Raw genomic sequence first — 57671 nt, forward strand, 5'->3', positions numbered from 1 at the left:
TGCCTTGCGCAAGGAAGCTTCCGCCCCGGCCATGCTGCCCAGACGGGCCAGAGCCATTGCAGAATTGACATGGGCGGCGCTGGCGTCCGGCCGCAGGCGCAAGGCGGCCTCATAGGCCGAAAGGGCCGCAGCGGGTTCGCCCGAACGCAGCAGGTAGTTGCCACGATTATAACTACCCGTCCAGTCATCGGCTCTGGCAGTAAAGGATTGCTCCAGTTCCACCCTGGCCTTGGCGACGGCCAGCAACGAGGATTCCGGGATATCCTGGCTCTGCACGCCAGCCAGGGCCTCGGCGGCCCGAACCCGCACAAGCCGGGATGGATCGGTGCAGGCTTTGGCGAGAGCGCTCACTGTGGCTGTCTCGCGATTTTCGGCCAGCGAGGCCGCAGCACTGGCGCGAACCAGCTCGGATTCATCGTTCAGGGCAGCGCGAACCACCGGCCACTTGGCGCTGTCCGGGCAGGCGCGCAGCAGGCGCAACATGGATGCGGCGTAAACAGCGTCTCGCTCTGGCTCCGCCAAGGAGGCAAGCATGGCTGGCAACTGGCTGAAGTTACGCTGCCGCGCATCCAGAATATGCCGGGCACGGGCAAGCACAGGGGCCTGATAGTCTCTTGGCCGCCATTGGCGCACAATGGCATCTGCCCACGCTGCATCCTTATCCGGGTGGCAACCAAGGCATGCGTTTGGCGAGCCAAAACTGGCAGTTGCGGCAGGCGTTGGCGGGCGCATGGAGTGGTCGCTCCGGCTCATGCGGGCAAAATCCGTCTTGGGCATGTGGCATGCAATACAACGGGAGCCGGGGCTTTCCGGCTTGTGCCTGGTGTGTTTGTCCAGCCCGGCTTCCTTGTCTTTATGGCAAGGCAGGCAGGCCTGATCCGGATCCTTGGCCTGACGGAAACGCCCGCTGGAAGTATGGCAAAAGATGCATTCCAGTTTGCCCGCGCGCACACAGGGGGCAGACAGCCAGGACGTGAAGGTAAAGTTTTCTCCCAGGTCGCGCCCGTCTGGATAGTAATCCTCATTTTCCAGCAGGATCAGATCAAAGTGGTCAAAAAAACGCTCGCCAGGGCGGAACGAATCCGTGATGGGCGACATTTTCGCATGGCACGAGGCGCAGGAATCATCGCGCTGCTGGCGATCCAGGTCTATTTTTATACGAATGATTTTCAGATCCGCAGGCGGCTTTCCCGGTTGCGCGGCAAGGCAAACGTCATTGTGGGCCTGCGACGGCCCGTGGCATGTTTCGCAGTTGATGCCCGGTTCGCGCCATATGGTGCTGTAGCTATCGGTTGCCGCATCATAATTGGTGGCCAGCTGACTGACATGGCAGGCGTGGCAGGAGGTGTTGAAGGTGTAGGCGCGGTCGCGCCAGTTGAGGCCTTCGCGCCCGCCAGCCCGGAAGTGGGGGCTGCGCCGCGCCGTGCTGTCTGCAACCGCGAACCACTGGCGGTTGCGCACGTCAAAAGCCAGAGGCAGTGTCTGCAAGCGCCCGCGCTCAAGCTTGGTAAGAAAATAATAAACGTTTTTGCCGCCAAGCACCTGAGCAATGGCGTAGTCGTGCTTGCCGTCCGGGCCAGTCTCGCGCACAAAACCCTGCCCCGGCCCGCAATAGGCGCGGTAAACCCGCCCGCCGGATTCAATGCCTTTATCCTGCGGGGTCAGCTGCGCGCCAACCGTGGCATCTGCATAGGGTTGCATGGCCAGCCCGTGGCGGGATGTGGACCAGAGGGAATAAAATTTTTCGTGGCAGCTCTTGCAGCTTTGCGAACCGGCAAATCCGTCAGAGGCATCTGCCGCAAGGGTTGCGTCCGGCCCGCAGACAAGGGCAAGCCCCAGCAACAGGGCCTGCCCGCATCTGCATATATTCTTCGCTATTTTCAAGCCTAGTATCCTGGCAGAAGGAAATTGGGCGGATACTTTTTCAACACGCCACGGTAGCGGCCAAATTCCGAATTAATGATATTCCCCACCGGTATGTGGCGAATACCAACGGAATCGTCTTCCTGTGGATTGGTGTACAGGTTGAACATCACAAGGCCGCCGGTTTTTTCCACAATGCCGCCGGTAAAGCCGCCATTGTAGCCCTTGTGGGTGATCATGTCGGTAATCTGCACGGCCTTGTGCACCTTAAATTCGTCGATGCGCACAGCCGCAAAGATGCTGCCCAGCCAGTACAGGATGCTGCGCCGGTTGGAATTGCCCTTGTCAGCCAGCAGGAAGGAAAGCTGGTCGATGCCGTCCACATAACGGTCTGGGGGCAGCAGCTTGGCAAGCTCCGCACCGGGCTTGCCAGCGAGGGAAAGCGCTGTGGGCAAAATGTCCGCAAGGTCAAAAAGACCTTCCGTCTTGCGGGGGGAGATTACGCCCTTGAAGTATGCAAACGTAGGCACGCGTGTGCCGCCTTCCCAGGTGGTGCCCTTGTATCCGCGGAACGGTGAACGGCCATAGGGGGAGACTTCGCCTTCCGGTCCGTTATCCGAGGTGAAAATAACCAGCGTATTTTCAATCTGGCCGGAATCTTCAAGAGCCTTCATCAGGCGGGCGAAGACATCGTCCATTTCCACCATGCAGTCGGAATACGGCGTGCAGGCGCGGGATCTGCCCAGATACTTGTCGCTGGGATAGTTGTCAAAATGGCATCCGCGCGTGCCAAAATACAGAAAGAAAGGCTTGGGATTTTTTGCCTGAGCCTTGATAAAATTCTCGCCGTAGGTGGTCAGGTCATCATCCAGATGCTTGATGGTGTCGAGATCAATAACCCGCAGATCCTTGCAGCCTTTTTCGCCTTTTTTGCACTGCACTTCGCTGTGGCTGAAGGGGGCGTTTTCAAAAGCGGCAAATCTGGGGGGATTGAGGGCGATCTCTGGATTGGCATTGATGTCGCGCCATTCCGTGTATTCGTCAGAAACCGACAGAAAACCACGAAAATCGTCAAAGCCGACATTGTTGGGCAGGGAGCCTTCGTTCTCACCCATGTGCCACTTTCCTATGCCCTGGGTCACATAGCCCTGATCGGAAAGCAGTTTTGCAATGGTGATGGCCCCGGCCAGACCGCCCTGCTGCCCATACATGGGCGGGTATTGCAGGCCGTGATGCACCGGCAGCTGCCCGGTCATTATGGTGGCGCGAGTTGGAGTGCAGCTCGGTTGCGAATACGCCGAGGTCATGATCAACCCTTCGGAAGCGAATTTGTCCAGCGAGGGTGTGTCGTTGCCCACGGCTATGCCGCCGCCGTTAAAGCCCACATCCATCCAGCCTACGTCATCAAGCACAAAAACCAGAATGTTGGGTTTTTTACCGAACTTTTTTTCCAGCGCAGCCAGTTTTTCCCGAACGGCCTTGTCCTGCTCCGGATGGGGGATGACAGGCTCCAGATTGTCGGCGATTTTAACGGCGGGGACAGTAAGATACTGGTCGGGGTGGGGATATCCCTTGGCTTGAACGGGGCCGGATGATGTGCCCCTATCGTTTTGCGCAAGGGAAGTGCCAGAAACAAGCGCCATTCCCCCCAGCTGCATGAGGGTCAAGGCAGAACACAAACAGATAAAACGCAAGAATTTATCCATGCTTCCTCCGAACAACAGTGCTTAGCCGAAGATGTTCGAAAAATAGCATCGTAAATACGGCTTGACTAGATAAAAATATTGTTATTTCGCAATATTCGTAACTACAATAATTCTATAAACTTTATTTTTTGCATCACACCAATGCAGTATCATTTCAGTACAAAATTGTCATATAGACGTGACGTATAACATATTAATGTCTCAGATATTTTAATCTTTATATCATTCTCAATCCATCTTATTTTTCATGTTGTTACAATACTCACCAAACATTACTATATCCATGTAAAATCAGCAGCACAACATATTAATAAATACACGACAATATGACATATTATTTTTTTCAACGCATAGCAATAAACGTAAGTAATATTTTAAAAAACATATACATTATCCTTACTGCATGATTAAACAACATTTTTTATACACTACAAGATATGTTCTGACATCGGATGCTTTTTTCCAGTTATGGCACAAGGCCCAGACCGGTAGATATTTGATCAAGACCAACCTGGACACATGACCGCAACCGCCTTTGCGTGCTTTAAATGCCGATGGATATTTTTGTCCTGCCGTTCAATACAGAAAAAACTTTGATATTATAAATAGTTATATTTTATCCAACTATTTTTATTCAAAAAACATACGGCATCATGTAAACTTGGAGCCACAGCGAGTAGGTAGTGCCACATCCACGGTAGGCGCCGAATCGGTTTCCACGGTACCCGGTTGAATTTATTTAAAATAATGGTGAATCATGCCCACTGCAGAGCAAAGCACCAGAGAAAAGAAAGGCGCGTTATGCAACTGCAACAGGCGCATGCTTGCCATCACGGCGACGTCCCTTCTTTTTCTGCTGACGATCATCTGGTCGGCAACCCTGTGGGACATTGCACGCTCAGAAAAAGAAGTTCAGTCTACTGTTGAAATTACCACGCGCACCTTGGCCCGCGCCCTGAGCGAGCACATGCTGTCCACGATCAAGCGCCTTGAGCTTGCCATCAAGGAGCTGGATGCAGCATGGACTCCCGACCAAAAGGATATCCGCGCAGAAGCGGAGGGGTTGAAAAAAATCATCGGCGATCTTGCCCTGCAAATTTCCATAGTAGAACCTGACGGTCTTGTTTCCTATTCAACCCTGCCGCACATTGCGGGCATAAGAATAGCCGACCGAGAGCACTTCAGTGTGCACCTCACCCCGCCCTGGCGGGAAATTTATGTTGGCAAGCCGGTTCTGGGCCGCGTTTCCGGCAAATGGACCATCCAGTTTTCCAGCCCCATTGTCCGACAAGAAAAACTTGTCGGCGTCATTGTTGTTTCTGTTGAGCCAGACTACTTTGCCTCATTCTTTCGCAGCCTTGGCCTCAATGCGCAAGATTCCATCGACGTCATCCGCTCCGACGGCACACTGCTTGTGCGCTCCACCGGCGATGGCCTCATCTACGGGCATATCATCAGCGGCACAGCCTACCTGAAAGCAAACTCCCCCGTCAGCGGCAACTTTCGCCGCCCTTCGCAGATTGACGGTATTGAACGGATATTCGGCTATTACAAGATTGGTCAGTATGGGCTGACCTTTGTAGTGGGCAGCGCAGTGGGCAACGCCTTTGCGCCTTTTGAGCAGATACGCTCCGCCACGTTATGCGCGGCGGCGCTGGTATCTGCCCTGCTGGTGGCTCTGGCCTTTCTTGCCTACGACAGCCTGCGCCGCCGTGATGAAGCCGAAAAGCAGCTGGAGCTTACGGGACAGGTATTTGATTTCACTGGCGAGGCCATCTGCATAACAGACAGCGAAACAAACATCCTGGCCGTCAACGAATCCTTTTGCCGCCTCACGGGTTTTTCGCAACCGGAGATTATCGGCAAGACGCCGCGTGTGCTGGCCTCAGGCCGTCACGGGGTGGAATTTTACAAGCACATGTGGGATCAGCTGTTTTCCAACGGCTGGTGGGAAGGCGAAATCTGGAACAAAAAAAAGGACGGCACCTTTTACCTTGAATGGCTGAACATCAAGGTGGTACGCAACCTGCGCGGGGGCATAACCAACTATATCGGCGTATTTGCCGACATAAAAAAAATTGCCGTCACCCAGCGGCGCATTGAATTTCTGGCCACGCACGATGAACTGACGCAGTTGCCCAACCGCGCCGTGTTTTGCGACCGCCTGCAAAAAGCGCTGGATTGCTACCCGCCCACCAGCTGCCAGTTTGCTGTTGCTTTTATCGACATTGATGATTTTAAAATAGTCAATGATTCCATTGGGCATGCGGCGGGCGACAGCCTGCTTAAAGAAATGGCCCTCCGCCTCACCTCCGCAGCTGGCGCGGATGCCGTTGTCTCACGCTTTGGCGGCGATGAATTTACCCTGCTGCTGGAAAATGTGGACGAAGCCAAGGCGGCGGCCACTGCGCAGCGCATCATTGAATCTTTACGCCAGCCCATTTCTGTATGCGGCTTTGAAATCTACGCCGGGGTCAGCATTGGCATAGCAGTATACCCGCAGCACGGCAGCGACATAAGCACTCTTTTGCAAAATGCCGATATTGCCATGTACCATGCCAAGGGGCAGGGCAAAAATACCTTCAGCTTCTTTAATGACGAGTTGCAGATCAAGGCGGCCATCCAGCTCCAGATAGAAAGCGGTTTGCCGCGCGCCATTACAGAAAACGAGCTGGTTTTGCACTACCAGCCCCAGGTGGAACTGGATTCCGGTCGCATAATCGGGCTTGAAGCCCTGGTGCGCTGGCAACACCCCAATGACGGGCTGCTGTTCCCCGGCAAGTTCATTCCCCAGGCAGAAAAAACACGCCTCATCGACAAACTTGGCGAATGGGTTGCCGACAGAGCCGCCGCGCAGATCGAACAATGGCGCGCCGCAGGGCTCAACCCGCCCAAGGTTTCCATAAACATTTCTCCATCACAGTTTTTGCGTGGCGCGGCCTTGCCCATGATTGAGCGCATCCTCAACAAGTATTCCATTCCGCCGTATCTGCTTGCCATTGAGCTGACGGAAAGCGCCCTTATGACCGACCCCAAGGAGGCCCGTCGCGCTCTGGGCAAGTTCCGCGATATGGGGCTGGAAATTTCCATTGACGATTTTGGCACCGGCTTTTCTTCGCTGTCGTCCCTGCGCCACTACCCCATCAACAGGCTCAAGATAGATCAGTCTTTTGTGCGGGATCTGGACGAGGCCCCGGATGCCTGCGCCATCACGCAGACGGTCATTGATCTGGCGAAATATCTGGGCATAGCCTCCATTGCGGAAGGCATTGAAAACGAAGGGCAGTTCACCAAAATCAAAATGATGGGCTGCAATATCGGGCAGGGATTCTTTTTCGCAAAAGCGCTTTCAGTGGAAGAGCTGGAAAAAAGAGGATTCGTCAGCACCGGGCCAGCAATTATCACGCGCGATCCGTAGCCCACTCCGCTCCGGCGGTGTGCACCACGGTATTCTTGCCCTTGGCCTTTGCTGCGTACAGGGCGGCATCGGCCGCGCGCAGCAGTTCACGCCTGTTTTTCTTTCCTGTGGGTTCCAGCACCGCAACCCCGGCGCTCACGGTAACAACATTGCCGTGCCTGCCTGTGGCATGCTCAATGCGCATCATTGCAAAAGCCCGCACCACATCCTCCGCCAGGGCAAACGCCTCTGTGGCGCTCATGCCGGGCAGGATCAGGGCAAACTCCTCCCCGCCATAGCGGGCGGCCACATCCGTGGCGCGCCGGGCATGCGCTTGCAGAACCTGCGCGAGCTTGCGCAGGCATTCGTCGCCTTCCTGATGACCGTACCGGTCATTGAAGTTTTTGAAGTCGTCAACATCCAGAATCACAATGGCCATGCCAAGCCGCCCACGCACGGCCCGCTTCCATTCGCTCTCATACGCGGCATCAAACTTGCGTCTGTTGGCAAGGCTGGTGAGGGCGTCCGTCTCCGACATATCCTGAAGTTCTTCGTTGGCGACCCGCAGTTCCGCTTCCATTCTGGCAAATGTCATGGCGATGATGCAGAAAGTCAGAATTGAGGCAATGAACATTGCCATGAGCAGCATGGCCTTGGCCATCTCATCCGGCCCGGAGGGAAGACACTGCACGGAGTTGAAGGCCTTGTACGCGCGCAGCACAAACACCGCCCCAAGAACAACAAACATCGCAGACAGCAGAGATTGCGTCGCATGCCGTTTCCAGCCTTTGACAACATACGGTTCAACCCCGATGCGGAGAAACATGAAAGCCATGCCAAGGGAAAATACGGCAACCCTTGTGCAGGTGTTGAAATCAACAAACATGTAGTAGGCTATTACAGCTGAAACAGCCGCAAAAACACCATAGTTTACTGCCATGCGACGCTTTGGCCTGACGCCGCCATACAGCAACAGGCCACGGAACAGAAAAACCCCGGAGAGCAGCATCAGCACGCCGCCAGAGTAGAGGGAGAGCAAAAAATCAAAGGGACGGAAATAGTTAAGAAACAGCCCTACAGACCAGGAAACCAGCCCGAGCGTCATGCTTCCGAACCCAGGATAGGTTCGGCGGTACAAGTACGTATACACAAGCACGGAAGACAGCGAGAAATAGAGAGCCGCCACGAGAACTGCCATGGTGAAGGCATCAAAGTTGCTCAAAAGATCAATCATTGGCAACTATCCGTAACGGTTGGGAATAAGCCAAAAATTTTAGAACGCTCCAGAAACATTGAGCAAGATTAGCATGTTGATGCATACCTGAAAAGGCGCAAATACTCCCCCGGCCTGCCAGGGCCAGGGCACGCCTTATGCGCCGCCGCTTTACGCCAGGTTGACCTGCGCTGTGCTTCGCGCGTAAGGGCAATAGGTGGCTGCAACCTGCCGTGTTGCCTGTTGAATACGTCCACCCGGCCCTGATGCCGGATCAGCGAAGGCCTTATGGATACTCCTGTTCTTGTAGTTGTGATCGCCTGGTTTGTGGGCGGGTTTGTTTCCGGTGCAAGCGGCATCGGCGGCGCCATGATCGCCCTGCCCCTTGCGGCCCTGTTTATTCCCATTCAGACTGTCATCGTCCTGAGCTGCATACTTAATCTGGTTATGGACGGCGCGATCGCCGCCATGCATTTTCGGTATTGCAAGGTTCGCGCGCTGTACCCCCTGTTTGCCGGGGCCATCCCCGGCTCCATCATCGGCCTTTTCATTCTCCAGATGGTCCCTGGCAGCATGCTTCAGGGCATGACCGGCATACTCCTGCTGGCATTTGTGCTGTGGCAGAGCCGCTCGCGCGTAAGCCAGACCGGGCAGGAATCCTGGCTCAAGGGCGGGCTTGCGGGCTTTGCCTCGGGCGTGCTGGGGTCGGCCATCTCTTTTGACGGCCCCCCCGTGGGAGCCTACGGCCTTTATGCCGGGTGGACTCCACGGATATTTCTCGGCACGCTGGGTATCTTTTTTATCATCAGGGCTTCGCTGACCTGCGTTCTCCAGGCCGGGGCAGGATTATACACGCCCGAAGTGCTGCGCTACGCCGCATACGGCATGCCTGCCACGGTGCTGGGCACGCTGTGCGCCTTCCCTGTAGCGAAAAGAATCAACCCTGAACGTTTCCGCACCGTGCTGCGCGGCATCATTGCCGCTGCGGCTCTGGTCTGCATCTGGCGGGCATGGCTGTAGCGCTCGACCACCTACAACCTTCCATCAGTATTGGCCTCCTCGCGGAGGCCTTTTATTTGCGGCGGAGCAGGAGCTTCACTGACAGGGCTTTTCGCGAATCTGATACAACTTTGTAAAAAATGCGGACGCCACAAGGCCAATAAAACAATATTGTTTTGCTAGCGCACTATCATTTCAATTAAAACTATTTAATTTGTTAAAATAAAACAACTTTTTACTTTGGCAGCTATATTGCAACATCCTCTGCAAAATCTGGAGGGTTTTCGTATGAATATGTTGCTGAAAAAAGTTGTGGTTGGTGCTGCGTTGGCAAGTTCGCTCCTCATGGGCGCCAATACCGCCCGCGCCGACCTGCTTGCGGATATCAAGGCCAAGGGCGAAATCGTCATCGGCACCGAAGCCCGTTTTACGCCGTTTGAGTTTATGGAAAACGGTAAAATCGTGGGCTACAGCAGCGACCTGCTTGAAGTCATCATGAAGGACATGCCCGGCGTTAAGGTCAAGCGCATGGATATTCCTTTTCAGGGCATCCTGCCCGGCCTGAGCGCCAAAAAATTTGACTATATCGTCACGTCTGTCACCGCCACCAAGGAACGCAACGAACACTACGCCCTGAGCGTGCCCGTGGCCGACGCCACCGTGGCCATGCTGGTGCGCGCAGACAGCCCCTTTACCAAGCCCGAAGACATGAGCGGCAAAACCGTGGGCTGCCAGACAGGCTCCGCCCAGATCAAGGCCATTGACCTGCTTGCCGAAAAACTTGGCGGCAAGGACAAGATCAAGGTCAAGGAATACGTGGCCTTTGACGAAGCCTACGCCGACCTTGCCGCAGGACGCCTTGACGGCGTGGCGCAGTCCTACCCCAACCTTGCGGACGTCATCAAACGCCGCCCCGGCGTGTTCAAGATCCTCACCCCGCCCTTTGGCCCCAAGGTCTACTTTACCTGGGTGGGCCGCAACGATGCGGACAGCGCAAGCCTCGCGGCTTTCTTCAACGACGGTCTGCGCAAGCTCATCACCAGCGGCAAAATGGCGGAGCTTCAGCAGAAGTGGTTTGGTTTCACCATGGAGATTCCCACAGAGCTGCCCACGCCCGTTCAATAACCTTTCCTTCCTTCACGCATGGCCCCGGTCTTATGAGGCCGGGGCCTATTTTTGCAAGTTTATACATTATTTCAGGAGAATAGGTATGAGTCCGGTCAATTCCCTGCAATCCCCACGGTTTTGCGGCATCCGCACCTTCATGCGGCAACCGGCGGCAACGGGCGAAACCCCGCAGGCCGATGTTTCCATTATTGGCGTTCCCTTTGACAGCGGCGTATCATACCGCCCCGGCACCAGATTCGGCCCTGCGGCCATCCGCGAGGCCTCAACCCTGCTCAAGCCCTACTCGCCCGAACTAGATGTGGACGTGAACGAGAGCTTCACCATCGCCGACCACGGCGACATCGACACCATCCCCGGCTATATGGAAGACAGCTTTGCCGCCATCACCGGCAGCCTGAAGCCTTTTTTCGCCTCCAAAACCCTGCCTGTCATTCTGGGCGGTGACCACAGCATCAGCCTGGCAAACCTGCGCGCCGTGCATGCGGCGCATGGGCCTGTGGCTTTGCTGCATTTTGACGCGCACAGCGACACCATACCCAGCTACTACGGCAAGCCCTACAATCACGGCACCCCCTTCTACTGGGCGCTGAAAGAAGGCCTCATTCAGCCGCAGCATTCCACGCAGATCGGCATTCGTGGGCCGCTCTACAGCCGCAACGCCCTTGACTGGCCCCGACAGCAGGGCCTGCGCATCATCATGGGGCACGAGGCCCACGCAATGGGGCTGGAGGCTGTGATGCGCGAGGCCCTTGCGCGCATTGGCGATGCTCCGGTGTTTCTGAGCTTTGACATTGATTTCCTTGATGCGGCCTACGCCCCCGGCACCGGCACGCCAGAGGTGGAAGGGTTCACCACCTACGAGGCCATGACCCTTGTGCGCGGCATTTGCAGCAAGTGCCGCGCTGTTGGCATGGATCTGGTGGAAGTGCTGCCCGACAAGGACGTGGCGGGCATTACCGCTCTGGCTGGAGCCTCAGTGGTCTTTGCCTTTCTTGCGGCGCAGGCTGCATTTCGAAGCGCACAGGCCCAAACCACATTCTGATCGCGTAATGAAACAAAAATGTTTTAGATAAATCCAACATACCGCAGTCAAAACATTTTTGTTTCAATGACGCTCTAAGAAAATCAATCAAAAATGTGTAACTACCTGTAAGCAAATAATAATTGCCAAAATGGCATCCAGTTTGCTCAAAACACCATACTGACAGGCGGGGAGCCGTGCCGCAGGGGAGTCCCTCCTACTGTTCCCCGCCGGAAACGCCCAACCGAGTGGATGCATCCACAGCAGGCTATCATGAACGAATGCAGCTTCATCCTTTCCATAATGCCGGAGCTGCTCCAGGGCGCAATAACTTCGGTTCTTGTGGCAATGGCGGCAATCTCGCTGGGTGTTGTGCTGGGCATTTCGGTGTGCCAGATGCGGCGGTCGCAGTTTTGGGGATTCAAAAAGGCGGCAGGGCTGTACATCAGCTTTATGCGGGGCATTCCCGTGCTGGTGGTTCTGTTTCTGCTGTTCTACCTGCCTTCGGCAGTCAATATTGAAGTGCCCTCGCTGCTGGTCGCCGTGCTGGCCCTTGGCCTCAACACCAGCGCCTTTCAGGCAGAAATTTATCGCGGCGGTTTCAACTCCATACCCGTGGGGCAGATCGAAGCGGCCAAGGCGCTGGGCCTCAGCCGCATGCGCATTCTCACGCGCATCCAGCTGCCGCAGGTGCTGTCGCTCACAGGGCCGGAGCTGGTCAACGAATTCATCATCCTGTTCAAGAACTCTTCGCTTATTTCTGTTATCGGCGTCACAGAACTCATGCGCCGCAGCGAACAGCTTGTGTCCACAACCTACAAGCCCGTGGAAGTGTATCTGGCCGCAGCCATTATTTATCTGGCCCTGTGCCTGATTATTTCTCGCCTTGGCGAACGCCTTAAGGGGAAACACTGATGGACGCCCTCACGACCTTTCTGGCCCGCTGGCAGAGCTTTTTGATTGAGAACGGCCCGGATTTTGGCGCAGCGCTCTGGGTGACCATCCGCATCAGCCTGGTCGCCATAGTGTGCGGTCTGGCTCTGGGTTTTGCCGCGGAGCTTGGCCGCCGTATCTGCCCCTGGCTGCGCAAGCCCGTGGCCTGTTATGTAGAATTTTTTCGCGGGACGCCCCTGCTCATCCAGCTTTATCTGCTTTATTACGGCGGCCCCAGAATCGGCATCGTGCTGGATGCGGAACCCGCAGGCATGCTGGGCATGTCGCTCTATGCCGCCGCCTATTTTTGCGAAATATTCCGGGCCGGATTTGAGTCCATCCCCGAAGGCCAGCGCGAGGCGGCGCACTGCCTTGGCATACGCCCCTGGCGCAGGCTGTGGCGCATTGAATTGCCGCAGATGGCCCAGATCGTGCTGCCACCAGCAGTCAACCAGATTATCACGCTTATCAAGGATTCAGCGGTGCTTTCCATCATCACCGTGGCGGAACTGACCAAGACCGCGACCCGCATCATGAACATCAGCTTTGAAATTGTCATGCCCCTGTGCCTGCTGGCCCTGCTCTACTGGATCATTTCCGAGGCAGTGGCAGTTTTGTGCGGCAAGGCGGAGGCCCGCCTGACCAGGCATTTGACGCGTTAGCGCAGCATCAGACCAGCGCGGATTTTTACAGGAATCCGCGCCGCCAAGGCTCCAAAGGAGAACAGGTCATGGAAGAAACAATCACCCCGGCCATCAGAATATGCGATGTGCGCAAACGCTATGGGCAGCACGAAGTGCTTCAAGGCATTGATATGGAAGTCATGCCCAAGGAAGTGGTCTGCCTTATCGGCCCTTCCGGTTCCGGCAAAAGTACCCTCTTGCGCTGCGTCAACTTTCTTGAAGTGTATGATGAGGGCGAAATTCTGGTTGAAGGCGCACTGATGGGCTACGAGGTGCAGTACAACGGCACCCGCCGCCGCGCCAGCGAAACACGCATCCGCGAAAGCAGGCGCGACCTCGGCATGGTGTTTCAGCATTTCAACCTTTGGCCGCACATGACGGTGATGGAAAACGTCACCGAGGCGCTCATTTCCGTTGCTGGCAAAAGCCGAGCCGCCGCCGAAAAAAAAGGGCTGGAATGCCTTGAACGCGTGGGTCTTGCCGAAAAATGCAGCAGCTATCCGGCCCAGCTTTCCGGCGGGCAGCAGCAGCGAGTTGCCATTGCGCGAGCTCTGGCAACGGAACCGCGCATCATGCTGTTTGACGAGCCAACCTCTGCCCTCGACCCCGAGCTTGTGGGCGATGTGCTGCAAGTCATGCGTAGTCTGGCCAACGATGGCATGACCATGCTCATAGTGACCCACGAGATGGGCTTTGCCGCCGAGGTGGCGGATCGGGTGGTCTTTATGGAAGGTGGGCACGTTGTGGAGCAAGGGCCGCCGGACAAACTTTTTCATACGCCGGAAAGCCCGCGCCTTGCGGCCTTTCTGAAAAGCTGGACGCACCGCAACGGACAGGTTGCCTAGCTTCCGCAGCACTGCCGCCAACATCCGCTACGAGTGGCAGGCAGCATATCTGGCACAAGCCTTTGGCAGGAGAACATGCCCATGAGCGAATACATCACTATTCCCGGCCGCTGCGGCGATGCCGCCATTGTGCGGGCCGGTGAACGCATCAAGATCGTCAACATCACGGGGGAGCAGGTGGTGGACACGTGGGCCTTCAACCTGCGCAATCCGCTGGAATACATGTCCATGCAGCACATGCGGCCCGACCTCAACAAGGGCGCCCCCGGCCCGGGCGACAGGCTGGTGACCAATTACCGCCGCCCGGTGCTCACAATGCTGGAAGACACCAGCAACGGCGCGCACGATACCTTTATGGCCGCCTGCGACATCTACCGCTACATGGGCCTTGGCGTGCAGGGCTACCACGCCAACTGCACGGACAACATGTATGCGGCCCTGCGCAAGCTGGGCATACAGTTGGATTTTTGCCCCTGCCCGCTGAACCTGTGGATGAACACCCCCATTGTGGACAACAAGGCCCACTGGCTGCCGCCTCTGAGCAAGGCGGGCGACTACGTGGTGCTTGAAGCCCACTTTGACTGCGCGGTGGTCATGTCTGCCTGTCCGCAGGATATTTTGCCCATCAACGGTAAAAACTGCGTGCCTTCTGACATCAAATACAAGGTTTACGCGGCCTGACCGCGTAAAAAACGGATACCGCCCTTACAAGGCGGGGGTCATACTATAACCAGACCGAACTTTTTCCGGCCCAAACATCGAGGTTTTTATGGCTTCCATGCAACCACCCAGCGCGTCTTCGTCCCCCCGCTTCTGCAACACCGGCAGCTTCATGCGCATGCCGCGTATGGACGACCCCACGGGCATGGATTTTGCGGTTTTCGGCATTCCCTTTGATACGGGCAGTTCCTACCGCACGGGTTCGCGCTTCGGGCCCTCGGCAATCCGGCATATTTCGAGCATGATCAAGCCCAACAATGTTATCTTTGAGGTCAATATTCTCAACGAGCTGACCGGTGGCGACTTTGGCGACGTCAATATTGTGCCCGGTTACATCGAACCTTCCTACGCCGCCATTACCGAGTTCATGCAGCCTCTGCTTGAAGCTGGCGCAGTGCCGCTGGGCCTTGGCGGCGACCATGCCATCACCCTGGCCGAGCTGCGCGCCGTTGCCGCCAAGCACGGCAAGGTAAGTCTGCTGCATTTTGATTCGCACCTGGATCTGAACGAATCCGTATTCGGGCAGCCGTACAACCACGGCACACCCTTTCGGCGCGCGCTGGAAGAAGGCCTCATTGATCCGTCCACCTCTATCCAGCTGGGCATGCGCGGTTCGCTCTATGATCCGGACGACTTCAAGATTGCCGCTGACCTTGGCTTCAAGGTGCTGCCCGCGCACATTATGCGCGAGATGGGCTTGCCTGCGGTTATAGAAGCCATCCAGCAGCGCGTGGGCGACACAAAGGTCTTCCTCACCTTTGATATCGACTTTGTGGACCCGGCATACGCCCCCGGCACCGGCACGCCAGAGGTCGGCGGCTTTACCTCATGGGAGGTGCTGAGCCTGGTACGCGCGCTCAAAAATCTACACTATGTGGGCTTTGACATTGTGGAGGTCATGCCCGGCATAGATCAGGCAGAGCTGACAGCCTATCTGGCCGCCAACATCGGCTTTGAATTTCTGTCCATCCTCGCATTTCAGAAAAAGAACGGCCTGCGTTAGAGCAGGTTACGAATGCAATGTATTAACTTGAATTAAACAACTTGCCATCACACGCACGGCGCAGCCCTGTTACCCTCACAGAGCTGCGCCGTTATATTTTCCGCCAGACAGTTCAGGCTGGCAGGGGCTGAAGCCGCCTAAACTTCGGCAGTATACGGCGGGGCCGGATCGTACTGCAAAATTTTGCGTACAAGGCGGGCGTGATCCGGGTCATGAATCTGGCCCACAAGCCACAGGGCCATGTCCATTCCCGCAGAGACACCTTGCGAGGTGACGATCTTGCCGTCGCGCACATAACGCGCATCCGGCAGAGCCGTTATTTCCGGGTCGCCTTCAAGGGCGTCCATGAGCTGCCAGTGCGTTGTGGCCCTGCGCCCCTTGAGCAGCCCGGCCTTTTGCAGGATCAGCCCACCTGTGCACACGGCGGCGAGGTATTCCACCTTTTCGTACTGCTGGCGCACCCAGTCCAGAATGGTGGGCTCGCTCCAGGCATATTCGGAAACTTCCGCAGTGCCGGGCAACAGCAGCACATCCAGCGGCGGAGCATTTTGCAGGCTGTAGTCCGGCGTAATGCGCAAGCCGCTCAAGCCGCTGAGCGTCTGGCCCGTGCCGCTCAGCGTCACCACCCTGCCGCCACCGGCAAACTGGTTAGATGCCGCAAAAACCTGCATGGGCGCTACAAAATCCAGCTCCGCCACCTGTTCATAAATATATATTCCGTATGTGAGGCCTTTTTTCATCTTTATTCTCCTTTAAAAAAATGTCGGCTGTACTGATGGGGACTCAGGCCAAGGCGGCGGATGAAGGCCTTGCGCAGGCGATCTTCGCTGCCAAAACCAGCCGACTGCGCCACCGAGGCAAAGGAATCAGCCCCGGATTCAATGAGCTCCCGCGCCCGGGTAATGCGCAAGCCTTCCACAAAGCGTGCGGGGCTGCTGCCGGTTTCTGCGGGGAATACCCGCGCGAACGAGCGGGGGCTCATGTTCGCCACCTCTGCCAGGCGCTCAACAGTCAGATTTTTGCCAAGATTCCCTTCCATCCAACGCACCAGAGGAGCAAACCTGCCCGCATTGACCTGCGCGGCCAGGGCAGAGCTGTACTGGCTCTGGTTGCCGGGGCGGCGGCGGTACAAAAGCAATACGCGGGCAACTTCCATTGCCAGCTTGTCGCCGTAGTCTTCCTCAACCATATCCAGCGCCAGATCTATGCCCGCCGTAACGCCGCCGCTTGTGGACGTGTTGCCATCGCGTACAAAAATGGCGTCAGGCTCCACGGTAATCTGCGGATACAGTTCAGCCAGGCGGTCAGCCACCAGCCAATGGGTTGTCGCCCTTTTGCCGTGCAGCAGACCGCAGGCCGCCAGAATGAACGCCCCGCTGCATACGCTTGCCATGCGCGTAGACCGGGCCGCCGCCGCGCTTACCTGCCGTATGATCTGCGGATTCCCCGATATGACTTCCGCATCCACAGCGCCGGGGACAACAAGGATATCCGGTGAAAGATTTTCGAGTGTTGTTTCCGCCGTCAGCACAAGACCGGATGACGTACGCACAGGGCCGGGCGTGCACGCGGCAAATACGGGCGTATAGCCCTGATCCTTTTTGTTGCTGTGCGCCAGAATATCCGTAGCCGTGGCAAAAACCTCCAGCGGGCCGGATACATCCAGCGAGACAATGCCGGGATAAAGAAAGAAAACAACGCGCTGTTTCATGTGTGCAGAATAAAAAACGACCGCGCTGGCAGCAATGACAAAAAACAGTCTTTTTCTGCCACAATAGCGGCAACAGGGCGCCGCCGGAACAGGCGGTGCAGATTGGCAGAAACAGGCAAAGGCCGTCCGGCGTACCCATGGGTATGCCGGACGGCCTTTATATTTTTCAATGCCGGGCCTGTGGCCCGTCTGGTTTACTGCTTCTTTTTATCGCGGGTCTGTTTGGTGGGACTGCCGGGTGCGGCGGCCTTGGCAGGAGCCTTGGTGGACATGCTGCGCAACGCAGCCTTGGCATCAGGGTCTCCGTTCTTGGCGGCAAGCTGATACCAGCGGCTGGCTTCGGTCAGGTTGCGGGGAACGCCCGTACCCTGTTCGTACATGAGGCCAAGGCTGTACTGGGCGGCAGCTTCGTTCTGCTCCGCAGCCTTGCGGTACCAGTCCACAGCCTGGGTATAATCCTGCGCTGCGCCGCGCCCCTGCTCATACATATAGCCGAGGTTGTACTGCGCTTCCGCATAGCCCTGCTCCGCCGCGCGTGTATACCACTGCACGGCCTTGGCGGGATCCTGAGCATAACCGCGCCCTTCGGCATACATGTAGGCCAGATTGTTCTGGGCCTTGGCGTGATCCTGCTCCGCGGCCTTTTCAAACCAGTGGGCCGCCTTGGTGTCGCTCTGATTTTCGCCCTTGCCATTCATATACGTCCAGCCAAGGGAATACTGGGCCGAAGCCAACCCCTGATTGGCGGCACGGGTGTACCAGTCGATGGCGGCGGCTTCATCCTTGGGCACTCCCTTGCCATAGGCATAGAGGTAGCCAAGATTATACTGGGCCATGGCAAGACCCTGATCGGCGGCCTTGCGGAACCAGCGGGCGGCCTCGTGGTAATTGCGGGGAACGCCATCCCCGGTAACCAGCGACGTGGCCCAAGAATTCATGGCGCTGACGTCGCCCTTTTCCGCCGCCAAGCGAAAAAATTCCGCGGCGCGCGTATTGTTTTTCTTCACGCCCTTGCCCTCAAGGATCAGGCGGCCCATGACATAGAGGGCTTCGGCATTGCCGCTGTCCACCAGCGGCTTGAGCACGCGCACGGCCTGATCGTAATCGGCCTTGTCCAGCGCGGCCTGAGCCTCGCGCAGGGTCGAGGCGTCATCAGCCAGAACAGTGCCGCCCATGAGCAGAACAGAACAGAATACCGCAGCCACCAACAGCGACAACGAAAAAACACGAACTTGCATGTGTTACAGACTCTTCAGCATTTTCAGCCAGTAAGGGTTAGGACCGCCCGGAACGGTCAGGGCCTGCTGCGCGCAGTACGCCTTGCGCGCCTGCTGCACCTTATCGCTCATCCACCATGCCAGCGGATCACTCCAGACCTCGGCGGCCTTGGCGGCGGCCTTCTGGGGTGTTTCGTGCCATATACCGGCTTCGGCCAGCATGTCCAGCAGGGCCGTGGCATCGCTTGTCAGCGCCCAGGCCTCGCGCCGCCAGAACAGCACCATGGGGATATTGGCAACCAGCGATTCCAGCAGTGTTGTACCGTTGTGGTCCAGCACCAGTAAACGGCAGGCATAGAGGTGGTTTGACAACATGCCCGTGGCCATCCGCACAGCGGGGAAACGCTCCAGCACCCAATCCGCATCGCGCAGAGAGCCGGGAACCGGGAAATAGGGGCGGTACAGCGAACAGGCCTGCACATCGCGCCCCAGAGCTTCAAAAAATCGACTTTTGTCCTTGCGGTATTCCACTATCTGCAAGGGCGAGGGATGCGCGTCAAGCCGATAGGGAAAGGCGGGCATTTCTGTGCCGACATACAGCAGGTTTTCGCCTTTCTGCCCCTGCCAGCGCCCTTCAAGGCCATCAAGCTGCGGATACGGCAGGGGAACAAAATTGCCCGCACTGCCCTGATGCTGCTTCCAGCCCCAGGTGCCAAAGGCATGCTGGCTGTATTCCACCATCTCCACATCTGAAACGCAACGCACCTGCCCGTAGTCGCTGCCATGCTGCACATACATGAGGCGGTTGCCGCGCCCCCGCCACTTGGCCAGCGACTGGCGGTAATCCGCATCTTCATAGGCCAGCACGCTGGCAACGCGCAGACGCGGCCCCAGCGGATCAGGCGTAAGACGGGCCGGATGCTTGTGACTTGCCAGCAGTTGCGGCAAGGAAGCCATGAAAAGCGTCACCAGCGTACTGGCGAAATTTTCTGGCAGGTCCGCCGCAATACCGGTGGCGGCGCTGCTGTACTCCGCCTGCGGGCGCGACCTGTCCGGCCCATGACTGCGGTGCAGCAAGGCCAGCGAAAAACGCAAGGTCTGGGCAATGCTCATGCCCTTGAGCCGGGGGCAAGGCAGGCGCAACATCAGCTTGCGCAGCACCTCACGCACCTGCTCCTTGCCGGAGAGCTTTTCCTGCTCACCATACTTTTTTTGCACCGAAGGCAGATATTCCATGCTCCAGGCTGCGGGAAATACCTCTTCCAGCAGACGCGAGAACAGCCAGTGGTTGTAGGTATGCCCCAGCGCCCCGTGCATCACAAAGTCCGGCCCGGTTGCAAAACTGAACGAGCAGTCACGCGGCAACAGCGGCACATGCAGAGGTTCCTGCCCCCAGGCCTGCACCATGGCCTTGACCCGCCACCAGCGTTCCACAACCTGCTTGGAAACATTCATTGCCCAGGGCGTGAGCAGGGTTTCCCAATAGGCAGGGGGCAAATTGCGGGCATGCGGGCAGATGCGCTCGGCAACATGAGGCAGCATATCTGCACAGAGAGCCTTTACCTCCTGGCAGGCCCGCTCCTGCAAGGGAATCTCGACCAGCGGCTCAGGAGCAAAGGTGAATTTTTTATCCCAGTCGGGGAAAAATTCTTCCTGCTCGGCAAAACACCAAGGCCCGGCCGCGCGAAAAAACGCAGGGTCGGCCTTGTGGGGCATGCGCCCAAGAACAAGGGTTATGCGCCCGGTGCTCATAATCAGGCCCTGTCAAGATCGGCCCAGGAAAGCACGGTATCTTCGGGCAGATCTCGGCGGGCGCGCATACCGAGCACCTCGTCGTAATTACGGGGGGAGATGCCATGCGCGGGGCGCTTCCAGGTAAGATCGGCAGCGGTCAGCGGCTGACCGGCGGGCACGGCCCGCGCCGTCACCAGGGAACGACGGGCGTGCTGACGTGCGGGTTCTTCTTCCGGCAGGGCGCGAAGCTCCATGCCGCCCACGCTGGTCAGCGTGGCGCTGAGGCGCTTGTAGAAGTGCTTGAGGTCTTCCTTGTCCATGGCGTGGTAGTGGTCGTTGCCGGGCAAGGTTTTGTCGTGCGAAAAGTGCTTTTCAAGAATGCGTGCGCCCAGCAGGGTGGCGGTTTCAAGAATATGCATGTCGTTGGGCAGGGTGTGGTCGGAATAGCCGATGACATGCTGGGGGAAATGCCGCTTCAGCGCGGGGATCATGCCCAGAGCCGCGTTTTCATCCGCAGTGGGATAGTTGAGTACGCAGTGCAGCAGGGCCAGTTTGTTGCCCTTTTCTTCAATCCATTCCACGGCTTCGGCAATTTCGTGCAGATGCGCTGCACCGGTGGAAAGAATAATGGGCTTTTTGAAATCGCAAAGAATGCGGATAAAGGGCTTGTTGGTGATGTCGGACGAGGAGATCTTGAACACGTCCATAAGGTCGTTGAGAAAGTGCGCCGACTCCACGTCAAAGGGTGTGGACATGAAGGCAATGCCTGCGGCATCGCAATATTTTTTAAGGGCTTCAAATTCGTTCTTCCAAAAAGAATCGTGCTTCTTGAAGAGCTCGTACTGGCTGGAGGTGGGTTCCTTGGAGGTATCCCAGTAGGCGGGCGAATCCTTGGAGGCCAGGGTTCCGGCCTTGTAGGTCTGGAACTTGATGGCGTTGGCCCCGCCTTCCGCGGCCTCGTCAACCAGACGGCGGGCGATGTCCATACTGCCCTCGTGGTTCACGCCTGCCTCGGCAATAACATAGGGAACGGGAATGTGGGTTTCCTGAGTGGGGACGTCGAATATTTCCATGAGTTTCATGCTCATTTCCTCTCTGATGAATGATGGGTAAAAACTATACTCCCGCAAGATGCAAAAGAAAAGCACACGCTGCGAGCCATTCACATAACATTTTATAATAATTGTTTATTTAAACTATCCAGGTGTTTTGTCCAACGCTCTTTACCTGCGGCCCGCCTGCGGATATGTTCTTTGCCCAAACCCATAAAGGATGCAGACATGGCGCACAGCAAGACACTTCGTATCGTTCTGGCCACGCAAAATGCGGGCAAGGTTCGCGAACTGGCCGACCCGCTGACCGAGTTTGGCGTGGAAGTTCTGGGGCTTTCGTCCTTTCCTGAAATTGGCGACATCGAAGAAACCGGCACCACATTTGAAGATAACGCCCTCATCAAGGCCAGGGCCGTGGCTGCCCTGACCGGCCTTGTGAGTGTCGCCGATGATTCCGGCCTGGAAGTGGACGCCCTGGACGGCGCACCAGGCGTATACTCCGCCCGCTATTCAGATGACTGGGAGAGCCTGCCCGGCGAAAGCCGCGATGCCCGCAATATCCGCAAGCTGCTGCACGCAATGGCCGCAGTGCCCACAGAAAAACGAGGCTGCCGCTTTGTCAGCTGCATGGCCGCCGCCAAGCCCAATGGCGATGAAATAGTCGTGCGCGGTACGTGGGAAGGCACCCTGCTGGAAAGCCCGCACGGGGACAACGGCTTTGGCTACGACCCTATTTTCTTTGATCCAACGGCGAACAAATCCGGCGCGGAACTGACGCGGGATGAAAAAAACGCCCGCAGCCACCGGGGCAATGCCCTGCGCGCCCTGCTGGCTCGATGGGCCGAATTTATGCGTTAAGGCGCGACACGCGCCAATGCTGCGGACGGAACAAACCGCCCGCAGATATCGCATGGCTGCAAAGCTAAAAAATCAGGAGCAGGCGGGGCAACCCGCCGCTTCTCTTTTACCCCGGCTGCAAGGCCGCGCGTTGCGCCCTCCTGCCTATGCGCAGAACGCCCCACGAGTACCGTGGGAACAGGCCATCATTTTTATGCCAGCCGGGGCAGCCGTCATCCGCATCTGCCACTTTCCACACGCCGCCAGTCTCTAAACTTTTTCGCCTTTGCTCCGTTAAAATAATTGAGGTGCAAGACCTTCGGCATTTTTGCATGGAGGCAAAAAATGCCCTTTGGGCAGCCTGGAGCAAAACAAATGCTCCGCGAGCGCAAGCGGGAAAAAACGGCCAAGCGGGGCATTCGCGCTATCTGCTGATTTTTTTTTCAGCATTTCCGGCATTGCATGCTCCCGGCCCGCCGCATCCACCAATTTGCACGTATCTTGCAAATTTTTGAGTGTCCGTCATGTCTCCGGCATGTATTGCCGCCATTTGCAGGCATGACGGCTGGCGGTTCCTCTGGTTTGCGCAGCCCGCACAGGGAACGGCACATCTTTCTTGAGAGGCATCTATGGCCAGCACCATATCCGGCTCCAACGCCATATCCAACCTCAGTGGTTCGGATACTAACTTTGACACGGTTCTTGCGAACCTCAAAAAAGTTGAGTCCACGCAACTCAATCAACTTACCGCGTGGAAAAGCGACTGGAAATTGCGCTATGATGCTTTTGACAAAGTTATTGAACAGGTCAGCACCGCCAGCAACGTGCTTGCAACCCTCGCCAATAAAAACAGCTTTGTTACCAAGAATGTAACCAGCAGCGACAGCAATGTCATTTCAGCTGTTGCCAGCGCCGCTGCGGACGATATCCAGCATACCATCAATGTCACCCAGGTTGCGAGCAACTCCATATGGGCCAACACCGGGCACGTCTTTTCCAGCAAGACGGACATCATCAATACGTCCGGCACCTCTCAGACATTTTCTTATAGCTATGCCGGCAAGGAATACAGCATGGCCGTTCCGGCCAATACCACGCTCGACTCCTTTGCGAGCATGGTCAACAATTCTTCCGACAACCCCGGCATCAAGGTCAGCATTGTTCAGGCCAGTTCCGGCTATGTTTTTCAGGTTGCGGGCAAGAGCACCGGCGCGGCCAACGATCTGGTCATTCACAGCTCCGGCCTTGTAGGCATGAGCGCATCTGGCGCGTCCTCCACATGGTCCACCAACAGTGCGCTGGATGTGAGCAGCGTGCTTACCAATCCCACAAAATATGCCTACGACCTCATCATGGAGGACGGCAACACATTTTCCGTCAAAATCAACGGCGACAAGACCAACCAGGATCTTGCAACCGCCATCAATGCGCAGGTGGGGCGCAGCATTGCCAGCATTGACGGCTCCGGCAATCTGCAACTTGCTGACGTCAAGGCCATGTACCGGCGGGACACCAGTACGCAGACTTCGTTCAGTACTCCGGTCACAAAATTTTCCATGGGTTCAACGCCCACGACAACCAAGCTGACGGGGGCCCTGACTGTTGATCTGAACATCAACGATGGTGTCACTACTGGCACACGAACCCTGACCATTGCTGCCGGCACCACCATGAAGGATGCCGCATTGCAGATCGCCCAGGCTTCCGGCGCCAGCACGGCTGAAATGACCTATAACAACACCACTGGCGGCTGGGAGCTGAACCTCTCCAACGTGAACGGCGCGACCCTTAGCTTTGCTGACAGCGCCAGCGATTCTGGCAAGATGACCTCAACCGTCGTTGCCGATGACAGCAAACTTGGCACCAAGGTGGTGGGCGATTCCGGCGCACAAAGCTTTACCGCCAGCACTGCTATTACCTTTGACAGCACCAAGCTCTCGCAAAAGCTTGGCGGCACAAGCGCTGACGGCACAAAAAACTTTACTTATACATTTGTTGACAACACTGGCAACACGCAAAACCTGACCATCAAGCAGGACGCAACCTATCAGGATCTGCTGACCCAGCTTCAATCTTTTGGCGGCACATTAAGTGGAGATGGCAAAACCGTAACCTTTGCCAATACGGAAAAATTCTACCTGAGCGCAGGCGGAGCGGGCGGCGGCATGGACGGGATCACCGTCAAGACAGACGCCATGGCCACCATCACCAACATGGCAGCAGCCAGCACGCTGGAGACGCCCCCGGCCCTGACCTATACTTACATCACCAATGACAGCTCCACGCCGCAGACATTTACAATTCCTGGTGGCTCCAAGATCGCGGACGTCATCGCCGAACTCAAAAGTAAAGGGCTGTCTGGCTCACTGGTAAGCGCGGACGGGGCTACGACCATTGACCTGCAAACAGGCACCCTGCCCACAACCGGCAGTTATTTTCTCAAGCTCAATAATATTGATTCCCTTAGCGGGCCGGGCATTACAGGTCAGGTGACGTCGTCCTCCAACTGGAATATTCGTGGCGCGGCAAATGCCAAATTTACGGTGGACAACTGGCCCCTGACCATGGAATCCGACACCAACAGCGTGAGCAACGTGATCGAGGGCGTGGTCTTTACCATTCAGGACAAAGGCAGCGCAGCCATTACGGTCAGTACAGACATCACCTCGGTGGAAAAGTCCATTCAGACATTTCTTGATTCCGTCAACTCCATCTTGATGACCATCAATGATTACACAAAATTTGATCCGAATAAGGACGTCACCACCAACGACCCCAAAAATGCGAACAGCAGCAATTACAGCACCTCGCAACTGACCGCAGAAAAAGGCGGCCTCTTGCAGGGCAACTATGGCGTGCAGCTGTTCAAGTCGCGCTTTACCTCTCTGGTCAACAGCGCGCCCCCTGGTTTTGCCAGCCGAACGTCTGCCAACGATGTACTGTCGGGCGATATGCTTGCCAACCTCGCCAACATGGGCATCAAGGTTGAAACCGACCAGTCGAGTTCCAACTATGGGCTGTTGGTAATTGCGCCTTCGTCCGGCATTGCTGAACTGCAGCAGCTGGACAAGAGCAATTATGAAAATATGATCAACAACAACCTTTCGGATGTTGTGGATTTTTTCTGCTCCAGCGGCACAGGTACGGCTACCAGCTCTGATTTTCGCTACGGCAGCCACATTGCGGGTATCACCAAGGGTGGTTCTTACGATGTGAAATACACGGTTGATGCTGGCGGCAATATTACCAACGTCACGGTTGGCGGCGTGGCCGCAACCCGCGACACGAGCCAGCCGGGCTATTACTACAGTGTTGCTTCCGGTGATGCGCGAGGCCTCGCGCTCCAGATAGACAACCTCACCCCGGGTGATCACTCGGGCCAGATACGCATCAAGGAAGGGTTGGTTCAAACGGTCAGCACCTTCCTCAAGGGCGAATTGACCTATACGGACGTCAACGTCTCGGGCACCGGCACCGCAGAGCAAACCTCCGCAGCCATTGCACTTAAATCAAAAAACGGCGCCTTGATGGTTCTGAAAAACAATTATCAGAGCATCATGGAAAATATCGATAAAAAGATTACCCAGGAACAGACGCGCCTTGATACGTGGGAGGCTCGGCAAAAAACATACTTTGCCAACCTTGAAACCCTGCTCAAAAAATACAATACGCAGCAAGACCAACTCACTTCGCAGCTCAAGCAGCTTTCCAATTCGTCAAGCAGTTCCTCCTAATCTGCATGAAACAACAATAAGGCCAGCCTAAGAACACCGCCATAAGGACACACTATGAACAAAGCGGCGCAAGCATATTTTCAGACCAAGGTCGGCACCACGGATCAAGGGCAACTTTTGCTCATGCTCTATGACGGCGCACTCACTTTCATACAGCAGGCGCGCACAAAGATGATTGCCAATGACTATGCGGGAAAGGGCATCCTTATCTCCAAGGTCATCGACATAATCAATGAGCTTTCCGCTTCTTTGAACATGGATAAGGGCGGCAGCCTGGCTGTGAATCTCAACAACCTGTACCTGCTCTGCACGGCCCGTTTGCTGCGCGCCAACCTGAAAATGGATATGGATTCACTCAACAGTGTGGAATCCATCCTTTCAGGCCTGCGTGGCGCCTATGCCCAGATTATTGAAACCCCCGAGGCCCGTCAGGCGAGCAACGATATTGCCACCCGCCTGCAACCTCTGGGAACAATGACCAGATCCGCGCAGCCCATCATACCATCAACAGTTACCGCCGTGCCGCGCTCCCATGCTCAGGCGGCCTATGGCCGTAGCGCCATGCGCCCTGCAGCCCCTGCGGCGGAGGCACCCAGCCAGACGGTCGATGCCCAGCGCGCGCATGTGCAGCCTTTTGATCAGGCCGCGCCACAAACGGCAGCACCGCATCCCCGCCTGCCCGGCGCTTACGGCAAACCCTAGCAGAAAAAGCCTTGCCAAGAACAGAAAGGCTGATAGCAGCATTACGCAAAAAAACGGCGGCACACTTAGTGTCGCCGTTTTTTTGCGCCGACAGTGCAGTCTGCTAAAAAAATCCCGCCGTCGCAGATCACCAAAAGGTGCCGCGCTGTTTCTGAAAACCGATTATTATCTTCTTTGACAGGCTTATCCAGAGAAGCTAGTCTTCACAAAATTTTCAAAAAGCATCCCCTCAAACTTTATCCATATCTTACAGTACTGCGAAACAAGCGCCATGGTGAAATCCAAAGAGTCTTCTGTTCACTGCAAAAACACATATCTCAAATTATTTGATATGTTTGACAAGGCAGGCGTTCCCCCGGAAACGCGCTGGCGTTCCCTGCTGCTTTTTTTCAGGGAAATGAAGGACTATCATTTTCTTGATGAAGAGCAAAAAATTGCCATTCTCGCACAGATGGAAGAACTGTTGAAAAACAGACACTACTCTGATGAACAGCTTGTTTCCACCATCCGCAACTGCAGCGAAATCTTCAGCAAGCCAATTGTGAATCAGCTCGACAGCATGGTTCACGAGACGTCTTCCATCATAGACCAGTTTTTCAGCAAGCTCTCTTCGCGCTACGGCGACATTGCCCACCTTGAAAAAGAAAGTCTTTCCATTGTGGCGGAGAGCGGCGATGGCACCGTCATGCTTGAAAAGCTACAATCAGCCTTTCACAGGGTCAAGGTTCTCTTTGAGGAAGACATCTGCAACCTTGAAAACCTCGCCTTCATTGATCCCCTGACTCAGGTTGCCAACCGCCTGAGCCTTGATCTTTTTATCAAAAATTCTACGGCCCGGTGGCACGAAGAAGGACACCCCTTTGCCTTGGCCCTCTTTGATATCGACCACTTCAAAACCTTTAACGACACATACGGGCACCTTATTGGCGATCAGGTGCTTAAGGTTGTTGGCTCGCACCTTCGCCGGGCGCGCGAGGAATTTGATACGGAGACGGATGCCCTTGCAGCGCGCTTTGGCGGCGATGAATTTGCCCTTGTGGCCTCTGGGGCCAGCGCGCACTTGTTGCCTGAAATCATCAGCCGTTTTTGCAAGGCCATCAAAAACTTCAACCTGCTCATCCGCGATACGGAAGGCAATGTTGAGAAAAACAACCTGCACATTACCGTCAGCGCCGGCATAGCCGTACTGGACGCCAAAGCGCCGCAAATTCAAACGGCAGAGCAGCTTTTTGACCGGGCGGATAAAGCCCTGTACCACGCCAAGCACAATGCCCGTTCGCGCGCGGTTGTGTTAAAAGCCAACGATCAATACCTGATCCTGGACGAAGAAAATCACAAAGTTGTCTAGCGCCTGGGCAATAGCCCGAGCGTGCGCACCATAAAAAAGGCGGGGAAACCCGCCTTTTTTATGGTGCTGGAAAAATCAACCGCATACCGTCAGTAAAGGGCCTAACTCCTCGCGCCCCCGTTTTTTACAGCCCAGCTGCCTCTGACTCGCTGAAAGCAGAAATTTACCGCCACGGCGGCAAGGCAAGCTGTCAAAAATGCTCCCGCCATATCCAGAGGGTAATGTACCCCCACAAAAATTCTGGCCCAGGCCGTAGCGAAGCCCAGCAACATGACAAACAGGGCAATGCCCCGCGAGCCCATGTGCAGAAGCAGGGCAAACGCCATTGAAAACATAAAGGTGGCGTGCAAACTGGGAAAGGACGATGTGGGGTCGTGGGCAATCAGCATTCGCCCAAGCCCCAGTACAAAGGGCCGGGGATTATAATGGAACATTCGAATCAGGCAGGCTGAACCCATGGCCACCGCCACGGTCAAAACTACGCGTAAGGCCAGAGCAACGGCAGACCCGCGTGGCTTTTGCCGCACAACAGCCAGCAAGGTCAACAGCATCGCGATACCCATGGGCCACTCTGCCAGCGCGCCCCCAGCCCATATGGCAAAGGGAGAGGCCGCATCACTTGCGTTAAGCGCAAGAAAAATCTGGTGATTCAGTGAAATCATGATCTATGCCGGGATGCGATGCATCAGAAAAAATCCGCATTGTGCGCGCTGAAGCGTGTTGTCAAAAATTCCTTGAACACGGCTACAGCTGAGGCCGCCGTGTCGCCCCAGGCAAAATCCTGAAAAACAAAATGTCCGCAGTACGGCAGCATGAGCAGGGAGGCATCCGGAATCAGATTTTTCATGTCCACAAGCTGCTCTGGCAAAACTATATCCCGGTCGCCGCCCACAACGAGTGTTGGGGTTTGCAGGGTTTGCAAAACTTCAACATCGATAACGCAATCCCTGCTCCATAGCTCTTTTGTCTTATTGATGAAGCTCTCAAGTACTGGAGCTGGATTCAAGTCAGCATACTGCTGCGCGACTTCCGGCATATGTTCCTGAACAAAATCCGCAGACAAGACCTCTACCGTTTCCAGCCAGCCTTGCGACATCCCCGACATGCCAAGATAATTGCCGGATATGGCAATGAGACTCTTTACCTTGCCCGGCAGGCGGCTTGCCATATGCAAGCCGAGGTTTGCCCCATCGCTGTAACCAACAATGTGAAAAGACGACAGATCAAGCGCTTGCGTGAAGAAAATCAGCTCCTTCGCCATCAGGGCATACTCAAAGGGCGCGTCCGTATCTGCGGTTCTGCCGTGCCCACGCCGGTCAACAGCGATGACGCGGAAATCCTTTGCCAGTTCTGCCAGCAGGGTTTCGTAGTTTTCGCAGGTATCCAGCCCGCCGTGCAAAAATAGAAGAGGCTCACCCTGCCCCTTTATAGTATAATACCACTTAATTCCGGCAGTCGATATCTGCATTGCTTGCACTCCGATGTCTGATTTCTTTGTTACATTACCTTTTTACGCAGACTTATCAACTTTAGAGCGTTGCCGTTACTGCCCATAACTGAAAAATATTTTCGCGAATACTCACACAACGCGCCTTGTGCCTGCAAACAAAAAGAGCCGGGGCAGACGATACTCCGGCTCTTTTTACAAATATCAAGATTTGCTTTTCAGATCACAGCACACCCTTGCCATTAAGAAATGGCCCGTAACGTTTGTCCGTCCCCATGATATGGCCCACGAGCCACTCTTTCAAAAAACGCATGATTTCCATGGTGACCTTGGCGCGACCATTTTTTAGTTCCTGCTCAAAGGCCAGAACTTTTTCTACCAGATCACGGTGCGCTTTTTTGTGAGCAGGCGCTTCTGCGTAGCCATAGCGGTCAAAAAGCTCTTCTTCCGTGGCGAAATGCTTTACTGTGTATTGCTTCAATCTGTCCAGCACACCAGCAAGCACCTCTTCTGACCGGCGTTGCCGCATGGCGGAATTCAGCTCATTGATGAGGCCCACAAGAGCCTTGTGCTGCTCGTCAATCTTTGCAATTCCCACAGAAAGATCGTTTGTCCAGCATATAAGCTGATCGGAATCGACAACGCCACCAAGATTTCCTTGCCCCATGGCGCTGACGATGGCGTCCAGTTCTTCTGCCTGACCGGATATTTCCACGAGCACACGAATCGAATTATTGACGTGCTCCGCCGTATCCTTTGCAACGGTGTTCACTTCAGCCGCACCTCTGCGGACTTCTTCACTCGCTGCGGTCTGAGCCTGACTGGACGCCGCGATGGCAGAAACTTCGTTGGCGGCCTGCTGCACAAATCCCGCAATCCTGTCCACATCTTCGGCGGCCTGTTCTGCGGCGCTGGCGCTTGCAACAATATCTTGCGCGGCGGCATCTACAGCCTGAACATTTTCGCGCGCCTTGACCTGAATATTTCTCAATGACTCGCCGACCTCGCTGGTGGCCTTCATTGTCTTTTCCGCGAGCTTCCGCACTTCGTCGGCGACCACGGCGAATCCGCGGCCGGCTTCGCCAGCCCTGGCGGCCTCAATGGCGGCGTTCAGGGCCAACAGATTTGTTTGATCCGCGATATCGGAAATGACTCCGAGCACAGCTCCAATGCCCTCGGCCTGTTGCCCAAGATTGGTCATGGTTTCCTTGAGCAGCAGAATACGCTCTTTAACCTGATCAATAGAAAGAACTGCCGAGCGCACCCCTTGCGCGCCCGACACAGCCCCCTGCTGCGCCAAAGCAGCGTCATCCGCAGCTTTAACGGTATTGAGCGCTATACTCTGAATGGCGGAATTAATCTGTTCTATGGCTTGCGAGGCTTCCTGCATTCTCTCCCGCTGATGCACCACATCGCGATCCACATTCTCCATGTTTTGACCAAGTTCGCGGATACCGGAAAAAATACTCGAGGATGCCGTGGCTGCTTTTTGCGAAGCGGTACGCATGTCATTGAGCAGTTGCCGTACCTGGGCTTCGGCAGCGCGGCTTTCCTGCAATGCAAGCTCGCTGTCTGCCGCGAGCCGGTGCGCTTCGTCGCCTTTATGCCGGGCATCTTTAAGGGCCTGATCCAGCGAGGCGACCATGGTGCAAATACTATCGCGCAGGTCGGCGTATTCCGACGGCATGGAAGAAAGGGGGCATGCAGCGGGGCGACCATCGGCAATATCCCGTGCATAATCACGTATGCTGCGTAAAGGGAGTATCAGCTGCCGATAGACAGTTCATATTAAAAAAAGGCCAGCAGTGGCCGCCAATAAAAATAATGCACCGTGTATTATAAAGGATGCATTAGAAATAACGCCGTAGGTGAAAGATGCTGCGCCACCGCACATCAGCACGACAGCAGAAGAAAACAACCGAAATGAGAGGCTTGTTCCTGATGCAATAGCCATGACAGATCCCCTGATGTAGTCGATTGTCGATTTCCAAGAAACAAAAATGGTTCCGATAAAAATGCTGGCTAGAAACTCAACGGGAACATTAATAACTTTTGTATATGATTATAAAAAGTTAAATGCAACTGCCACCAAAGAAATAAGGTAGCTACCTATCTTTTAAATTAATATCAAAGAGTCAACCCACTCTTGAATACTCTACTTAATAAAATCAAAAAAAATCACTTGAGACTTACAGATCTATACATTTACGATAGCATCGACCTTGTTTGAGACATAACGGATGCATTAAATTTTTTATTAGCTGAAAAAATAATTTTGTTTGAAATAAACAAAATAATCACTGCTATACTGAACAAAATAATGAGTATTAAAACTTTCCACTACAGCAACAAAGAAAAGCATGCGCGTTTCAATGTCAGACGTGCTCCGCAATAATCTTGTGTGATATAAAGTCGCATATGACCGGGCTGCGCTATTCACATCGCAAACGCAGGATTGCGGAAGCTGCACTCCGGTAAGAGTGCAGAATGGTGCGGGGGGAGAGGAAGGCTGCTTAACTCAAAAAAGGACGGGGCCGCATGTACGGCATGACACCATACATGCGGGCTGACGCTGGCAGGGGGAGTTTACCCTACCCTGCCAGTTCACCAAGCTCTTGCAGGCGTTGCTCCGCAAATTCCCAGCGTTGCAGCAGCTCGGTTTGCTCTGTTTCCAACGCCACAAGGCGGTCTGTGGTTTTGGCAAAGGCATCGGGATCGCGGGAGAACAGTTCAGGATCGGCAAGGGTTGCCTCCAGAGTCTTCTGCTCCTGCTCCAGAGCATCCATGCGCTCCGGCAGGGCTTCCAGTTCCTGGCCCAGCTGTTCAAATTCCCGCTGTTCCTTAAAGCTGCGTCTGCGGGGCTTATCCGAGGCGGGACGCTGGTTGGTGCGGGCAGTTTTTTCTTCCGGCTTGCGCTCCTGCGCAGGGGTCGAGCGCTGGCGCAGCCAGTCGGTATACGCGCCAACATACTCGTGCGCCATGCCATCGCCTTCCAGCGCGATGACGCTGGTGACAAGATTATCCAGAAAACTGCGGTCATGGCTGACCACAAGCACCGTGCCGGAATAATCCGCAATCAGCTCTTCCAGTAGATCAAGGGTTTCCGCATCCAGATCGTTGGTGGGTTCGTCCAGCACCAGCACGTTGGATGGCCGGGTAAAGAGCTTTGCCAGCAGCAGGCGGTTGCGCTCGCCGCCGGAGAGCACCTTGACCGGCAGGCGCAGGCGGTCGGGGGTGAAAAGAAAATCCTGTAAATATCCGGCCACATGGCGCGTGCTGCCACCCACCGTGACCACATCGTTGCCCTCGGCAACGCTATGCATAACGCTGGCTTCCGGGTCGAGCGTTTCGCGCAGCTGGTCGAAATAGCTGATCTCCAAGTTGGTGCCGAGGTGCACCTCGCCTTCTGTGGGCTGCTGCTCGCCCAGCAGAACGCGGATAAGCGATGTTTTGCCCGTGCCGTTTTCGCCGATCAGGCCCACGCGGTCGCCGCGCTGAATGATGGTGGAAAAATTACGGATAAGCGGCGGCTGACCGGGGTAGCCGACTGAAATATTATCGGCCTCAATAACCAGCTTGCCCGAGCGCCCGGCCTCCTGCGCGGCCATGCGCACATTGCCCTGCCTGTCGCGCCGCTCGGCGCGCTCGGCCCGCAGAGCCACAAGAGCGCGCACCCGGCCCATATTGCGCGTGCGGCGGGCCTTAATGCCCTGACGAATCCACACTTCCTCCTGCGCAAGCTTTTTGTCTTGCAGCGCAAAGGCGCGCTCTTCGGCGGCAAGGCGCTCTTCGCGCCGCTCGGGGTAACGGTCAAATCCGCAGGAATAGTTGTGCAGCTTACCCCGGTCGATTTCCACAACACGCGTGGCAAGACGCTTGGCAAAGGCCCGGTCATGGCTGACAAAAATCAGGGTGCGGGCCTTGCGCAGCAAAAAATCTTCCAGCCAGGTGATGGTGGCTATATCCAGATGGTTGGTGGGTTCGTCCAGAATGAGGTCTTCGGAGCAGATCAGCGCCCGAGCCAAGGCCACGCGGCGCTTGGTGCCGCCGGAGAGCGAGGTAAAATCCGCATCGGGATCCAGCCCCAGATGGTTGATGACGGCAAGCACATCGCCGTAGCGCTCCCAGCCGCTGGTCAGCTCAAGGCTGTGCTCGGCCCCGGCATGGGCTGCGGCAAGGGCCGTGCCCTCTTCGCCCAGAACCTCCGCCACCAGAGAAAAAACCGTGCCGCGCCAGCGTTCCGGCACATCCTGCGGCATCTGACCTATGAGCGTGCCAGGGCGGATAATCATGCCGGAATTGGGCTGCATCTGCCCACCGAGCAGCGCCAGCAGCGATGACTTGCCCGCGCCGTTGCGCCCCACGAGACAAAGCCTGTCGCCCACTTCAACCGAAAAATCCGCCGAGTCCAGTAGCGGCTTGCCGCCGAGGTTCAGGGTAACACCCTGCATGCTCAAAAATGCCAAAATATTCTCCAACGCTGTGATATGATTCTGCCTGGGGCGGTAGTCGCTCTGAGTTGCGGTTGCCCTGCGGATGTGTGCTTTGTACGCCCTGCAAACCAGGCGGCCAGCGATGTGCGCAAAAATGCACTGCACCTGCGCCCCGCAGAGGCGTATCATTACCCCAGCGGCGAAACTGACGCAACGGGCCGCAGACAAGCCTGCGCGTGGCCCATCCGCGCAACAGCCGTAAGGGCGATCTTGTATTGCCCGCACAAAGCGAGTAGCCGAAGACATTGCCAAAATTTCACTCATTACCCACGGGCGGGAATATGCGGAGCGCAAAGATCTTTTACTGGTGTTTTTTGTTTGTGTTTTTTAGCGGAATTGGCCCCGCCTTTGCGGACGAGATTCAAATTCATGAAGCCACGCAAACGACATCCCAAGGCCCGGTTGTGGTCAAATCCTTTCGTGCTGCCGGGCAAGGGCCACACCCGGCTGTCATTGTGCTGCACGGCAGCCAGGGATTGGATAAATTTCGGGCATTTTATGAGCGCAACGCCACACAATTCGCCCGCGCTGGTTTTGATGCCTATGTGCTGGATTATTATAATGAACAGGATGTCGCATGCTCCAAAACTGTGGAAACGCGGCGCGCAAATTTTTCAAAGCGCATAGGCGCGTGGTCGCAGATGGTCAGCGATGTTGTTACAGACGTGCTGGCACAGGGGCAGAAAGCGCGCCCCGTTGGCATCGTGGGTTTTTCTCAGGGGGGATATCTGGCCACATCCGTTGCCAGCAAGGATACAAGAATCGCGGCGCTGGTTGTGTTCTACGGCGGCATCCCCGCCCAGCGCAGGGCTGACGGCAAGCACCCCATTACCCATATGCCGCCCCTGCTGGAACTGCACGGCGACGCGGATACCGTTGTGCCCATGGAAAGAGGCAAGGAACTGGTGGAACTGACCCGCAGCCTCGGCCAAACGGCTGAGATGGTGATCTACCCCGGCGCAGGACACGGCTTTAACCGCTCTGCCGCCACAGACGCGGAGCAGCGGACGCTGGAGTTTTTTCAGAGGATGCTGACGGGCAGGCGGTAATGGGTGTCCAATAGTTAGTGTCCCTGGGACGCCAGATAACTACCAGAAGGAATTTTCACCTAAAGAGCCTGCCGCCAGATGTTAACCCCTTGGCGGTGATTATTGAATCTGTGGTTCTGTCGGAATCTGTTCGGAGGCATGAGGCCAAGGCCAGTAGGCAACTCTGGACATATTACCACATGAGGGGCGAGGGCGATACAGCAGTCGCCCCTTGCTTTTTTATGCAATAGGCACAAAGAGCATGACGTGGAAACTGGCAAAAATGATTCGTATTGGCGGGTTAGGGCTTTTTTGCCGTGCCGTAACGAAAAACGCCGCGCTCCATAATGATGAGATCAGAAAAACTGCTTTCTTTCAAAATCTCGTCTGTGCGACGGTTGAGGTTGCATCCGTCGGCAATTCGTGTCCATGAGCCATTAGCAAAATCAAAAATTTTGCCGGCCCGCGCTCCTTTGGGCCGCACATGCTCTATGAAAATGAACAGGCCGCCCGCCTTGAGCACCCGCTGTATTTCGCTCATGCCTTTTTCAATATCCGCAGTGCAAAAAAGCAGCGTGGCGACCACGGTGTCAAATTGCCCTTCTGCAAAAGGCATTTTTTCAACATTGCCCTGATAAAACGCAAAATTAATCCCAGCCCGCCGTTCAAGTTCCTGTGAGCACTGGCGATCCAACCCTGTCAGGCTGCGTATTTTTTCAGGATTATAATATCGAAGGTTGACTCCCGTCCCTATCCCGACTTCAAGCACATCGCCATAGGCACAGGGCATTATTGCTGAACGCATTTTCTTCAATACCCACGCTTCTAAGGGCATCATGGCGATATCGTATATGTTCATGCCCGATTCCATTTGCACCACAACATACGGTGAAAAATGGACCCGCAGGCTATGGTGTCAGACTGATTAAGAAAGTATGCGTAATCATGAGGTGACAAAATTATCCCCCCCGCATTTTCCTTATTTAACATCTATGCTAAAAAACACTTGTTGGGCTCAAACTGACTAGGAGAACAATCTCCATCTGCCTAAAAAAAATTTGCAAAAGCGAGTTATCTCTGCAAAGTCTAACTGGATAGATATCCTATCAATCCATAGCTATCGCGCGCAATAATTTTTTGCCTTCAAACATTCTGGACAAACGGATGATGATCCCATAGCAGAGCAGTGCTTAGCTGCCCGTAGCTGTAAAAAAACTTTGACAAAAATTTCAGCAAGATTTTTTATTCAAAGCGACTGCGTTAACGAACACATCTCCATCAATGAGATCGGCTGGAAAAAATGGACGCCATAGTTCATACCCTTAGAGGAGGTTCTATGACGAAAACACCACGGGGCCGTTATCCGCAAGAATTAAAACAGCAAGCCGTCACCATGGCGGTTGAGGATGGTTTCGGCGTAACGGAAATAGCGCGAACGCTTTCTATTTATTTGAAAACCGAGGCGAACTGGGTTACGCAGTACCGACTGGACAAACAAGAGTTCGCTTTGAAGCCGAGCGTGAGTGAGCAAGATGCTCTGAGTTGGCGCGGCTGAAGAAAGAGAACGTCCTGCGGTGCATGGAGTGCGATATCCTAAAAAAGCGGCGTACGTTGCCAAAGAGTCGCTGTGAGGTACGCCGCAGTCAGTGCTCTGCGACACCAATATCCAGTCCACCTTGTTTGCCTAGTTTTGCACACATCAGTCAGTGGATATTACGCATGGCTCAAACGCGATGCGGCCCCATCAAGCAAGACAGCTCGTCTGGAGACCGAGATTTTGGTTGCCCACAAGCGAACACGCGGCACATACTGCGAGGAGCAGTTGCACTGGGAACTCATGGCAAGTGGTTGCGCCGTCAGCCTCTGGAAGGTCAAGCATGCAATGTGAACTGGGCCTTGTCTGTAAGCGCAAACGGCGGGTTATCCGCACACCACAGAGTCAAATCACGCGTTGCCGGTCGCTCCCATCTTCTGAACCGTGATTTCACGCCGGGCGAGCACAACCGCGTGTGGATGAGTGACATAACATACATTCCTACACGGCAGGGCTGGGTATATCTTGCTGGAATCAAAGAGTTACGCAGCCGGAAAATTGTCGGCTTCAGCCTAGCTGAGCGAATGGATACCGGGCTTGTCTTGGCCGCATTGATGGAAGCGGTGCGTTTCCACCGTCCAACCGGTGGGACTGATTCTGCATTCGGATCGCGGCAGCCTGTATTGCAGCGCAGAGCTTACCAGAAAAAACTCCGCGCATACGGTCTAGTCTGTTCCATGAGTAAAAAAGGGGATTGTTACGACAGCGCCTCGATGGAGAGCTCTGGGGCTTGTTAAAAGATGAGTTTGTCCATCGTAAGAGCTACAACTCACAGGCGGAAGCCATTGCAGACGCAACAAAATATATTGAAATTTTTTATAATCGACAAAGGCCCCAGGCCGCGCTTGGCTATCACTCTCCGGTGGCATTTGTCAGAAGTCGGATGATGAACCAAAGTTGCCAATTGCCGCTTACCATGGTGCCCGAATTTGACGACCTACCTCGTTAAGAACACTGTTAACGAACAAGTATCAAGAAAGTCATTTTGACACAGACAGCAACACAATTTATGCAAGTCACCACCTGAGCAACTTACCTGCTGAAAAAGCATACAGCACATTTATCAAATTTGAATAATATCTCTTGGGGGGAGCATTCCGTGTCAATCAGCCTTTCGCTAATTATTCCTTGCTATAATGAAGAGAACACGCTGTCTAGCTGCGTTGAAAGATGCCTCACGCTGCGTGATGAAGGTATCAAACTTGAGCTCATCATCGTGAACGATTGTTCAACTGATCGCAGCATGGCCATAGCCAATGAGCTTGCAGCTGCACATCAGGAAGTTGTCGTGCTTCACCACTCGGTTAATCAGGGAAAGGGAGCGACACTGCGCACGGGATTTTTGCAAGCAACCGGCGATTACATAGGAATTCAGGATGCTGATGCGGAGTACGATCCTAACGATTACCTTACGTTACTCGCACCACTGCAGGAAGGTAAGGCGGATGTAGTGTACGGCTCCAGATACCTGCGGCAAGAAACCCGGCGGGTGCTATACTTTTGGCATACTTGGATGAACCGCTCGCTTACGTTTATATCCAATATGTTTACTAACCTAGACATCAGCGATATGGAAACCTGCTATAAACTTTTCAGGCGCGAGGCCATTCAGGCTATTGCCCCAAAATTGCAGGAGAGCAGATTTGGCTTTGAACCAGAAGTTACCGCCCTTGTAGCCCAGATGCACTACCGGGTATACGAATGTGCCATTCATTACACCCCCAGAACATACGAAGAGGGTAAAAAAATTGGCTGGCGCGATGGCGTACACGCACTCTACTGCATCATGCATTACAGTGCCCACACCGCTCCGCTTCCAATGCAATTTTTGCTGTATTTCTTTATCGGGGCTATTAGCGCCCTATCAAATATTATATCATTTGCCTTATTAACAGCAGCAGGACTAAATATTTCTTCAGCAATCATTATTGCCTTCATCATCTCGACATCAATAAATTACAAGCTCTGCATTTCAATTCTTTTCCGGCACAATGCACGATGGTCTTCTCCGAAAGAAATACTCGCATATGCACTTGCATCTATAGGCATGCTTGGCCTTGATTATGCTGTAACATATGGGCTAATCGCCCTCACCGTAATGCCTGTTTGGAGTAAATTCTGGGCGGCAGTAATTGGCTTTGCAGGAAACTTTGCATTACGAAAGCATCTGATTTTCCGAGAAAAAAATAAAAAATAAACTTTGTGTCACTTCGCGATGCAGCAAGCAATGGGCATGACCGAATCCGCATTACCATTACCCCCACGAGACTCCAGAACTAATAGCTGCATCCTGAATTCACATAACAAGTCAAATACTCTGCGCGCAGCATATACTTTATAAAACAAATATGTTGGGCGCGCTTATTGGAAGAAATGAATGATTTGCATCTATCTTTGCACCATTGCACTTTTTTTTGCTACTAGCAGTGCTGGATTTACATTTTTTTCAATATTACGTGTTACCCCGCGCAACCCCTTTTTAGCTTTTTTTGCGGGCTTTTTTTTAGTCAGCTTACTGGCTATGGCTGTTTCACTGGTTAAGCCGCTTACCCTCCAATATTCCCTTTTGTGCCTGACCCCTGCGTTGCTTGGCATTAAGCAGCTACGCAGATTGTTCAGCTCCCCTGCCAGTCAGTCGGGACGCCACCTACCCATTCTGGCATTCTTTTTTGCCACAGCAGGTGTTTGCGCTCTGGGCACAGCCTATGCGGAATGGACAAGCTATGCCTACGACTCAGACCTTTACCACATTCAGATTGTGCGCTGGCTCAATGAGTATGGCACACCATTTGGCCTTGGCAATCTTCATTCCAGGCTAGCAAACAGTTCCATCTGGCCCCTATTTGCAGCCCTTCTAAACCACTCGTTTCTTCAAGATAGCACGCCTTGGATCATGATGCCGACTTTTATAACGGCGTTTACAATGTATTTTGTACATGACTTCATAGACAGCTCATCCCGTCCCCTCAGCATCTACGCATTGTGCATGTTTCCAGTGTGCATTTATAGCACTCTATTCTGGGGTTACCCCAATCTATACCACGATTTTCCATCCCTCGCTGTTTTGTGTATCTCTGGCGCAGAGTTGCTGCACATGCTCTTTTCTCAGCAAAATCGAACATTAAGTTCAACGATTTCAGCAATAACATGCATTGCCCTTTCTTTTTTGATCAAACCACTTTCGGCAATATCGGTATTGATTATCACTCCAATTGCTTTATATTACTACTATACATCAACAAATTTTAAATTTAGTAATATTTTGATAATCTTTGCTTTCCCATTACTCGCTGCCATTCTCTGGTGCGCAAGAAATGTCATCACTTCAGGGTATCCATTTTTCCCAATTTCCATATTCCCGTTTACTGTAGACTGGGCCATGCCACTCAGAGATGTGACAGGCAATGCAACCGCTGTGCGCGCATGGGCGCGCATGCCTGGGCCAAATCATCTTGAAGCATTTGAGCGAGGTATTTCTTTCTGGTTTTTACCTTGGGCTAAGGCGCTCATCTCATCCAAACAGGCAGTTCTCACAACACTACTTCCTTTTACTGCGGGTTGTGTGTGCTGGTTTTTTATTCGCAAGCAGCTTACTTCGCGTGAAATACTGTGTCTCTTTGGCTGGTCGCTGCTTTCCATCGTGTACTGGTTCTGGATGGCGCCAGACCCGCGCTTCGGCAGGGAACTTTTCTGGATTTTTTTTGCCTTAGGGTCCGCGTGTTTCGTTCAGTATTGGCCAGTTAATGTCACATCCATTCTGAACAACTTTTTCAGATATCAAGACAAACAGCGCCAACTCTGCGTCGTGATAGTCCTTTTTTTCATGCTGGCTTCATGTGCCATATCATTCATGCACAGATTACAGGGCAACAGTGTCGCGTGGGTTTCCCTGGGAACTATCAATCCATGGCCCACAAAACTTATAACTGCAGAAAGCGGTGCTGCTCCTTTTGACATTTATATTCCATTTGACGATGACAGATGCGGTAATTCACCACTACCGTGCGCTCCAACAGTACCACAGCATACCGTACGGCGTGATGCCATAAAACTTGGAGCTGGATTTCGTCCAAATACCCAACAATAAAATCAGCATGGCACTACTATTATTGACTTTACCTTGAAAAGTTGAAGTGACTTGAGTTAACCTGTCGCATGCCAAACCACGTGTCATGCGCACCCTCTTTTACTGAGTAGTATTCAAGGAAGAGGGTTGCCAGAGGCAAAAAATTCTTCCGCCTCTTCATTTTTGAAACTCATGATCATCTGAAACATATCCTCATGTATGCCTCCAGAAGATGACCCTCCCCCCGAAAAGTATGCCATTGAAAAGTTAGTGTTCCTGACATAGGAGCACAAGAATGAAGCAACAGATTATTGGGATCTTGCGGCACGAGGACTAGACGTATACATCCAACCACTAACTGCCAGCCCCTAGCCCTTCCAGAATAGCTCAAATTTTCCCCGCAGATCAAGCCAAAGTATGCATGGCGGTATGCATAGCGTCGCGCACTCGCTAAAAACATACCCTTTTTGAACACGAAAACGGCGTGCTGCTATCTAAAGCAACACGCCGTTTTTATTATGTATAAATGGCGGAGAGGGTGGGATTCGAATTATTACATAACATGATAAACTAATTAATTATCTCTACTGAATATTAAAAAAATATCCGGATTTATGTCCGACATTACAATCACACTATTCTGCGAATGAAGTTCAGAATCACCATGGATGGCGTAGCCCTTACAAGACGGCTATTAAGACAGTTACCAAGTTGACAACATACCAGCCACGTGTAAGATTTTCTTACATGGAGATGCTATCATGAAGAGTACAAAACAAAAAGTTTTAGAGGAAGTGACCGAGGTCCTGAAAACAATGACAGAAATTGAGGGAGTCACAATAACTCTGGAATGTAACCCCATAGAAAACCTTGCACTTGACAGTGGTCATGGAATTCCTTTTGCTCTTGAAATTGAAGACAGACTTTCAATTGTTATCCCGCCAGAAATCAACCCTTTCGTCAACGACACTCCCATTCCATGTGCCAGAACAGTGGGTGAAATTGTTGATTTGTTGATTGCGCTTTCAGCAAAGCAGGACGAGGCACAAAAATGAACGATAATAACCGCCCTGAAATTGCACGTCGCTTACAGCTTGCACGAAAACAAGCGGGTTTGACCCAAGGACAAATTGCATCAATAATAGGGTTGCCACGCCCTGCGATATCAGAAATTGAAGCTGGAAGAAGGAAGGTATCCGCAGAAGAACTTATAGCCTTGAGTGAAGCATACGGCATTAGCATCTCGTGGTTGACCTCCTTAAGCTCTCGAGCAACTCCCCCCGCCGTGGAATTGGCGGCCCGAGAGCTCGCGAAACTTAAACAGGAAGATTTAGATGCGGTGCTCAATCTACTAAAGACACTGCGATCAACAGACACGGAGTAGTCCATGGATAAACGGACAACGCAGGGGCGGATAGCACTGCGTGCAGCTCTTGATACAAGAAAACGCGCAAAAGTGACTTTTGACTCCCCTGTATGCGTCTATGACCTTGCAGAAAAGCTTAACGTTTCCTTATGGTTTCAGGGTGGGGGTAGCTTTGGTGGAATGTTTTCGAAAAATGCAAATGCCATATTCATCCCGAGCTTGCGTCCTGCAGCGCGACAAACATTCACATGCGCCCATGAACTAGGCCATTGGTACTTTGGGCATGGGTCGAGAATCGATGCACATAATGAGCACGAGGTATCGTTTCAAAGCGACAACGAGGAAGAGAAATTAGCAGATCTTTTTGCAGGTCATCTATTGATGCCCATAGATGCCATAAAACATGCTTTCCAAAAAAGGCACATATCACCGAATAACTGTACTGAAATAGAATTTTATAGAATTGTGAGTCAGCTTGGTGTAGGATATACCACACTATTGGGGCATATGCTTTGGACTCAAAAAATTTTGAATCAAAGCAGTTACGAGCGATTAAAAAAATGCTCACCTAAAAAAATCAGGGCTACTCTTTTAGATTTTTTGGATACAGATCCAGAGCACTTAGTTATTGCAGACGAGGAGTGGGAGGTATCACCTATTGATCTTCAAGTTGGCCAAGTAGCAATTGTCCCGCCTAAGGCCTCAAGCAGAGGAGATTGCATCTCAATCATTAGACAAACAAGTATCGCGACAACGGTCCGTGCAGAGAGGCCAGGAATTTCAACGCTAGAGTGTGATAATGGATGGGTAGCATTTGTGAGAGTCTCACGGAAAAACTTTGAAGGCAGAAGCATATACCGGCATTTAGAAGAGGTCGATGATGAGTGATGTACTCCAAGCCACTGGCAGCAATCTTTCGGAGGTATGGTTAAAAGCGGTGTCCTTGGTCCTTGACACGCCCAATAAACCATTATGCGTCTCCATTTCTCTACCTAATAATAAAATACTTGAAGACACCGCAATAAGAAGTGAGCTTGATTCATTACTTGCCACAAAAGAGAAAATTTCGGTTAGAGAGACAAGTGAGACTATTTTCCCAATCAACTACTGGCGTACACATCAGCCCTCGCTATCAGATCTCTCGGCATGGTATCTTCATCGCTACCTTCCAAGACATCGCGCAAGAATACGTAAGGTAAGGCAAGGAACCCCTCGAGATACCTACTTTGAACGTCTTATTGCTTATCCTGGATTTCAACAAACAAAACAGGGAATAAAATCATCTCAGATAAATCAGCTTGGCCACATAATAGACACCTATAAGCATTATCGATCCCTAGGAAGACAGCCTTCTCCTTCTAAGTATATCGCCACATGTTTAAACCCCAGCATAGACAACAACAACTTTGCACCATATGTACCATTTCCTTGCTTACAGCAAATCGGATTTGCCTTTTCGGACGAGTCTATCACTGTAACTGGCTTTTACACAATACAATATCTCATGAAAAGAGGTTATGGGAACTACTTAGGACTATGCTACCTTGGAGAATTCATGTCTAAGGAGACTGGACTACCTTTATCGAGAGTTAATTGCTTTATAGGAACTCCACGGGTTGATAATTTTTCAAAAAATACGCTTAGATCAATATTTCGACGTTTGCCATAGGCGTCACAACATCTCACAATATATTGAGCTACAATGGACCATCTAGAGTTAGGAAAGCTGATAGTCTTTGAAGGACCAGATAACGTCGGCAAGACAACTATATCGCGATCAGTTGCTGACGCGATTAGCCAATTGCGCCCATGCAAATACTTTTCATTTCCGGGGAATGCACAGGGGTCAATTGGATCGTTAGTTTACAACATTCATCACGATAAAAACTCTTGTGGACTAAAGGATATTGACGCCAACAGCCTCCAGGCTTTGCATATTGCAGCCCACATCGATTCTATACAGCGCGACATCATACCCTCTTTGACAAAAGGGGAAACAGTTATACTTGACAGGTTTTGGTGGTCTTCTTACGTATACGGGAAAATCACTAACTGCAACATGCAGATTATTGAAAATTTAATCAATGCAGAAAAGGCAGCATGGCAAGGAATTCACCCAGATATTATTTTTTATGTCGAAAATAAATTCTGCAATAGCCAGATTTCAAATTCAGGAAAACTTTTATTACAAGAATACCAAAACTTATCACTATCACAATCAGAGTATGAAAATGTAAAAACAATTCATAACACTGACCTTGCTGAGACAACCAGCGGAATAAAAATTTCTATAGAGAACTTGTTTGAAAGTAACTTTCCAAACCACCAGCAAGCTTGCCTTTTTACATTCTCCACTAAAAGAAGCCCCGTTGCTAATGCCCCATCACCTTTAAAGCGCCTTCTCGAGCCAACAATAGTTTATGATACATATTGGGAATTTGCCGCTAAAAGACAGGATGTTTTTTTTGCTCGGCTCAAAGGAGAACCAAGACCGTGGACATATGACAAAATCATTGATTGTCATAAATTTACCAATGCATACCGAGCATCAGACAGGACAAGTCAGTTTTTAATTAAAGACGTAATCTATGAAGGAAGCCAAGACATTGAAGAAGTCTTTTTTAGAATTATCCTTTTCAAAATATTTAACAAAATAGAGACATGGAAGCTCCTTCAAAACGAGCTCAATAAAATCTCATTCTCTACTTTTACCCCTTCGCGATATGATGAGATCCTTACCAATTCAATCGAGAAAGGAGAGAGAATCTATTCTGCGGCTTATATAATGCCGACTGGGGGCAGAGGATCAACGCACACGCGCAAACACCGAATGCACTTGCATTTACTGGACTCGATGATGAAGGATAGACTTCCAGACAAAATTGCTCAAGCAAAGTCCATGGGGAAAGTATTTGAGCTGCTAAAGGGATATCCTAGCCTAGGCGATTTTTTGGCTTATCAGTACGCCACAGATATCAATTACTCAGAATTGACCAATTTCCCTGAGACACAATTTGTAGTCCCTGGCCCCGGGGCAAAAGACGGCATAAAAAAATGTTTTGCAAAATCAGGAGGCCTTTCTGATTCCGAAATAATTAAGGTAGTCATGGAGCATCAAGAGGAAGAATTCAATAGACTTGGTCTGAATTTTAAGTCGCTCTGGGGGCGTCCATTGATGCTAATTGATTGCCAAAATCTCTTCTGTGAAACTGACAAGTATGCACGCGTCAAACACCCAGACATAAAAGGGTATACGGGCAGGAGCCGAATCAAGCAAAAATTTCACCCTGACCCAAGGCAAATTAATTATTGGTATCCCCCCAAATGGGGAATCAACGAACGGATCCAAAATGGAGAAATGCCATGATCGCAGCTTTTGAAGCGAAGACTGCGAATGATGTATGGCTGCAAGCATATAAAAGTTTACAGAATAGCGATTCGCTAACATCAAGCAGACTTGGCCCCACACGAGAGCTCTTACATGTGAATTTTAGCATTAGCGATCCACGGCAACGCTGGACGCTTTCACGTTTTCCCGCATTAAACCCTGCTTTTGCAATTGTAGAAACACTATGGATACTTGCTGGTGACAATACCGCCGCATTGCTTAACTATTGGAATCCGCTTTTGCCTCAATTTTCTGGCAACAGCGAATGCTATCACGGGGCCTACGGATATAGACTCCGCAGGCAGTTTGGATTTGACCAGCTTGAACAAGCCTATAACGCTCTTAGAAGCAATCCATACTCACGCCAAGTGATTCTACAGATATGGGATCCGCGCATAGATTTCCCAACTGCAACAGGTGAAGCTGTAGACGCCGATATACCGTGTAATATTTGTGCACTTCCTAAAGTCAGAGATGGCAAACTGGAGTGGCTTCAGATAATGAGAAGCAATGATCTTTATTTAGGAACGCCCTATAATTTTATCCAATTCACAACGCTGCAAGAAGTTCTTTCAGGTTGGATTGGAATTGAGCTAGGAGCATACCACCAAATAAGCGATTCACTGCATATTTATGAAAAAGATTTTCAAGTTGTTCAGGCAGATAAAAAAATAGAGCCCCTTACAAACACGGACAACTTAGCCTTAAGTAAGAACGCATTCGAAGCCCAGATGAAAGAAATAATGCCTTGTGTAAAGAAGCTTTCTTCACCGACTTTACAAAAACATGAATTCAGCAGGATGGTACAAAATATCAACCTCCACAAAAGTTATAAAAACCTTTTTTTGATCGTTGCAGCAGATGCCGCTCGACGCAGAGGATGGGAACAAGAAATGCACGATGCGATCGATCGTTGCAGTAATGCGTTGTTATGTGTTGCATTTTCACGATGGGAAAAGCGGCATCCGCTGAATAAAATATAGATTAAATTAAAGTCACTTTAAAGTGGACCTAGATGCTGACGGCAGAGGATTATCTCCTCTGATAATATTCAGCATCTTAGCCACCGCCTATTGAGCATCCCAGAATTTTTTGAAAAAAAAGACAACCAGCCCTGAAATAATAGAAAAAGATAAAGTCACAAAAACATTTTTCCAAAATTGTAAAGCCTTTTTCATCTCTTTCATTTCTTGAAAAAGTTCAGCCGGAGATGGAATATCTCCTGATATGTTCATCACATCGTCAGATTTAATTGCTTCAACCCCACCGTTATTACCTTTATAGAGATCTGAAGTTTCTTGATCAAGATCAGCAAACCACACCATGAATAATGGTTTACCCTGCGTGACATTAATATTCTGACTGCCAGCATTATACACTGAAAATTTCAAATGCCCAAAATAGCCGGGGTCAACGTGGAATCCAGAAATGTTGACAAGGCCCCGAAATTTGATTCCAGCCTTGATAGAGATAAAACACAGATTAGTTGAGGGGACGGATATCCACTCCTCACTCGTAAGAAGTGCAAACTGTCCAGGTTTTATTGATAGCTGTTCAGAAGTTTCAAGAACACGTTTTTTCTTTGTTTTTTCGTCAGTGGTATAATACTCCTTACCAAGCGCCAATTCATAGGCGCCGTATTTTATATTTTTTTCATTATATGGAATGATTATTTTATTTGATAGGCGGTTTTTTAATTTTTCAGAAGACCAAAATGACATTTATCCCTCCAGCTTATTTGAATATGAAAGTAGGGTAAAAAACATCAGCACACAACAGAGCTTTAACGTGCTATCAATGCAAATTATACATCAGACAGCCTAAATTTTATCGGCTTAGCAGCCTACGGTTCAGACACAAGCACCAATTTAAAGCAGCTAGCCATTCCACAGAAGTTGTAAAAGATAATAAGCTGATTCCCCATAAAAAAACAAAATATTTTATTGAAATAGTTATCATCAAAATCCACTATAAACTCAGACTGAGGTGCATCTATGACGGAGAAAAACGTGTTTATAAGCCATTATAGCAAAGATGACGAACACATTTCCAAGCTAAAAGATCTCCTGAAAAAAAATGGATATACCATCAAAAACAGCTCTATTGATAGCACTAAACCCAACAATGCTTCAAGCCCTGAATATATCAGAGGCATCCTAAGCGACCGCATTAACTGGGCTGGTTGCGTTGTCGTTTTGATTGGCCCCCATACGCACTCTCGAGAATGGGTTAACGATGAGATTGAAATAGCAGCCAAACGAGGCAAGCGCATTGTTGGCATTTTTATTAACGGAGCGAGTGATGCAAAATTGCCTGCAAAATTTGAAGAATTTGGCGATGCCCTTGTGGGATGGACCTCCGAAAAAATAATTGATGCTATTAACGGCATTATTGACAATTTTGAAAATTCTGATGGATCGTTAAGACCATCAAAGTGGATCATCAACAGAGGTGTATGCTAATGATCGGGTATAGTTATGTAATTCCACGAGACTATGGCTTTGCACCAAATCCTTTTGGAGGCATTTGCACTTTAGCAACGTGCAAGCCGGGGATTAGGAATATGGCCCATGTTGAAGATTGGGTAATCGGCTGTGGTTCAAAAAAATTTAATTTGCAAAATAGAATTGTCTTTGCAATGCGAATAACAGAAATTATGACTTATGATGAATATTGGGCAGACCAACGATTCCAGCATAAAAAGCCCACAATGGACTCAAGTCTAAAGCGCATGTATGGTGATAACATTTATCACAAGGAAAATAGCACATGGTATCAAATGAACTCACACCATAGTAATGATGACGGATCTATAAACCTCAGCAACTTACATCGAGATACAAAATCAGATAGAGTTTTGCTTTCAGAAGAGTTCTACTATTTTGGAAAAAGTGCTTATAAGCTTAGCAGCAAACGCCTTTCTTCCACCGTAACTTATTCTGGACGGGGATACAAAAAAGTCGATGACATATCATTAAACAATTTATCTAAAATTCTTAGAGAAAATTTTAGCATTGGCATAATAGACTTCCCAATTCTATTTAAAAACTTCAAAAGATATAATGGGAAATAGGGCAAGGGCACTTCATCTTTAAGAAGTGCCCTTTAGCTCACAAGCATTTAAAACACACTTTTTCTACTGATTTATAACAATTTTTTATAATGCGACAGCACTAAAGACTCATCACATCAACTTTTGTGTCCAAATGATGCATGCGCTGCCTCACTAAACCACTTTGCATGTTCAACAGATACATGTCCTTCGACCCTTTCTGCAAGAATAACTAACCGCTCATTTTCAGATGTCCCTGCATACGGTCCGGCCTCACCAAGGAATAGATACTTTTCATGTTTCAATTGCTCCGCAGTCGCACGATAGGAAACCCATAGCACCGCGTACTGATTTAATTGTTGTACTCCCTCAATAAGTGCGATTATCCCTCCGGATGCAGCGGTTAACCACTTTGCATATTGGGGAGGAGCAAAGCTAAAGATAGGAATTAACGAAGCTAGCCCTATTTGCATTAGCTTCAAACGTTTATACCATTTCTGACAGTGCATACTTTTAGTATCATACCACTCGCATTGATCCTTGAGGCGCACCCAAGAAGAATGAGCCACAAGACAATCATTTTCTATCTTTTTTGCATAGTTTTGATTATTGCTATTGCTCATCTTGCACCTATTTTTTTGCGCGTGTTCTTGTTAAAGATACGGCCCCTTGCCCACTGCATATGCCACTTGCAACTAGCTGTCCTCATTGGGTTTAATGTAATATTCTTCACGAGGGCTTCTGCTGGCGTCAGCCAACCCAATGAACTGTGAGGCCGACCGCTGGTTATAATCCTGTCGCAGGCTCCAATAGTTTTTCGAGCATCGTGCAGGGATAGAAACACATTCTAGTTTAAACTCTCATCCCGAAATTACCCATTAAAGTTTGCAATATATCATTAGCCGGTGCTTCTCTTTTTTTGATTTACACAGATGCTCGTTGGCCTTGCAACGCGCTGTAAGGCACGATCCTCTCCATGTCTGTGCGCTTCTGGACATCCATCGAATCCGCTTCGTACTGAGCCTGCAAGTTGACCCACAAATTGAGGTCAGTTTCAAAAAACTTTGCAAGCCGCAGAGCCGTATCAACAGAAATGCCCCGCTTCTCGTTAATAATCTCATGCACTCGTGAAGCGGGAATCCGCAGCTCCAGCGCAAGCGTGGAGGCCGTAAGACCAAGGGGGGCCATATATTCTTCGCGCAATATTTCGCCGGGGTGAATAGCAATCATAAAAAATCTCCTAACCATACGTGGTGTTTTTGCTGTTTTCTGCCAGCAGCTTTGCCGCTAGTGATAATCCACCACTTCCACACCATATGCGTTTCCATCTTCCCACCGAAAGCATATGCGCCATTGCATGTTAATGGCGATGCTAAACTGTCCGTCCCGATCTCCCTTCAACTTTTCCAGCCTGTTGCCTGAAGGAATTCGGAGCGAATTGAGCTGACCTGTCGCATGTAAAATGCGCAGCATGCGCAACCCCTTTCGCTGTGCGGTATTCAGAGGTGGGAAAGTGCCAGAGGTAAAAAGCTCTTCCGTCTCTTCATTTTTGAAGCTCATAATCATCTGAAGCGTACCCTCATGAATGCCTCCAGCGAATAGCCTGAACGCTCTTGGCAGCATTCGCAGCGCGAATACGTTAAACGTATTCGTTAAGCATAAATGCGCCCGATTTGGCTTGTTGTCAATATTAGCTAGACGAGGAAAGACTGTGTTTACACCTTCCTCGCCGTTTTTCGGGCACTGCTCCATACGCGCCCGTTGCTGATTCAAAACCTCAACGGGATAATCCTTTACTTGGTGAGCTGCGGCCCGATTTCGCTCGGCGGGGCTGGTGTTGACGTTGGAGAGCGAGTTCCCCCCCATCAACCAATTGCTATCATCTCATATTTTAGCTATTATACTAAAAAATAAAGTTAAGAGCTATTATGTTAGACGATATTCTAAAAACTCCGCAGGAAGTCCGGCTCAGCATCGCCGCCAAGGCGCAGGCCAAACGTCTTGCGCTCAATATGAGCCAGAAAGATTTGGCTGCCCGTAGCGGCGTTTCCCTTGGTTCTGTGAAGCGCTTTGAAACAACAGGTGAAATCTCGCTCGCGTCCCTGCTGGCTATCGCCCTGCTTCTTAATGATCTTGAAGCCTTTTCCGGCTTGTTCAACCCGCCGCGCACAGAAAACCTGTTCAAGCCGCAATCCCCAGCACCCCGCAAGCGGGCAGGGAGAAAACGCCATGAATCTTGACGTGCATCTGCATGCATACGGCGTACGGCGCCATGTGGGAAAGCTCGCCGCACACAGCAACGCCATTCTGTTTCAGTACGCGCCAGAATTTCTTGATTCGGGCATCAACATTTCGCCGTTCAGGCTTCCGCTCAGTCCAGAGGTCAAGGAAGACCCCAAGCGCACCTTTGACGGCCTGTTCGGCGTGTTCAACGACAGCCTGCCCGATGGCTGGGGGCTGCTTTTGCTGGACAGGGCATTACGAAAAAAAGGCTCATCGCTCCATGCCTGCCTGCCCTTGCAGCGCCTTGCCATGGTAGGTGCCCACGGCATGGGCGCGCTGGAGTACACCCCGGCGGCGGCACAGGCAGAAGAAGCCGTTTCTGTGGCGGAACTGGATGCGCTGGCAGAGGAATCGCTGCGGATTCTGCGCGATGCGCCTGTGGATGCGGGGCAACTGGACAAACTTATTCAGCTCAACGGCTCATCCGCAGGGGCCAGACCCAAAATTCTGGTGAACGTGGCCGATGATTTCCGCATTGTGCCGCAGGGGGCGGGGGAACCCCAAGGAACCCCCTGGATCATCAAATTTCGCTCCGCGCACGAGCCGCCAAACACCGGGCTGATGGAATACGCATATTCCCTTGCGGCCAGAGAAGCCGGGCTGGACATGCCGAAAACGCACCTGTTTCCATCGGCAACCTCGCCGGGATATTTCGGCGTCCAACGCTTTGACAGGGTGCATGGTCAAAAGGTGCATGTGCACACCGCCTGCGGCCTGCTGCACGCATCGCACCGCGAACCCTCGCTCACCTATGAAAGCCTGCTGCGCCTGACGCTGCTGCTCACCAAAGACATGCGCGAAGTGCTTAAAATGGTGCGGCTCATGGTGTTCAACGTGCGCTCCGGCAACAAGGACGACCATTCCAAAAATTTTTCCTTTCTGCTGAGCAAGGAAAACCAGTGGCGAATGGCCCCGGTTTATGACCTTACGCCGTCAGAGGGCATTAACGGGGAACAGACCTGCATGGTTAACAACAAGGGCAAGGATATAGCCGAAAAGGATTTTTTGGCGGCCGCCGCAACTGTGGATGTAGACGCCCGGACAGTGCACGAAATTATACAGCAGGTGGACGCGGCTCTGGCCGAGGTAAAGAAGTAAGGTGCTCAAATGTGCAGGAAGGAGGCCGTCTGAGTGACAAACGGGAAATTCCGCAAGCAGCCTGAGAACTGCTTATAAAGGAAACGCCAGAAAAAATATCCGGTTTGGTATCTGATTTTTACAGCGCGAAAGCAGGCTGCCATGCGGTTACGCATAGCAGCCTGCTTTTATTAACCTGCTGGGATGATAGCTTAAATCCCTACGGCAATACTCAATGACCTAGCCAGCGGAGAAACAAGAACAGAAGCATGAAAGCAATCGCTGTGCATCCAGAAGTTACACTTGCCAACCACCACGTATCACCCCGCAGTTCCTTGCCGTAACCATCCATTACTGCACGCGATTTATCAAAATATTCCTTTGATGCGATTGCCGCCGCCTCGCACTTTGCCAAGCATTGCTCCATACGCGCCCGGTGCTGATTCAAAACCTCAACGGGATAATCCCTTACTTGGTGAGCTGCGGTTCCGATCTCCCGCGCGGCCTGAGAGGTACTTCTCTGCAATTCTCGTAAAAGCTGAATCAGCTCCTGTGAGTTCTTGATTCGTGCTTCTTCCTGCAAGCTCAGAACCATCAGGCTTGCTTCTATCCTTGTCTGATCTATCTCGCTCGGCGGGGCTGGTGGCGTTGTCGCTTCCGATGCCCTGCTCATGCTCTTCAATTCGTCTATCTTGCTCATGGAGTAATCCTCTAAGTTGCAATGCGCCCCATGTGTAACCTTTGCCGAGCTTGCTGCCCTTGAACGTCACGTCACCAAGCGCAAAGCTGATCCCCGAAACAAACCCGGTGGAGGCTTTATTTAAACGCACGGTCACGCCCTGGGCTGCCAACTGCTGACAAAACGCATTCAACGCAATTTTTTGCGTAAGGGCCGCATCAATTATTTTTTGTAGGTTCATGCGGGTGGAGGCCTCGCCAGTGCGCAGGGCGTGCTCAATCTCCCCTTTCGTAAGGGCTGCCCGCAACGTTTCCCGGCTTGAGCGCACTTGCCGGAGAGAAAACCGTTGCTCCAGCTCCCGCATGATTTTTTCTTGCCGCCTGTAGTCGTGCGCGTCACTCACCACTTTTCCATCCAGCGCAATTCTGTTCACCAGAATATGAATGTGTGCGTGTGCGGCGTCTGTATGTCGGCTAATGACATATTGATTGTTTACAAAGCCCATGCCCTGAAGCCACGAATGCGCGGCCTCACACCACTGCTCATCTGACAAGGATTCTTCCGGGTGTAGGCTCAGGCTCACATGGCAAACGGCCTTGGACAGATTCGGCCTTAAAGCGCGAATAGCTCCAAATTCCGCAGCAAGGGCGCGTGGTGTGCGGCCCGCCATATTGGTTTCAAGCAACAGGCTTTTATGGGGCTGCAAATCATAAGCTGCTGCCCCACGAAAGCCTTTGCCCTTGATGCACTTGGCTATCACGGCACTTCCCCTGCCACTGGCGGGGTGCTGCCTGCAACACCCATAAGGGAAGCTTGCAAGCTCATGATCTGGCTAAGCAGCTCCCTTAACAGCCCGAAGGGAACAGCCGTTCGCCCCGCATTGGCTGCCTTGGCGATTTGGTTGAGATTCACGCCCAACCGCGCAAGCTCGCCGTAGGCCTTGCGGTTAACCTCTGGCACTGGGGGCGGCGGCATGCGTTTGCTTAAAGCTGCTGTGCGCAACCACTGCGCAGGGCTCATGCCCATGTGCCGCGCACGAAGCTGAAGCGCCTCCCACTCTGCCGGATTGACGCGCACCCCGATTGTCATGTGGCGCACCTTTATGGGGTCGCCCTTTGGGCGTCCACTTTTTCGGGGGCCGTGTTTGCGCGACTCAGCAAGCATAGGCGCGCTCCTTTTGCCGTGAAGCGGCAATGTGCTTTGACGCCTCGCAGAGCAAGCCGTTTGAGCGAAGCGAAAACATGGCTTGCTTCAAGCCATCTGACGCGGGGGAGGCGATATTTTGCCAAGCTGTCCCACTGTCCCTGTCCTTAGGGGTGGGACGGTGGGACACGGCGTTAATAACGAACAGCACCAGCATCGCCGCCCTCCTCCAGCTTCTTCTTGAGCCGATGAACCACAGACTTACTCACACCCATTTCATCGGCGCAATCCCGAATGGAGAAGCCTTCTGCCAAGAGCTGCTTCAATTGTTCGGCCTGAACATTGACCAGCTCGTTCACATCCCAAATGAGCTGATTCCCTTCACTGCGCAGATGCACCTCAAAGGGCATTGCATCCTCGCCCACAATTCCCCGCGCCTTGGTCAAATGGACTTCAAACCGCGCACCTTCGGCAACACTGTAGGTTGTGGGCCTCCGTAGGCTTATAACCGTGTCCATAATGTCTTCGCGTGCCGAGGTTCCGCGCTGATCGCCTGATTTGCCCGCGTGATGCACAAGCAAAACTGCCATGCCCCGCCGCCGCAAATCCAATAGCCAGGTCTGCATGGGCGTCCATGATTGGGATTCGTTTTCTTTGCCAGTGCGGCAAAGGGTGGCGAGGTTGTCTAAAACCAGCAAATCGACTCCAGCAAGAAATGGTTCAAGAGCCTGCTGCCCATAGGTTGTTGCCAAGTCCGGCATGGGCCGCGATTGAATGTCGGGGGTGATAATGGAAAAATTCTGCATCGCATGGGGCGGTGCTGCCATGCCCGTGGCCAAAGCTGCTAGGCGCTCTTGCATGGAGATAGCTGGCATTTCGCCATCCACATACAAAACGCGCCGAGCCTTGGGAGCATGCCAGTTGAACAGGGACAACCCACCAGCCACAGACAGGGACATGTGCAACGCCGTAAAGGTCTTGCCTATGCCCCGCTTTGCAACGAGCATGACTATCCCCTGCTCAGGAATTACCGGGTGCAGAAGGTAGTCGCGCTCGGGCAAGGTGCTTAAAAGAAATTCCTCCATACTGATCGCCTTCAATGGGGGAAGATTATTTTGTGAGCCGAGAGGGACATATGGGGAGGTCATGCGGCGTCCCCTCCTTCCACATTGCTGATCAGCGCCCGAATATCTTCAACGCGCCAAACGGTGGTACGCGGCCCTAACTTCACAGGGGTGGGATAGCGCCCTTTTTTGACGCCTTCCCACCAGCTTGTTTTGCCAATGGGCAGCACTTGGAGAATTTGCGACAAACGAACAAACCCCTCGTCAGGCAGGTAGTTTCGTTGCCGATACAAAAAATCGACTTTTGCCATAACGGCTCCTGAGGTTTACGGGCCGTTATGAAATGAAAACGGCCCATGTTGATGCACATGGGCCTATTTTGGCGTGTCCCACTAGTCGGACAGTCAAGGAAAACTATTGGACAAAAGTAAAAATAATTTGGGACAAATTGAGTGGGACAAATTTATGTAACATTTCGTAATCGATAACCTTGTTTTCTTTGACTCTCAAATTTAATTGTCGCTCCCTTCTTTTTTTCCCTCGCTGGCAGCAATTCGCCGAGTTCTTGATTTGATAAAAAATCTGGGAAAAAGATATCAATGGCTCTGGCGATTTCTTTTTTAGAAGTAACCCCCTGCTCTCGCTTCTTTTGAATAAAAGCACGTACTGGATCCAAATCCTTTTCTTCCTTGCGTGAATCTTTGGGCCTTGTCCGATTGTTGCTCCAAAGATTATCATCCTTGACTTGCCATTCAGACTTCTTCTCTTTCCCCCAGTATATCAGAGGGTCATAATTGGCACCATAAACGGCATTAAGTACGTTGTCAGGATCAAATTCTTTATAATATCTAGTATGAGATGTGAGGCATATTGCATAAGCAAGTTGAGCCGCCAATCTATTAATATTCCTAACTGTGCATAAATGAAATTCTTGAGTAATTAAATCGCTAGCTGGCGCATAAGTATATTCTTTTTTCTTTTTTTCAATTTTTTCAACCTGCTCACGCTTGAATGCAAAGGCGTTAAAGGACTTAGTTGCAAAATCATAAGAAAGGTTTGATGTCGGAAAACTCATTATTATATTTTCCACCCCACCATCCTCAGAGCGATACGATTCAGTCACAACGTACATACTCAATCGCTTCTTAAACAGCTCAAAGCATATTTTTAAATAGCATTCGAAAGGCCATCTCAACATGAGATCAGAAAGATATATCAGCTCGTTATCTGGAAACGGAATATGGTATTTAGTGCGTCGAAACATGGCATCCTCTCAGTACATCTAAATAATCAGCCCATGCTTGCATCATCTGCCGCCGTTCCGGCAAAAACTCCGCATGATTGTATGCCGCTCGAATTTTATTGCGCTCACCGTGGGCAAGCTGGCGTTCTATAGCGTCCCGGTTCCAGCCAAGCTCGTTGAGCAGAGTTGAAGCCATCGCCCTAAAGCCATGCCCACATATTTCTTCCTTGGCGTATCCAATCCGGCGCAACGCCACGTTAATGGTATTGTCAGACATTGGGCGGGATGCCGTTCGCACAGAAGGAAAAAGGTATCTCCCATCCCCGGTGAGCGGCTGCAATTCATAGAGGATATTCAGGGCTTGGGTTGAGAGCGGCACAATATGCAAAGAGCGCATTTTGGTTTTATGCGCAGGGATGCGCCATTCGGCAGCCTCCAGATTGAACTCGCTCCACTCTGCGTTGCGCAATTCACCAGGGCGCACAAAAACCAAGGGGGCCAGCCGCAGGGCGCAATACACGATTGCCGATGCTGCACAGCCGTCTATGGCTTGCATGAGCCTGCCAACTTCTTGTGGATCAGTGATGGTAGGACGGTGCTGCTTCTTGGGTGTCGCGCAAGCGCCTATGAGGTCTGCGGCAACGTCCCGCTCTGCCTTGCCTGTGGCAATGGCATAACGAAAAATCATGGAGCAAAGCCCGCGCACCCGACGCGTGACCTCAAGAGCACCTCTGGCTTCAATGCGGCGAAGGCATTCCAACAGTTCTGGCGCGGATATCTCCCCAACGAGTTTCTTTCCGATGTAGGGGAAAATATTCATCTCCAGACGCCGAAGATTCAATTCCGCGTGGCCTTCTGTCCACCTATGGGCATTTTTTTGCGCCCACTCACGCGCTACAGACTCAAAGAACTTGTCTGGAGCTACGGCGGCTTTTTGCTCACGCACCAGCGCCACAGGGTCAACGCCGTCTTTAATCATGCGCCGCTTATCATCACGGCGCGAACGGGCTTCAGCCAGAGATATGAGGGGGTATTCACCGAGGGAAAGACGATTTTCCTTGGAGTCTATCCAGTAACGGAGACGCCAATACTTTTTGCCAGAAGGCTTTATCTCCAGATAAAGCCCATCTGCGTCTTTGAGGGTATAAATTTTCTCGCGGGGCTTGGCCTTTTTAATGGCCATATCGCTTAGAGCCATAAGCGTTTCCTCCCTAGACCGGACATCTTTTGGACATAGGAAACGCCAAAATAAAAAATGTCCGGCGCAGTATCCGGTTTACGCTCGGATTTAAGCGCTTTTTACCGGACATCGTCGGACAAAGTAAAACTCCGAATTCGGCTACTGTCAACGACTAGCGGACGAATTCGGAGTTCATTGAATCATCATATGGCGGAGAGGGTGGGATTCGAACCCACGTAGGAGCTACTAACCCCTAACTCGATTTCGAGTCGAGCGCGTTACGGCCGCTTCGCTACCTCTCCGCAGGCCACAAAGGGCGTTGGGTGCCCCGCTTGCAGCCGAAGGCGGTATATAGCCTATCTTTGGGTGAAAGGCAATGCTTCGGTTTCACAAAGGCACGCAGCCTCTGAGCTTTGCCCCAACATAGCAAAAACCATCTGTGCGGCCCCTTGCTCACGCTGCCACGGTTGGCAAACCTGGGGGCCGAGCCTCAAGATCGTGCGCAGCAATGCCCGGAACGGCAGATCTTCTATACTGGCAGAGCAGGAAGGCAGAACAAAAATATTCATACCTCCTTGATCGTTAGCTTGCGAGGCGAGTCTGTCCTTTCCATGAGTCCGGCCTGCCCGCAGGCTCCATCAGACACAGCTCCCGCCCCCTAGTGCTTGCCCAGTGCCGCCATGACCTCCAGAGCGTCAGCCTGCTCTGGGTCTGTCTGCAAG

Annotated in this window: 55 protein-coding genes and 1 tRNA gene (1 of these 56 cut by a window edge); 29 read left to right on the forward strand and 27 right to left on the reverse strand. The window is 52.3% G+C overall.

The window, feature by feature from the left end:
• Both QZ383_RS11150 and QZ383_RS11155 read right to left on the reverse strand, forming a co-directional pair.
• Positions 1-1884: multiheme c-type cytochrome (locus QZ383_RS11150; RefSeq protein WP_291445462.1), on the reverse strand; the 1884-nt coding region annotated here is incomplete at its 3' end.
• Between the two features lie 2 nt (positions 1885-1886).
• Positions 1887-3569, reverse strand: coding sequence for a sulfatase-like hydrolase/transferase (locus tag QZ383_RS11155; protein ID WP_291445464.1), 1683 nt, complete (start codon positions 3567-3569; stop codon positions 1887-1889).
• Positions 3570-4326: 757 nt separating this feature from the next.
• Here QZ383_RS11155 and QZ383_RS11160 point away from each other — a divergent pair.
• A complete protein-coding gene (locus tag QZ383_RS11160; protein ID WP_291445466.1) occupies positions 4327-6987 on the forward strand; it encodes an EAL domain-containing protein in 2661 nt (886 codons plus the stop codon).
• Here the strand turns inward: QZ383_RS11160 and QZ383_RS11165 are convergent.
• Complete coding sequence (locus tag QZ383_RS11165; protein ID WP_291445467.1) at positions 6971-8200, reverse strand: diguanylate cyclase; 1230 nt, start codon at positions 8198-8200, stop codon at positions 6971-6973. The two genes, QZ383_RS11160 and QZ383_RS11165, sit on opposite strands and share 17 nt — an antisense overlap.
• 267 nt (positions 8201-8467) lie before the next feature.
• Between QZ383_RS11165 and QZ383_RS11170 the strand changes: the two genes are divergently transcribed.
• The 8 genes from QZ383_RS11170 to speB (QZ383_RS11205) all read left to right on the forward strand — a co-directional run bounded on the left by QZ383_RS11170 (position 8468) and on the right by speB (QZ383_RS11205) (position 15511).
• Positions 8468-9199 carry a sulfite exporter TauE/SafE family protein gene (locus QZ383_RS11170; RefSeq protein WP_291445469.1) on the forward strand — a complete coding sequence of 244 codons (732 nt, stop codon included), beginning with the start codon at positions 8468-8470 and terminating at the stop codon, positions 9197-9199.
• A 267-nt stretch (positions 9200-9466) separates the two neighbouring features.
• Complete coding sequence (locus QZ383_RS11175; protein WP_291445470.1) at positions 9467-10303, forward strand: transporter substrate-binding domain-containing protein; 837 nt, start codon at positions 9467-9469, stop codon at positions 10301-10303.
• Positions 10304-10388: 85 nt separating this feature from the next.
• The gene (gene speB / locus QZ383_RS11180; protein ID WP_291445472.1) at positions 10389-11348 is read left to right on the forward strand and encodes an agmatinase; all 960 of its coding nucleotides are present in this window, start codon (positions 10389-10391) and stop codon (positions 11346-11348) included.
• Between the two features lie 252 nt (positions 11349-11600).
• On the forward strand, positions 11601-12242 hold the full coding sequence (locus QZ383_RS11185; RefSeq protein WP_291445474.1) for an amino acid ABC transporter permease: 642 nt from the start codon (positions 11601-11603) through the stop codon (positions 12240-12242).
• Positions 12242-12922: an amino acid ABC transporter permease gene (locus tag QZ383_RS11190; RefSeq protein WP_192113846.1), complete on the forward strand. Its 681-nt coding sequence runs from the start codon at positions 12242-12244 to the stop codon at positions 12920-12922. Before QZ383_RS11185 ends, QZ383_RS11190 begins: the two co-directional genes overlap by 1 nt.
• Before the next feature lie 68 nt (positions 12923-12990).
• Entirely contained in the window at positions 12991-13788 is a 798-nt protein-coding gene (locus QZ383_RS11195) for an amino acid ABC transporter ATP-binding protein (protein WP_291445477.1), read from the forward strand.
• An 81-nt stretch (positions 13789-13869) separates the two neighbouring features.
• On the forward strand, positions 13870-14469 hold the full coding sequence (locus tag QZ383_RS11200; RefSeq protein ID WP_291445479.1) for an urea carboxylase-associated family protein: 600 nt from the start codon (positions 13870-13872) through the stop codon (positions 14467-14469).
• A gap of 88 nt (positions 14470-14557) precedes the next feature.
• Entirely contained in the window at positions 14558-15511 is a 954-nt protein-coding gene (gene speB / locus QZ383_RS11205) for an agmatinase (RefSeq protein ID WP_291445480.1), read from the forward strand.
• Between the two features lie 137 nt (positions 15512-15648).
• On the opposite strand, the gene QZ383_RS11210 is transcribed toward speB (QZ383_RS11205), so the two are convergent.
• The 5 genes from QZ383_RS11210 to QZ383_RS11230 form a co-directional block, all read right to left on the reverse strand.
• A complete protein-coding gene (locus QZ383_RS11210; protein ID WP_291445482.1) occupies positions 15649-16251 on the reverse strand; it encodes a DJ-1/PfpI family protein in 603 nt (200 codons plus the stop codon).
• 2 nt (positions 16252-16253) lie between these two features.
• On the reverse strand, positions 16254-17222 hold the full coding sequence (locus QZ383_RS11215) for a GlxA family transcriptional regulator (RefSeq protein WP_291445484.1): 969 nt from the start codon (positions 17220-17222) through the stop codon (positions 16254-16256).
• Positions 17223-17416: 194 nt separating this feature from the next.
• A complete protein-coding gene (locus QZ383_RS11220; RefSeq protein ID WP_233483298.1) occupies positions 17417-18460 on the reverse strand; it encodes an SEL1-like repeat protein in 1044 nt (347 codons plus the stop codon).
• A gap of 3 nt (positions 18461-18463) precedes the next feature.
• Positions 18464-20191, reverse strand: coding sequence for an LIC12162 family protein (locus tag QZ383_RS11225; RefSeq protein WP_291445488.1), 1728 nt, complete (start codon positions 20189-20191; stop codon positions 18464-18466).
• Positions 20192-20193: 2 nt separating this feature from the next.
• On the reverse strand, positions 20194-21255 hold the full coding sequence (locus tag QZ383_RS11230) for an N-acetylneuraminate synthase family protein (RefSeq protein WP_291445489.1): 1062 nt from the start codon (positions 21253-21255) through the stop codon (positions 20194-20196).
• 198 nt (positions 21256-21453) lie between these two features.
• On the opposite strand from QZ383_RS11230, the gene rdgB reads away from it, so the two are divergent.
• Both rdgB and QZ383_RS11240 read left to right on the forward strand, forming a co-directional pair.
• Complete coding sequence (gene rdgB / locus QZ383_RS11235; protein ID WP_291445491.1) at positions 21454-22083, forward strand: RdgB/HAM1 family non-canonical purine NTP pyrophosphatase; 630 nt, start codon at positions 21454-21456, stop codon at positions 22081-22083.
• A gap of 52 nt (positions 22084-22135) precedes the next feature.
• On the forward strand, positions 22136-22336 hold the full coding sequence (locus QZ383_RS11240; protein WP_291445495.1) for a hypothetical protein: 201 nt from the start codon (positions 22136-22138) through the stop codon (positions 22334-22336).
• Between the two features lie 20 nt (positions 22337-22356).
• Here the strand turns inward: QZ383_RS11240 and QZ383_RS11245 are convergent, their stop codons facing one another.
• Positions 22357-22521, reverse strand: a complete 165-nt coding sequence (locus QZ383_RS11245) for a hypothetical protein (protein ID WP_291445497.1) — start codon at positions 22519-22521, stop codon at positions 22357-22359.
• Between the two features lie 170 nt (positions 22522-22691).
• On the opposite strand from QZ383_RS11245, the gene fliD reads away from it, so the two are divergent.
• The 3 genes from fliD (at position 22692) to QZ383_RS11260 (ending at position 27846) form a co-directional block, all read left to right on the forward strand.
• Positions 22692-25796 (forward strand): flagellar filament capping protein FliD, encoded by a 3105-nt coding sequence (gene fliD, locus QZ383_RS11250; RefSeq protein WP_291445498.1) that lies wholly within the window; start codon positions 22692-22694, stop codon positions 25794-25796.
• Between the two features lie 54 nt (positions 25797-25850).
• Positions 25851-26498 carry a flagellar export chaperone FliS gene (gene fliS / locus QZ383_RS11255; protein ID WP_291445499.1) on the forward strand — a complete coding sequence of 216 codons (648 nt, stop codon included), beginning with the start codon at positions 25851-25853 and terminating at the stop codon, positions 26496-26498.
• Between the two features lie 331 nt (positions 26499-26829).
• Entirely contained in the window at positions 26830-27846 is a 1017-nt protein-coding gene (locus QZ383_RS11260) for a GGDEF domain-containing protein (protein ID WP_291445500.1), read from the forward strand.
• Between the two features lie 101 nt (positions 27847-27947).
• Here QZ383_RS11260 and QZ383_RS11265 read toward each other — a convergent pair whose 3' ends face one another.
• The 5 genes from QZ383_RS11265 to QZ383_RS11285 form a co-directional block, all read right to left on the reverse strand.
• A complete protein-coding gene (locus QZ383_RS11265) occupies positions 27948-28508 on the reverse strand; it encodes an undecaprenyl-diphosphatase (RefSeq protein WP_291445502.1) in 561 nt (186 codons plus the stop codon).
• A gap of 23 nt (positions 28509-28531) precedes the next feature.
• Entirely contained in the window at positions 28532-29314 is a 783-nt protein-coding gene (locus QZ383_RS11270; protein ID WP_291445504.1) for an alpha/beta hydrolase, read from the reverse strand.
• Between the two features lie 202 nt (positions 29315-29516).
• Positions 29517-30980 (reverse strand): bacteriohemerythrin, encoded by a 1464-nt coding sequence (locus QZ383_RS11275; RefSeq protein ID WP_291445506.1) that lies wholly within the window; start codon positions 30978-30980, stop codon positions 29517-29519.
• A 96-nt stretch (positions 30981-31076) separates the two neighbouring features.
• Positions 31077-31247, reverse strand: coding sequence for a hypothetical protein (locus tag QZ383_RS11280; protein WP_291445507.1), 171 nt, complete (start codon positions 31245-31247; stop codon positions 31077-31079).
• A 637-nt stretch (positions 31248-31884) separates the two neighbouring features.
• Positions 31885-33759 carry an ATP-binding cassette domain-containing protein gene (locus QZ383_RS11285; protein ID WP_291445508.1) on the reverse strand — a complete coding sequence of 625 codons (1875 nt, stop codon included), beginning with the start codon at positions 33757-33759 and terminating at the stop codon, positions 31885-31887.
• Positions 33760-34106: 347 nt separating this feature from the next.
• Between QZ383_RS11285 and QZ383_RS11290 the strand changes: the two genes are divergently transcribed.
• Positions 34107-34835, forward strand: coding sequence for an alpha/beta family hydrolase (locus QZ383_RS11290; protein WP_291445510.1), 729 nt, complete (start codon positions 34107-34109; stop codon positions 34833-34835).
• A 280-nt stretch (positions 34836-35115) separates the two neighbouring features.
• On the opposite strand, the gene QZ383_RS11295 is transcribed toward QZ383_RS11290, so the two are convergent.
• Entirely contained in the window at positions 35116-35673 is a 558-nt protein-coding gene (locus QZ383_RS11295) for a class I SAM-dependent methyltransferase (RefSeq protein WP_291445512.1), read from the reverse strand.
• A gap of 477 nt (positions 35674-36150) precedes the next feature.
• Here QZ383_RS11295 and QZ383_RS11300 point away from each other — a divergent pair, with 477 nt between their 5' ends.
• From QZ383_RS11300 to QZ383_RS11335, 10 genes are all read left to right on the forward strand, one after another.
• Complete coding sequence (locus tag QZ383_RS11300) at positions 36151-36369, forward strand: transposase (protein WP_291445513.1); 219 nt, start codon at positions 36151-36153, stop codon at positions 36367-36369.
• Between the two features lie 164 nt (positions 36370-36533).
• A complete protein-coding gene (locus tag QZ383_RS14495; RefSeq protein ID WP_365861815.1) occupies positions 36534-37145 on the forward strand; it encodes a DDE-type integrase/transposase/recombinase in 612 nt (203 codons plus the stop codon).
• Positions 37139-37357 carry an IS3 family transposase gene (locus QZ383_RS14500; RefSeq protein WP_365861817.1) on the forward strand — a complete coding sequence of 73 codons (219 nt, stop codon included), beginning with the start codon at positions 37139-37141 and terminating at the stop codon, positions 37355-37357. Before QZ383_RS14495 ends, QZ383_RS14500 begins: the two co-directional genes overlap by 7 nt.
• A gap of 150 nt (positions 37358-37507) precedes the next feature.
• Positions 37508-38605 (forward strand): glycosyltransferase, encoded by a 1098-nt coding sequence (locus QZ383_RS11305; protein WP_291445514.1) that lies wholly within the window; start codon positions 37508-37510, stop codon positions 38603-38605.
• 180 nt (positions 38606-38785) lie between these two features.
• Positions 38786-40495, forward strand: a complete 1710-nt coding sequence (locus QZ383_RS11310) for a hypothetical protein (protein WP_291445515.1) — start codon at positions 38786-38788, stop codon at positions 40493-40495.
• A gap of 740 nt (positions 40496-41235) precedes the next feature.
• Positions 41236-41529, forward strand: coding sequence for a hypothetical protein (locus QZ383_RS11315; protein WP_291445516.1), 294 nt, complete (start codon positions 41236-41238; stop codon positions 41527-41529).
• Positions 41526-41858 (forward strand): helix-turn-helix transcriptional regulator, encoded by a 333-nt coding sequence (locus QZ383_RS11320; RefSeq protein ID WP_291445517.1) that lies wholly within the window; start codon positions 41526-41528, stop codon positions 41856-41858. The genes QZ383_RS11315 and QZ383_RS11320 overlap by 4 nt, the downstream gene beginning before the upstream one ends.
• A 3-nt stretch (positions 41859-41861) precedes the next feature.
• Positions 41862-42728, forward strand: a complete 867-nt coding sequence (locus QZ383_RS11325) for an ImmA/IrrE family metallo-endopeptidase (RefSeq protein ID WP_291445519.1) — start codon at positions 41862-41864, stop codon at positions 42726-42728.
• Positions 42729-43542: 814 nt separating this feature from the next.
• A complete protein-coding gene (locus QZ383_RS11330) occupies positions 43543-45207 on the forward strand; it encodes a nucleotide kinase domain-containing protein (protein WP_291445520.1) in 1665 nt (554 codons plus the stop codon).
• Positions 45204-46211 carry a thymidylate synthase gene (locus tag QZ383_RS11335; RefSeq protein ID WP_291445521.1) on the forward strand — a complete coding sequence of 336 codons (1008 nt, stop codon included), beginning with the start codon at positions 45204-45206 and terminating at the stop codon, positions 46209-46211. Before QZ383_RS11330 ends, QZ383_RS11335 begins: the two co-directional genes overlap by 4 nt.
• An 87-nt stretch (positions 46212-46298) precedes the next feature.
• On the opposite strand, the gene QZ383_RS11340 is transcribed toward QZ383_RS11335, so the two are convergent.
• Complete coding sequence (locus QZ383_RS11340; RefSeq protein ID WP_291445523.1) at positions 46299-46949, reverse strand: hypothetical protein; 651 nt, start codon at positions 46947-46949, stop codon at positions 46299-46301.
• Between the two features lie 273 nt (positions 46950-47222).
• Between QZ383_RS11340 and QZ383_RS11345 the strand changes: the two genes are divergently transcribed.
• The gene (locus tag QZ383_RS11345; protein WP_291445524.1) at positions 47223-47690 is read left to right on the forward strand and encodes a TIR domain-containing protein; all 468 of its coding nucleotides are present in this window, start codon (positions 47223-47225) and stop codon (positions 47688-47690) included.
• A complete protein-coding gene (locus QZ383_RS11350; RefSeq protein ID WP_291445525.1) occupies positions 47690-48301 on the forward strand; it encodes a hypothetical protein in 612 nt (203 codons plus the stop codon). Before QZ383_RS11345 ends, QZ383_RS11350 begins: the two co-directional genes overlap by 1 nt.
• 116 nt (positions 48302-48417) lie before the next feature.
• Here QZ383_RS11350 and QZ383_RS11355 read toward each other — a convergent pair whose 3' ends face one another.
• The 3 genes from QZ383_RS11355 to QZ383_RS11365 form a co-directional block, all read right to left on the reverse strand.
• Positions 48418-48903 carry a DUF4231 domain-containing protein gene (locus QZ383_RS11355; protein WP_291445526.1) on the reverse strand — a complete coding sequence of 162 codons (486 nt, stop codon included), beginning with the start codon at positions 48901-48903 and terminating at the stop codon, positions 48418-48420.
• Positions 48904-49204: 301 nt separating this feature from the next.
• Positions 49205-49510 carry a HigA family addiction module antitoxin gene (locus QZ383_RS11360; protein ID WP_291445527.1) on the reverse strand — a complete coding sequence of 102 codons (306 nt, stop codon included), beginning with the start codon at positions 49508-49510 and terminating at the stop codon, positions 49205-49207.
• Between the two features lie 57 nt (positions 49511-49567).
• Positions 49568-50146: a type II toxin-antitoxin system RelE/ParE family toxin gene (locus tag QZ383_RS11365; RefSeq protein ID WP_291445529.1), complete on the reverse strand. Its 579-nt coding sequence runs from the start codon at positions 50144-50146 to the stop codon at positions 49568-49570.
• Positions 50147-50208: 62 nt separating this feature from the next.
• Between QZ383_RS11365 and QZ383_RS11370 the strand changes: the two genes are divergently transcribed.
• Positions 50209-50520, forward strand: a complete 312-nt coding sequence (locus tag QZ383_RS11370) for a helix-turn-helix transcriptional regulator (RefSeq protein ID WP_291445530.1) — start codon at positions 50209-50211, stop codon at positions 50518-50520.
• A complete protein-coding gene (locus QZ383_RS11375; RefSeq protein ID WP_291445531.1) occupies positions 50510-51661 on the forward strand; it encodes a type II toxin-antitoxin system HipA family toxin in 1152 nt (383 codons plus the stop codon). The genes QZ383_RS11370 and QZ383_RS11375 overlap by 11 nt, the downstream gene beginning before the upstream one ends.
• A gap of 431 nt (positions 51662-52092) precedes the next feature.
• On the opposite strand, the gene QZ383_RS11380 is transcribed toward QZ383_RS11375, so the two are convergent.
• The 8 genes from QZ383_RS11380 to QZ383_RS11415 all read right to left on the reverse strand — a co-directional run.
• Positions 52093-53079, reverse strand: coding sequence for a relaxase/mobilization nuclease domain-containing protein (locus tag QZ383_RS11380; RefSeq protein WP_291445533.1), 987 nt, complete (start codon positions 53077-53079; stop codon positions 52093-52095).
• Entirely contained in the window at positions 53076-53483 is a 408-nt protein-coding gene (mobC, locus tag QZ383_RS11385; protein ID WP_291445534.1) for a plasmid mobilization relaxosome protein MobC, read from the reverse strand. Before mobC ends, QZ383_RS11380 begins: the two co-directional genes overlap by 4 nt.
• A gap of 173 nt (positions 53484-53656) precedes the next feature.
• Complete coding sequence (locus tag QZ383_RS11390; protein ID WP_291445536.1) at positions 53657-54547, reverse strand: AAA family ATPase; 891 nt, start codon at positions 54545-54547, stop codon at positions 53657-53659.
• A 59-nt stretch (positions 54548-54606) separates the two neighbouring features.
• Entirely contained in the window at positions 54607-54837 is a 231-nt protein-coding gene (locus QZ383_RS11395; protein WP_233483315.1) for an AlpA family phage regulatory protein, read from the reverse strand.
• A gap of 152 nt (positions 54838-54989) precedes the next feature.
• Positions 54990-55658 carry a hypothetical protein gene (locus QZ383_RS11400; RefSeq protein ID WP_291445539.1) on the reverse strand — a complete coding sequence of 223 codons (669 nt, stop codon included), beginning with the start codon at positions 55656-55658 and terminating at the stop codon, positions 54990-54992.
• 115 nt (positions 55659-55773) lie between these two features.
• Positions 55774-56967 (reverse strand): integrase arm-type DNA-binding domain-containing protein, encoded by a 1194-nt coding sequence (locus QZ383_RS11405; RefSeq protein ID WP_291445540.1) that lies wholly within the window; start codon positions 56965-56967, stop codon positions 55774-55776.
• Positions 56968-57157: 190 nt separating this feature from the next.
• Positions 57158-57251: transfer RNA gene (locus QZ383_RS11410), tRNA-Ser, on the reverse strand.
• Between the two features lie 356 nt (positions 57252-57607).
• Positions 57608-57671 carry the 3' portion of a hypothetical protein gene (locus QZ383_RS11415; protein ID WP_291445541.1) on the reverse strand. Its footprint extends 755 nt past the window's final position, so 64 of the gene's 819 nt are visible here — the last part of the coding sequence; its start codon lies beyond the right edge, outside the window — the gene reads right to left on this strand; it ends in the stop codon at positions 57608-57610.

The organism is Desulfovibrio sp. (genome assembly GCF_019422935.1).
Classification (GTDB): Bacteria; Desulfobacterota; Desulfovibrionia; order Desulfovibrionales; family Desulfovibrionaceae; genus Desulfovibrio.

Coding starts and splice junctions, on each gene's coding strand:
- QZ383_RS11260 (WP_291445500.1), top strand. CDS start 26,830: ATGTTTGACAAGGCAGGCGTTCCCCCGGAAACGCGCTGGCGTTCCCTG.
- QZ383_RS11225 (WP_291445488.1), bottom strand. CDS start 20,191: ATGAGCACCGGGCGCATAACCCTTGTTCTTGGGCGCATGCCCCACAAG.
- QZ383_RS11360 (WP_291445527.1), bottom strand. CDS start 49,510: ATGATTGCTATTCACCCCGGCGAAATATTGCGCGAAGAATATATGGCC.
- QZ383_RS11375 (WP_291445531.1), top strand. CDS start 50,510: ATGAATCTTGACGTGCATCTGCATGCATACGGCGTACGGCGCCATGTG.
- QZ383_RS11370 (WP_291445530.1), top strand. CDS start 50,209: ATGTTAGACGATATTCTAAAAACTCCGCAGGAAGTCCGGCTCAGCATC.
- QZ383_RS11335 (WP_291445521.1), top strand. CDS start 45,204: ATGATCGCAGCTTTTGAAGCGAAGACTGCGAATGATGTATGGCTGCAA.
- QZ383_RS11340 (WP_291445523.1), bottom strand. CDS start 46,949: ATGTCATTTTGGTCTTCTGAAAAATTAAAAAACCGCCTATCAAATAAA.
- QZ383_RS11160 (WP_291445466.1), top strand. CDS start 4,327: ATGCCCACTGCAGAGCAAAGCACCAGAGAAAAGAAAGGCGCGTTATGC.
- QZ383_RS11400 (WP_291445539.1), bottom strand. CDS start 55,658: ATGTACGTTGTGACTGAATCGTATCGCTCTGAGGATGGTGGGGTGGAA.
- QZ383_RS11230 (WP_291445489.1), bottom strand. CDS start 21,255: ATGAAACTCATGGAAATATTCGACGTCCCCACTCAGGAAACCCACATT.
- speB (WP_291445480.1), top strand. CDS start 14,558: ATGGCTTCCATGCAACCACCCAGCGCGTCTTCGTCCCCCCGCTTCTGC.
- QZ383_RS11325 (WP_291445519.1), top strand. CDS start 41,862: ATGGATAAACGGACAACGCAGGGGCGGATAGCACTGCGTGCAGCTCTT.
- QZ383_RS11185 (WP_291445474.1), top strand. CDS start 11,601: ATGAACGAATGCAGCTTCATCCTTTCCATAATGCCGGAGCTGCTCCAG.
- QZ383_RS11200 (WP_291445479.1), top strand. CDS start 13,870: ATGAGCGAATACATCACTATTCCCGGCCGCTGCGGCGATGCCGCCATT.
- QZ383_RS11195 (WP_291445477.1), top strand. CDS start 12,991: ATGGAAGAAACAATCACCCCGGCCATCAGAATATGCGATGTGCGCAAA.
- QZ383_RS11300 (WP_291445513.1), top strand. CDS start 36,151: ATGACGAAAACACCACGGGGCCGTTATCCGCAAGAATTAAAACAGCAA.
- QZ383_RS11320 (WP_291445517.1), top strand. CDS start 41,526: ATGAACGATAATAACCGCCCTGAAATTGCACGTCGCTTACAGCTTGCA.
- QZ383_RS11295 (WP_291445512.1), bottom strand. CDS start 35,673: ATGAACATATACGATATCGCCATGATGCCCTTAGAAGCGTGGGTATTG.
- QZ383_RS11190 (WP_192113846.1), top strand. CDS start 12,242: ATGGACGCCCTCACGACCTTTCTGGCCCGCTGGCAGAGCTTTTTGATT.
- QZ383_RS11395 (WP_233483315.1), bottom strand. CDS start 54,837: ATGGCAAAAGTCGATTTTTTGTATCGGCAACGAAACTACCTGCCTGAC.
- QZ383_RS11170 (WP_291445469.1), top strand. CDS start 8,468: ATGGATACTCCTGTTCTTGTAGTTGTGATCGCCTGGTTTGTGGGCGGG.
- QZ383_RS14495 (WP_365861815.1), top strand. CDS start 36,534: ATGGCTCAAACGCGATGCGGCCCCATCAAGCAAGACAGCTCGTCTGGA.
- QZ383_RS11390 (WP_291445536.1), bottom strand. CDS start 54,547: ATGGAGGAATTTCTTTTAAGCACCTTGCCCGAGCGCGACTACCTTCTG.
- QZ383_RS11220 (WP_233483298.1), bottom strand. CDS start 18,460: ATGCAAGTTCGTGTTTTTTCGTTGTCGCTGTTGGTGGCTGCGGTATTC.
- QZ383_RS11270 (WP_291445504.1), bottom strand. CDS start 29,314: ATGCAGATATCGACTGCCGGAATTAAGTGGTATTATACTATAAAGGGG.
- QZ383_RS11265 (WP_291445502.1), bottom strand. CDS start 28,508: ATGATTTCACTGAATCACCAGATTTTTCTTGCGCTTAACGCAAGTGAT.
- QZ383_RS11215 (WP_291445484.1), bottom strand. CDS start 17,222: ATGAAACAGCGCGTTGTTTTCTTTCTTTATCCCGGCATTGTCTCGCTG.
- QZ383_RS11365 (WP_291445529.1), bottom strand. CDS start 50,146: ATGGGGGGGAACTCGCTCTCCAACGTCAACACCAGCCCCGCCGAGCGA.
- QZ383_RS11405 (WP_291445540.1), bottom strand. CDS start 56,967: ATGGCTCTAAGCGATATGGCCATTAAAAAGGCCAAGCCCCGCGAGAAA.
- QZ383_RS11310 (WP_291445515.1), top strand. CDS start 38,786: ATGATTTGCATCTATCTTTGCACCATTGCACTTTTTTTTGCTACTAGC.
- speB (WP_291445472.1), top strand. CDS start 10,389: ATGAGTCCGGTCAATTCCCTGCAATCCCCACGGTTTTGCGGCATCCGC.
- fliD (WP_291445498.1), top strand. CDS start 22,692: ATGGCCAGCACCATATCCGGCTCCAACGCCATATCCAACCTCAGTGGT.
- mobC (WP_291445534.1), bottom strand. CDS start 53,483: ATGCTTGCTGAGTCGCGCAAACACGGCCCCCGAAAAAGTGGACGCCCA.
- QZ383_RS11345 (WP_291445524.1), top strand. CDS start 47,223: ATGACGGAGAAAAACGTGTTTATAAGCCATTATAGCAAAGATGACGAA.
- QZ383_RS11165 (WP_291445467.1), bottom strand. CDS start 8,200: ATGATTGATCTTTTGAGCAACTTTGATGCCTTCACCATGGCAGTTCTC.
- QZ383_RS11155 (WP_291445464.1), bottom strand. CDS start 3,569: ATGGATAAATTCTTGCGTTTTATCTGTTTGTGTTCTGCCTTGACCCTC.
- QZ383_RS11355 (WP_291445526.1), bottom strand. CDS start 48,903: ATGAGCAATAGCAATAATCAAAACTATGCAAAAAAGATAGAAAATGAT.
- fliS (WP_291445499.1), top strand. CDS start 25,851: ATGAACAAAGCGGCGCAAGCATATTTTCAGACCAAGGTCGGCACCACG.
- QZ383_RS11210 (WP_291445482.1), bottom strand. CDS start 16,251: ATGAAAAAAGGCCTCACATACGGAATATATATTTATGAACAGGTGGCG.
- rdgB (WP_291445491.1), top strand. CDS start 21,454: ATGGCGCACAGCAAGACACTTCGTATCGTTCTGGCCACGCAAAATGCG.
- QZ383_RS11245 (WP_291445497.1), bottom strand. CDS start 22,521: ATGCCGGAAATGCTGAAAAAAAAATCAGCAGATAGCGCGAATGCCCCG.
- QZ383_RS11275 (WP_291445506.1), bottom strand. CDS start 30,980: ATGCCGTCGGAATACGCCGACCTGCGCGATAGTATTTGCACCATGGTC.
- QZ383_RS11330 (WP_291445520.1), top strand. CDS start 43,543: ATGGACCATCTAGAGTTAGGAAAGCTGATAGTCTTTGAAGGACCAGAT.
- QZ383_RS11280 (WP_291445507.1), bottom strand. CDS start 31,247: ATGGCTATTGCATCAGGAACAAGCCTCTCATTTCGGTTGTTTTCTTCT.
- QZ383_RS11350 (WP_291445525.1), top strand. CDS start 47,690: ATGATCGGGTATAGTTATGTAATTCCACGAGACTATGGCTTTGCACCA.
- QZ383_RS11240 (WP_291445495.1), top strand. CDS start 22,136: ATGGCTGCAAAGCTAAAAAATCAGGAGCAGGCGGGGCAACCCGCCGCT.
- QZ383_RS11315 (WP_291445516.1), top strand. CDS start 41,236: ATGAAGAGTACAAAACAAAAAGTTTTAGAGGAAGTGACCGAGGTCCTG.
- QZ383_RS11175 (WP_291445470.1), top strand. CDS start 9,467: ATGAATATGTTGCTGAAAAAAGTTGTGGTTGGTGCTGCGTTGGCAAGT.